Source organism: Paenalcaligenes hermetiae, assembly GCF_039543645.1.
GTDB lineage: Bacteria > Pseudomonadota > Gammaproteobacteria > Burkholderiales > Burkholderiaceae_B > Paenalcaligenes > Paenalcaligenes hermetiae.
In genome coordinates this window covers 1-56,110 of record NZ_BAABKD010000001.1, presented here as the reverse complement: position 1 = coordinate 56,110, position 56,110 = coordinate 1, and the positions used below count along the sequence as shown (strand labels likewise).

Annotated in this window: 59 protein-coding genes, 1 other RNA gene and 2 pseudogenes; 34 read left to right on the top strand and 28 right to left on the bottom strand. The window is 47.9% G+C overall.

Going from position 1 to position 56,110, the window contains the following annotated elements; all coding sequences use genetic code 11:
- Positions 1-57 precede the first annotated feature (57 nt).
- Positions 58-1,644: a Na/Pi cotransporter family protein gene (locus ABD980_RS00305; RefSeq protein ID WP_300646511.1), complete on the bottom strand. Its 1,587-nt coding sequence runs from the start codon at positions 1,642-1,644 to the stop codon at positions 58-60.
- Between the two features lie 264 nt (positions 1,645-1,908).
- Here ABD980_RS00305 and ABD980_RS00300 point away from each other — a divergent pair, with 264 nt between their 5' ends.
- The 4 genes from ABD980_RS00300 to ABD980_RS00285 are packed head-to-tail and all read left to right on the top strand — an operon-like array spanning position 1,909 to position 6,725.
- The gene (locus tag ABD980_RS00300) at positions 1,909-3,879 is read left to right on the top strand and encodes a TonB-dependent receptor plug domain-containing protein (protein ID WP_345368775.1); all 1,971 of its coding nucleotides are present in this window, start codon (positions 1,909-1,911) and stop codon (positions 3,877-3,879) included.
- Positions 3,880-3,889: 10 nt separating this feature from the next.
- Positions 3,890-4,951: an ABC transporter substrate-binding protein gene (locus ABD980_RS00295; protein WP_345368773.1), complete on the top strand. Its 1,062-nt coding sequence runs from the start codon at positions 3,890-3,892 to the stop codon at positions 4,949-4,951.
- A 9-nt stretch (positions 4,952-4,960) separates the two neighbouring features.
- Positions 4,961-5,959, top strand: coding sequence for a FecCD family ABC transporter permease (locus ABD980_RS00290; protein WP_300646508.1), 999 nt, complete (start codon positions 4,961-4,963; stop codon positions 5,957-5,959).
- Positions 5,952-6,725: an ABC transporter ATP-binding protein gene (locus ABD980_RS00285; protein ID WP_345368769.1), complete on the top strand. Its 774-nt coding sequence runs from the start codon at positions 5,952-5,954 to the stop codon at positions 6,723-6,725. The genes ABD980_RS00290 and ABD980_RS00285 overlap by 8 nt, the downstream gene beginning before the upstream one ends.
- Here ABD980_RS00285 and ABD980_RS00280 read toward each other — a convergent pair.
- The 3 genes from ABD980_RS00280 to ABD980_RS00270 all read right to left on the bottom strand — a co-directional run bounded on the left by ABD980_RS00280 (position 6,722) and on the right by ABD980_RS00270 (position 8,802).
- Positions 6,722-7,831: a porin gene (locus tag ABD980_RS00280; protein WP_345368767.1), complete on the bottom strand. Its 1,110-nt coding sequence runs from the start codon at positions 7,829-7,831 to the stop codon at positions 6,722-6,724. The two genes, ABD980_RS00285 and ABD980_RS00280, sit on opposite strands and share 4 nt — an antisense overlap.
- A gap of 128 nt (positions 7,832-7,959) precedes the next feature.
- Positions 7,960-8,403, bottom strand: a complete 444-nt coding sequence (locus ABD980_RS00275) for a hypothetical protein (protein ID WP_260650106.1) — start codon at positions 8,401-8,403, stop codon at positions 7,960-7,962.
- A gap of 87 nt (positions 8,404-8,490) precedes the next feature.
- Entirely contained in the window at positions 8,491-8,802 is a 312-nt protein-coding gene (locus ABD980_RS00270) for a hypothetical protein (RefSeq protein WP_300646783.1), read from the bottom strand.
- 486 nt (positions 8,803-9,288) lie between these two features.
- On the opposite strand from ABD980_RS00270, the gene ABD980_RS00265 reads away from it, so the two are divergent.
- From ABD980_RS00265 to ABD980_RS00255, 3 genes are all read left to right on the top strand, one after another.
- Positions 9,289-9,888 (top strand): TetR/AcrR family transcriptional regulator, encoded by a 600-nt coding sequence (locus ABD980_RS00265; protein ID WP_300646782.1) that lies wholly within the window; start codon positions 9,289-9,291, stop codon positions 9,886-9,888.
- Positions 9,889-9,965: 77 nt separating this feature from the next.
- Positions 9,966-11,156, top strand: coding sequence for an NAD(P)/FAD-dependent oxidoreductase (locus ABD980_RS00260; RefSeq protein WP_260650109.1), 1,191 nt, complete (start codon positions 9,966-9,968; stop codon positions 11,154-11,156).
- A gap of 10 nt (positions 11,157-11,166) precedes the next feature.
- Entirely contained in the window at positions 11,167-11,607 is a 441-nt protein-coding gene (locus tag ABD980_RS00255; protein WP_300646781.1) for a DUF1641 domain-containing protein, read from the top strand.
- A gap of 59 nt (positions 11,608-11,666) precedes the next feature.
- On the opposite strand, the pseudogene ABD980_RS00250 reads toward ABD980_RS00255, so the two are convergent.
- Positions 11,667-11,924, bottom strand: a pseudogene (locus ABD980_RS00250) (methylated-DNA--[protein]-cysteine S-methyltransferase); the annotation flags it as partial.
- A 48-nt stretch (positions 11,925-11,972) separates the two neighbouring features.
- Positions 11,973-12,170 (bottom strand): annotated as a pseudogene (locus ABD980_RS11175) (hypothetical protein); the annotation flags it as partial.
- 97 nt (positions 12,171-12,267) lie between these two features.
- On the opposite strand from ABD980_RS11175, the gene ABD980_RS00245 reads away from it, so the two are divergent.
- The 3 genes from ABD980_RS00245 (at position 12,268) to ABD980_RS00235 (ending at position 15,016) form a co-directional block, all read left to right on the top strand.
- Positions 12,268-12,777 (top strand): hypothetical protein, encoded by a 510-nt coding sequence (locus tag ABD980_RS00245; RefSeq protein ID WP_300646780.1) that lies wholly within the window; start codon positions 12,268-12,270, stop codon positions 12,775-12,777.
- Positions 12,778-12,872: 95 nt separating this feature from the next.
- Positions 12,873-14,525 carry an ABC1 kinase family protein gene (locus ABD980_RS00240; protein ID WP_345368761.1) on the top strand — a complete coding sequence of 551 codons (1,653 nt, stop codon included), beginning with the start codon at positions 12,873-12,875 and terminating at the stop codon, positions 14,523-14,525.
- A 62-nt stretch (positions 14,526-14,587) separates the two neighbouring features.
- The gene (locus ABD980_RS00235; RefSeq protein ID WP_300646777.1) at positions 14,588-15,016 is read left to right on the top strand and encodes a YidB family protein; all 429 of its coding nucleotides are present in this window, start codon (positions 14,588-14,590) and stop codon (positions 15,014-15,016) included.
- 45 nt (positions 15,017-15,061) lie between these two features.
- On the opposite strand, the gene ABD980_RS00230 is transcribed toward ABD980_RS00235, so the two are convergent.
- Positions 15,062-16,342, bottom strand: a complete 1,281-nt coding sequence (locus ABD980_RS00230) for a bifunctional O-acetylhomoserine aminocarboxypropyltransferase/cysteine synthase (RefSeq protein ID WP_300646776.1) — start codon at positions 16,340-16,342, stop codon at positions 15,062-15,064.
- A gap of 197 nt (positions 16,343-16,539) precedes the next feature.
- Here ABD980_RS00230 and ABD980_RS00225 point away from each other — a divergent pair, with 197 nt between their 5' ends.
- Together ABD980_RS00225 and ABD980_RS00220 are read left to right on the top strand one after the other, a co-directional pair.
- Positions 16,540-19,038 (top strand): AsmA family protein, encoded by a 2,499-nt coding sequence (locus tag ABD980_RS00225; RefSeq protein ID WP_345368756.1) that lies wholly within the window; start codon positions 16,540-16,542, stop codon positions 19,036-19,038.
- Position 19,039: 1 nt separating this feature from the next.
- Positions 19,040-19,414 carry an MOSC N-terminal beta barrel domain-containing protein gene (locus ABD980_RS00220; RefSeq protein ID WP_300646774.1) on the top strand — a complete coding sequence of 125 codons (375 nt, stop codon included), beginning with the start codon at positions 19,040-19,042 and terminating at the stop codon, positions 19,412-19,414.
- A 7-nt stretch (positions 19,415-19,421) separates the two neighbouring features.
- Here the strand turns inward: ABD980_RS00220 and ABD980_RS00215 are convergent, their stop codons facing one another.
- From ABD980_RS00215 to rsmD, 3 genes are all read right to left on the bottom strand, one after another.
- Positions 19,422-19,670 carry a YfhL family 4Fe-4S dicluster ferredoxin gene (locus ABD980_RS00215; protein WP_260650118.1) on the bottom strand — a complete coding sequence of 83 codons (249 nt, stop codon included), beginning with the start codon at positions 19,668-19,670 and terminating at the stop codon, positions 19,422-19,424.
- Between the two features lie 67 nt (positions 19,671-19,737).
- Positions 19,738-20,238 (bottom strand): pantetheine-phosphate adenylyltransferase, encoded by a 501-nt coding sequence (gene coaD / locus ABD980_RS00210; RefSeq protein WP_300646773.1) that lies wholly within the window; start codon positions 20,236-20,238, stop codon positions 19,738-19,740.
- A gap of 69 nt (positions 20,239-20,307) precedes the next feature.
- Complete coding sequence (gene rsmD / locus ABD980_RS00205; RefSeq protein WP_260650120.1) at positions 20,308-20,892, bottom strand: 16S rRNA (guanine(966)-N(2))-methyltransferase RsmD; 585 nt, start codon at positions 20,890-20,892, stop codon at positions 20,308-20,310.
- A gap of 49 nt (positions 20,893-20,941) precedes the next feature.
- Between rsmD and ftsY the strand changes: the two genes are divergently transcribed.
- Positions 20,942-22,222, top strand: coding sequence for a signal recognition particle-docking protein FtsY (ftsY, locus tag ABD980_RS00200; RefSeq protein WP_345368751.1), 1,281 nt, complete (start codon positions 20,942-20,944; stop codon positions 22,220-22,222).
- On the opposite strand, the gene ABD980_RS00195 is transcribed toward ftsY, so the two are convergent.
- Complete coding sequence (locus ABD980_RS00195) at positions 22,208-23,737, bottom strand: CYTH and CHAD domain-containing protein (protein ID WP_345368749.1); 1,530 nt, start codon at positions 23,735-23,737, stop codon at positions 22,208-22,210. The genes ftsY and ABD980_RS00195 overlap by 15 nt on opposite strands.
- A 12-nt stretch (positions 23,738-23,749) precedes the next feature.
- Positions 23,750-24,580, bottom strand: coding sequence for an IclR family transcriptional regulator (locus ABD980_RS00190; RefSeq protein WP_345368747.1), 831 nt, complete (start codon positions 24,578-24,580; stop codon positions 23,750-23,752).
- Positions 24,581-24,670: 90 nt separating this feature from the next.
- Here ABD980_RS00190 and ribBA point away from each other — a divergent pair, with 90 nt between their 5' ends.
- Genes ribBA through ABD980_RS00160 form a run of 6 tightly spaced genes read left to right on the top strand, consistent with a single transcriptional unit; the run spans position 24,671 to position 28,891 of the window.
- Positions 24,671-25,822, top strand: coding sequence for a bifunctional 3,4-dihydroxy-2-butanone-4-phosphate synthase/GTP cyclohydrolase II (gene ribBA / locus ABD980_RS00185; RefSeq protein ID WP_300646767.1), 1,152 nt, complete (start codon positions 24,671-24,673; stop codon positions 25,820-25,822).
- A 19-nt stretch (positions 25,823-25,841) separates the two neighbouring features.
- A complete protein-coding gene (ribH, locus tag ABD980_RS00180; RefSeq protein ID WP_260650125.1) occupies positions 25,842-26,351 on the top strand; it encodes a 6,7-dimethyl-8-ribityllumazine synthase in 510 nt (169 codons plus the stop codon).
- On the top strand, positions 26,341-26,844 hold the full coding sequence (nusB, locus tag ABD980_RS00175) for a transcription antitermination factor NusB (protein ID WP_260650126.1): 504 nt from the start codon (positions 26,341-26,343) through the stop codon (positions 26,842-26,844). Before ribH ends, nusB begins: the two co-directional genes overlap by 11 nt.
- A gap of 12 nt (positions 26,845-26,856) precedes the next feature.
- The gene (thiL, locus tag ABD980_RS00170) at positions 26,857-27,828 is read left to right on the top strand and encodes a thiamine-phosphate kinase (RefSeq protein ID WP_300646765.1); all 972 of its coding nucleotides are present in this window, start codon (positions 26,857-26,859) and stop codon (positions 27,826-27,828) included.
- A complete protein-coding gene (locus ABD980_RS00165) occupies positions 27,828-28,328 on the top strand; it encodes a phosphatidylglycerophosphatase A family protein (RefSeq protein WP_260650165.1) in 501 nt (166 codons plus the stop codon). Before thiL ends, ABD980_RS00165 begins: the two co-directional genes overlap by 1 nt.
- An 8-nt stretch (positions 28,329-28,336) precedes the next feature.
- Positions 28,337-28,891, top strand: a complete 555-nt coding sequence (locus tag ABD980_RS00160) for a CinA family protein (protein WP_300646764.1) — start codon at positions 28,337-28,339, stop codon at positions 28,889-28,891.
- On the opposite strand, the gene pyrF is transcribed toward ABD980_RS00160, so the two are convergent.
- From pyrF to ABD980_RS00145, 3 genes are all read right to left on the bottom strand, one after another.
- Positions 28,885-29,712, bottom strand: coding sequence for an orotidine-5'-phosphate decarboxylase (gene pyrF, locus ABD980_RS00155; protein WP_300646785.1), 828 nt, complete (start codon positions 29,710-29,712; stop codon positions 28,885-28,887). The genes ABD980_RS00160 and pyrF overlap by 7 nt on opposite strands.
- Positions 29,713-29,840: 128 nt before the next feature.
- Positions 29,841-31,484 carry a chaperonin GroEL gene (groL, locus tag ABD980_RS00150; protein WP_260650129.1) on the bottom strand — a complete coding sequence of 548 codons (1,644 nt, stop codon included), beginning with the start codon at positions 31,482-31,484 and terminating at the stop codon, positions 29,841-29,843.
- A 49-nt stretch (positions 31,485-31,533) separates the two neighbouring features.
- Positions 31,534-31,821 (bottom strand): co-chaperone GroES, encoded by a 288-nt coding sequence (locus ABD980_RS00145; RefSeq protein ID WP_260650130.1) that lies wholly within the window; start codon positions 31,819-31,821, stop codon positions 31,534-31,536.
- Positions 31,822-32,067: 246 nt separating this feature from the next.
- On the opposite strand from ABD980_RS00145, the gene ABD980_RS00140 reads away from it, so the two are divergent.
- From ABD980_RS00140 to ABD980_RS00115, 6 genes are all read left to right on the top strand, one after another.
- On the top strand, positions 32,068-33,024 hold the full coding sequence (locus tag ABD980_RS00140) for a phosphate acetyltransferase (protein ID WP_345368742.1): 957 nt from the start codon (positions 32,068-32,070) through the stop codon (positions 33,022-33,024).
- Position 33,025: 1 nt separating this feature from the next.
- Positions 33,026-34,240: an acetate/propionate family kinase gene (locus tag ABD980_RS00135; protein ID WP_300646762.1), complete on the top strand. Its 1,215-nt coding sequence runs from the start codon at positions 33,026-33,028 to the stop codon at positions 34,238-34,240.
- A 230-nt stretch (positions 34,241-34,470) separates the two neighbouring features.
- Positions 34,471-35,034: an alkyl hydroperoxide reductase subunit C gene (ahpC, locus tag ABD980_RS00130; RefSeq protein WP_260650133.1), complete on the top strand. Its 564-nt coding sequence runs from the start codon at positions 34,471-34,473 to the stop codon at positions 35,032-35,034.
- A gap of 118 nt (positions 35,035-35,152) precedes the next feature.
- Positions 35,153-36,709 carry an alkyl hydroperoxide reductase subunit F gene (gene ahpF, locus ABD980_RS00125; RefSeq protein ID WP_345368738.1) on the top strand — a complete coding sequence of 519 codons (1,557 nt, stop codon included), beginning with the start codon at positions 35,153-35,155 and terminating at the stop codon, positions 36,707-36,709.
- Between the two features lie 116 nt (positions 36,710-36,825).
- Entirely contained in the window at positions 36,826-37,482 is a 657-nt protein-coding gene (gene leuE / locus ABD980_RS00120; protein WP_260650135.1) for a leucine efflux protein LeuE, read from the top strand.
- A gap of 32 nt (positions 37,483-37,514) precedes the next feature.
- On the top strand, positions 37,515-38,501 hold the full coding sequence (locus ABD980_RS00115; protein WP_345368735.1) for a diaminopimelate dehydrogenase: 987 nt from the start codon (positions 37,515-37,517) through the stop codon (positions 38,499-38,501).
- A 45-nt stretch (positions 38,502-38,546) separates the two neighbouring features.
- Here ABD980_RS00115 and ABD980_RS00110 read toward each other — a convergent pair whose 3' ends face one another.
- Positions 38,547-39,926 (bottom strand): MATE family efflux transporter, encoded by a 1,380-nt coding sequence (locus ABD980_RS00110; RefSeq protein WP_345368733.1) that lies wholly within the window; start codon positions 39,924-39,926, stop codon positions 38,547-38,549.
- A 74-nt stretch (positions 39,927-40,000) separates the two neighbouring features.
- Here ABD980_RS00110 and ABD980_RS00105 point away from each other — a divergent pair, with 74 nt between their 5' ends.
- Together ABD980_RS00105 and ABD980_RS00100 are read left to right on the top strand one after the other, a co-directional pair.
- On the top strand, positions 40,001-40,399 hold the full coding sequence (locus ABD980_RS00105) for a DUF2946 family protein (RefSeq protein WP_300646755.1): 399 nt from the start codon (positions 40,001-40,003) through the stop codon (positions 40,397-40,399).
- A gap of 46 nt (positions 40,400-40,445) precedes the next feature.
- On the top strand, positions 40,446-40,976 hold the full coding sequence (locus tag ABD980_RS00100; protein WP_300646754.1) for a copper chaperone PCu(A)C: 531 nt from the start codon (positions 40,446-40,448) through the stop codon (positions 40,974-40,976).
- Here ABD980_RS00100 and ABD980_RS00095 read toward each other — a convergent pair.
- From ABD980_RS00095 to ABD980_RS00055, 9 genes are all read right to left on the bottom strand, one after another.
- Positions 40,973-41,797, bottom strand: coding sequence for an alpha/beta fold hydrolase (locus ABD980_RS00095; RefSeq protein WP_300646753.1), 825 nt, complete (start codon positions 41,795-41,797; stop codon positions 40,973-40,975). The genes ABD980_RS00100 and ABD980_RS00095 overlap by 4 nt on opposite strands.
- 2 nt (positions 41,798-41,799) lie before the next feature.
- A complete protein-coding gene (ybgF, locus tag ABD980_RS00090) occupies positions 41,800-42,474 on the bottom strand; it encodes a tol-pal system protein YbgF (RefSeq protein WP_260650141.1) in 675 nt (224 codons plus the stop codon).
- Positions 42,475-42,545: 71 nt separating this feature from the next.
- Complete coding sequence (gene pal / locus ABD980_RS00085; RefSeq protein WP_260650142.1) at positions 42,546-43,052, bottom strand: peptidoglycan-associated lipoprotein Pal; 507 nt, start codon at positions 43,050-43,052, stop codon at positions 42,546-42,548.
- Positions 43,053-43,084: 32 nt separating this feature from the next.
- Entirely contained in the window at positions 43,085-44,401 is a 1,317-nt protein-coding gene (gene tolB / locus ABD980_RS00080; protein WP_377536182.1) for a Tol-Pal system beta propeller repeat protein TolB, read from the bottom strand.
- 16 nt (positions 44,402-44,417) lie between these two features.
- Positions 44,418-45,536, bottom strand: a complete 1,119-nt coding sequence (gene tolA / locus ABD980_RS00075; protein WP_345368729.1) for a cell envelope integrity protein TolA — start codon at positions 45,534-45,536, stop codon at positions 44,418-44,420.
- Positions 45,537-45,545: 9 nt separating this feature from the next.
- Positions 45,546-45,980 (bottom strand): ExbD/TolR family protein, encoded by a 435-nt coding sequence (locus ABD980_RS00070; protein ID WP_260650144.1) that lies wholly within the window; start codon positions 45,978-45,980, stop codon positions 45,546-45,548.
- A gap of 3 nt (positions 45,981-45,983) precedes the next feature.
- Entirely contained in the window at positions 45,984-46,655 is a 672-nt protein-coding gene (tolQ, locus tag ABD980_RS00065; RefSeq protein WP_260650145.1) for a protein TolQ, read from the bottom strand.
- 2 nt (positions 46,656-46,657) lie between these two features.
- Positions 46,658-47,071 (bottom strand): tol-pal system-associated acyl-CoA thioesterase, encoded by a 414-nt coding sequence (gene ybgC, locus ABD980_RS00060; RefSeq protein ID WP_260650146.1) that lies wholly within the window; start codon positions 47,069-47,071, stop codon positions 46,658-46,660.
- Between the two features lie 90 nt (positions 47,072-47,161).
- On the bottom strand, positions 47,162-48,898 hold the full coding sequence (locus ABD980_RS00055) for a proline--tRNA ligase (RefSeq protein WP_260650147.1): 1,737 nt from the start codon (positions 48,896-48,898) through the stop codon (positions 47,162-47,164).
- A 63-nt stretch (positions 48,899-48,961) separates the two neighbouring features.
- Between ABD980_RS00055 and ABD980_RS00050 the strand changes: the two genes are divergently transcribed.
- The 5 genes from ABD980_RS00050 (at position 48,962) to ABD980_RS00030 (ending at position 51,351) form a co-directional block, all read left to right on the top strand.
- Positions 48,962-49,525, top strand: coding sequence for an RNA pyrophosphohydrolase (locus ABD980_RS00050; RefSeq protein ID WP_260650148.1), 564 nt, complete (start codon positions 48,962-48,964; stop codon positions 49,523-49,525).
- 82 nt (positions 49,526-49,607) lie between these two features.
- Entirely contained in the window at positions 49,608-50,036 is a 429-nt protein-coding gene (locus tag ABD980_RS00045) for a hypothetical protein (protein WP_345368723.1), read from the top strand.
- Positions 50,036-50,350, top strand: a complete 315-nt coding sequence (locus tag ABD980_RS00040; protein WP_300646751.1) for a cell division protein ZapA — start codon at positions 50,036-50,038, stop codon at positions 50,348-50,350. Before ABD980_RS00045 ends, ABD980_RS00040 begins: the two co-directional genes overlap by 1 nt.
- Positions 50,351-50,394: 44 nt before the next feature.
- Positions 50,395-50,583, top strand: a non-coding RNA gene (ssrS, locus tag ABD980_RS00035) — 6S RNA.
- 45 nt (positions 50,584-50,628) lie between these two features.
- The gene (locus ABD980_RS00030; RefSeq protein WP_300646749.1) at positions 50,629-51,351 is read left to right on the top strand and encodes an SIMPL domain-containing protein; all 723 of its coding nucleotides are present in this window, start codon (positions 50,629-50,631) and stop codon (positions 51,349-51,351) included.
- Here the strand turns inward: ABD980_RS00030 and lgt are convergent.
- A complete protein-coding gene (lgt, locus tag ABD980_RS00025) occupies positions 51,305-52,105 on the bottom strand; it encodes a prolipoprotein diacylglyceryl transferase (RefSeq protein WP_300646748.1) in 801 nt (266 codons plus the stop codon). The two genes, ABD980_RS00030 and lgt, sit on opposite strands and share 47 nt — an antisense overlap.
- A 107-nt stretch (positions 52,106-52,212) precedes the next feature.
- Here lgt and msrA point away from each other — a divergent pair, with 107 nt between their 5' ends.
- Positions 52,213-52,764: a peptide-methionine (S)-S-oxide reductase MsrA gene (gene msrA, locus ABD980_RS00020; RefSeq protein WP_345368718.1), complete on the top strand. Its 552-nt coding sequence runs from the start codon at positions 52,213-52,215 to the stop codon at positions 52,762-52,764.
- Here msrA and ABD980_RS00015 read toward each other — a convergent pair.
- A complete protein-coding gene (locus ABD980_RS00015) occupies positions 52,751-53,701 on the bottom strand; it encodes a nucleoside recognition domain-containing protein (protein ID WP_345368716.1) in 951 nt (316 codons plus the stop codon). The two genes, msrA and ABD980_RS00015, sit on opposite strands and share 14 nt — an antisense overlap.
- Before the next feature lie 54 nt (positions 53,702-53,755).
- Positions 53,756-54,865, bottom strand: coding sequence for a 4-hydroxyphenylpyruvate dioxygenase (gene hppD / locus ABD980_RS00010; protein WP_345368714.1), 1,110 nt, complete (start codon positions 54,863-54,865; stop codon positions 53,756-53,758).
- 184 nt (positions 54,866-55,049) lie between these two features.
- Between hppD and ABD980_RS00005 the strand changes: the two genes are divergently transcribed.
- A complete protein-coding gene (locus ABD980_RS00005; protein ID WP_300646744.1) occupies positions 55,050-55,526 on the top strand; it encodes an Lrp/AsnC family transcriptional regulator in 477 nt (158 codons plus the stop codon).
- Positions 55,527-56,110 lie beyond the last annotated feature (584 nt).

The window sequence follows — 56,110 nt, the reverse complement described above, 5'->3', positions numbered from 1 at the left end:
TGTGTATTATCTAAGGCTTTTTATAAATAGGCTATTGCGGTTTATGAGTAGTGATCCTTATTGATCGGGCTGAGCTTGGCGTGATTGGTCAAGGTAGTACCCAAGACGCCAAATATGGTGTCCGTTGCGTTCAAGCCAGCGATAACTATCGGTTTCAATTAAAATGTCGCGGTTTGAGGTTGTCTGTCCTGGCTGCTGTAATAGTGCTTTTCTGGTTTCTACAGAAAGCTCTTTTAAAGCTTTGGCTTCTATTTTAAGTTTTTTGACCCATTGGTCAGGGGTATTGTGTGTTAAGCCTGACTCAATTAGGCGTAATTGCTCTAAGCTGTGTTCGATAGCTTGTGCAAAAGCACGCTGATTCATTTCATGGCCATCTTCAATAAAATAGAGTTGACGGGATGCCAGACGTAATAGGTGGTCAATAGCGTGCAGCTGTGCCACCTGCATGGCATTTAAGCGTTGGTCGTCGCTATCAACGTGGATGCGCGTCACAAAATCAAAGACAGACTCTAAGGCTTGCATATGCTGTTGCAATGCCAAGCTTTTTGGGTGGGGCTGATTGGTGATGAGTAGGCGATGATACGTTAGCAGACGATGCGCTAAATCCTCAATGGTGCGTTGGGCGGCTTCTAGTGCAATATCCGGTACGCTTAGCAGGGTGCTATCCAAATGGGGGGTAAGATCATTGGCTTTTTCCGGCAAAAGTCGTTCAACAAGACGAGCAAATGCCTCGGTAAAGGGGAGAAATAAAGCAGAGCCAATTAAAATAAATAGGGTATGGAAGGCCGCTAAGCTAATCGCGCCCGGCTGGGTGCCTAGCCAGCGGGCAATTTGGGTTAATAGATATAAATAGCCCGGCAGCAATACCAGAGCAATAAGCCCCACCACCACATTAAAAAGAATATGCGCTAAGGCGGTTCGTTTAGCCGCCGTACTTGCGCCAATACTGACTAAGGCGCTGGTAACGGTAGTGCCAATGGCTGCGCCCACGATAACGGCTCCAGCCTGATCTAAGCTGATGGCTCCGGTATGGACCGCGGTAAGGGTGGTGGCAATCGCTGCTGTGGAGGATTGTAATAAGGTGGTTAGGGCAAAACCAATCAGCATAATAATAAGATGCGCACCTAGCCCCCCGACGGGGAGAGTCGCTAGATCAAAATGCCCAGTGAGTCCAGTCATCGCATCTTGCAGAGTGCGTAAGCCGAGAAATAAAATCCCAAAGCCAGCAATCGCCATACCAAAATCGGCTGCGCGCCCGCGAGCAAGCAGTTTAAGGAGAGCACCAATACCAATGAGCGGCATGGTATAGAAGCTAAGATTAATTTTTAACGCGACTCCTGACACGAGCCAACCTGCTGCGGTATTTCCAAGGCTGGCCCCCATCACTACGCCAATAGCATGACTAAAAGAAATCAGCCCAGCACTCACAAAGCCAATTAGTGTGACGGTAGTCGCCGTTGAGGACTGCATCATGGCTGTAAGAACGGCACCAGAACAAAATGCTTTGAGTGGTGTTCCCGTAAATCGCATCAATGCTTTACGTAAGGTCTGACCTGCAAATGCAACCAAGCCTTTAGAAAGCAGCATCATTCCGACTAAAAACAACCCCACTCCCCCGATAAAAGGGAAGATGACATCCACCATAAATAAAATTCCGTAAAGCAAATAAAGATAAGAGGATAACGCTAACTGTTGTATTGCTGTTGTTATTTTATTTCATTGCGTTATATATGTAATAATATAGCGGTGTGCGCCAGTAGCGAGTTATACCGTCTCGCTATAGGTGCCCCTGTTGATCAGGGGTTTGGGCCGCAGTGTGCTTGCTGCATGCTGCGGCTTCATTTTATATATATACCTACATATAGATAGTAAATTTATGGCAAAAAACGATCTTCCTGTTTGGTTCCCGTGTCTGCTGTACCGGGGGTTTTTGTAGTGAATACCGTAACAGCGGCTTTATTGATGGCCGGTGTAGCCCATGCTAGTTCCGTGTTTGAGTTAGGAGGGGTTGTGGTACGCGGGGATATTAGCACCACAGAGCTAATCGGTGAGACCGCCATTAGCCAAGAGCAAATGCGTGAGTTCAATTTGTATGATGTGGGAGCTGCGCTGAACACACAGCCTGGTGTGAGCATCAGCAAGGGAGGGGCGCGCAATGAGACGACGCTATCCGTGCGAGGTTTTGATTCGCGTCAGGTGCCTATCTTTTTAGATGGTATTCCTCAGTATGTGCCTTATGATGGTAATGTGGATTTAGATCGTTTTACGACGTTTGATTTATCAGAAATTCGAGTAGCCAAAGGTGCCGCTTCCTTACTTTATGGTCCTAATACATTGGGGGGAGCGGTAAACTTAGTCACACGTAAGCCTACGGAAGTGTTCGAGGGGGATGTACGATTTGGTTATGCTACCGGTAATGAGCGTCTAGCGGCGATTAACTTTGGCTCAAATCAAGGGTTGTGGTATTTCCAAGGGGGGTTATCTTGGTTAGAGGCCGATAAATTTCCCTTAGGCCGCGGTTTTACGGATGGTAAAAAAACACCAACGGATACAGGCAGTTATCGTGAAAATGCGTTTCGTCGTGATAAACGTGCGTCGTTCAAAGTGGGTTTAACCCCCAATGCGACGGATGAGTATGCATTAGGGTATAGCCTCCAAAAAGGGCAAAAAGATCAACCCATCTATGCGGGGCAGCATGGCGACAAGCCGCGTTATTGGCGCTGGCCGTACTGGGATAAAGAAAGCGTGTATTTTATTAGTAATACCGCGCTTGGCGCTGATCACGATCTGAAGTTCCGTGTGTATCATGACGAATACAAAAACGGTCTTGATATGTACACCGATAGTAGCTACAGCAAACACGATCCTACCAGTGCGTATAAAGACAATACGTATGGGGGGGCGGTGGAGCTAGTGAGTCGTGCTATCCGCAATCATGAGCTGCATTTAGCGGTGCACTATAAGCACGATAAACATAAGGACGGGGATATTAGCTATAAAGATCGTACTTTCTCTGTTGCGGCAGAGGATCTGATCACGCTAACTGATACATGGCGCATGCGTGTGGGCTTAAGTCATGAACGCCGTAAAAGCCTTGATGCGGGAGTTTGGGAAAAAGGCAGCGGCAATGCCACCAATGGTTTGATTGAGGTCATGCATGATATCACCGATAGCACGGAGCTATACGCGAGTGCAGCCTATAAAACCCGTTTCCCCACCATTAAAGATCGTTATTCTGCGCGGATGGGTCGAGCATTACCAAGTCCTGATCTGAAAAGTGAAAATGCCCGTCACTTTGAAATTGGCGCGCGCAGCGAACCGTGGGCTGGAGCAAAAGTGGATGCTACTCTGTTCTATAGTCAGGTGCGCGATATGATTGATACGGTCACCTTCGAATCTAACCTATGTCCTACCCATAAAGTAACGGGCTTCTGTGATCAGGCGCAAAACGTAGGTAAGGTGCGCCGTCATGGTGTGGAGCTGGGCCTAGAACAGCGATTTAGCCCTACTTTAGCAGCAGGGGTTAACTACACTTATTTACATAATAAGAATCAAAGTGATCCTGAGCGTCGTATCCGTGACATTCCTAAGCATAAGGCTTTTGCCTATGTGAACTGGAGTCCGGCAGAGCAGTGGAATGTGATTGCTTCGATGGATGCCGAAAGTGGGCGTTACTACTCATACACGAAAAACAAGCAAGACCATTACACACAAACGGCTGGTTTTGTTACATTTGGTCTAAAGGGTGTATGGACACCACGTCATGACTTGTCTTTTGAAGCGGGTGTGCGTAATCTAGGTGACAAAAATTATGAGTACAAAGAAGGCTATCCTATGCCAGGCCGTGTTTGGTTTGGTGGGGTAACTTATCGTTTTTAAAGGGTTAATCATGAATCGCCGTGCTTTATTAAAAGCATTAGGCAGCACGATGTTATTAACAGGGGGCGTGTTGCCCCCTGTGGTATTTTCACAAACTGTGCCTAATGTCACTTCACCTCTTTTCCACGTATTTGGCACCCTGCCAGAGCCAGTGGAAATCAAACGTGTTTTTGCGGCAGGAGCCCCTGCTGGAGTGATGTTAAATAGCTTAACGCCGAAGCAATTATTGGGCTGGCCTTTTGCGTTACCAGAAAATGCTTTGCCTTGGCTCAGTGAGCATAGTCGACAACTACCGGTGGTCGGGCGTCTTGCGGGTCGAGGCAGCACGATTTCGACAGAGCAACTTTTGGCGTTAAAGCCAGATGTTATTGTCGATGTGGGCGATGTGAATGCGCATTATCTTTCCTTGGCGCAGCAGTTTTCCGAGCAAACCGGTATTCCTTATATTTTGGTCGAGGGTCGAATCGAGGACACACCAGAGCAGTTGCGGGTGTTAGGTACGGTACTTGGCCATCAGCGCCATGGGCAACAGCTCGCAAACGCCGCGCAAGAGATTTTAGATGATATCGCAGCGAAAAAATCGGCGTATAAAGGCGATATGCCGTCAATGTATTTGGCGCGCTCTGCAGATGGTTTAGAAACAGGGGCAGGGCAGTCGACTCATAGCGAAGTTATACGTTTGGTGGGCGCAGAAAATGTAGCGGGCACAATGGAAGGAGAGCAGTTAGTTCGGGTGTCCATGGAGCAGGTTTTAGTGTGGAATCCCGATGTGATCCTGACACAAGATGTCGCGTTTTATCGCGATGTTTATCAAAATCCCTTGTGGCAGGATATTCCAGCGGTAAAAAATAAAAAAGTGGTGTTTGTGCCGACGGTTCCTTTTGGTTGGTTGGATGTTCCCCCAAGCATTAACCGTTTATTTGGAGCGCTTTGGTTATCGGGGTGGCTCTATGGTGTAGAGCAAAAGCGAATGGTTGAACAGTTACGTCATCTCTTTATTTTGTATTTTGCCTTTGATCCTGGGATAGAGGCATTGCAGGCGCTAATCACCAGCCCGGTAGACTTTGCGTAGGGGAAGCGGTTGTTTGAAGCACGATGGCTTTGGCTCAATAGTGTTTTAGGCTTGGTGTTTGTGTTGGCCTTGTTAGCGAGCCTAACCTTAGGCAAATACCCGCTCCAACTCCATCAGGTACTACAAAGCCTTTATACCTTAGGACAAACCAATACCCCCGCTGATCTCGTCGTGTGGAATTTACGTATGCCACGTTTGGTCGCGGGGATCGTAGTGGGGGCGGCCTTAGCCGGAGCTGGAGCCACGTATCAAGCCATGTTCCGCAACCCATTGGTCTCGCCGGATATTCTGGGGGTATCTGCTGGGGCTGGTTTGGGGGCTGTGTGTGCTATTTATCTGGCCTTACCCTTAGCAGGGGTTCAGCTTTTTGCTTTTGCCGGGGGCATGGTGGCAGTGGGGTTGGTGTCGGCTATTGCCCTAGGTAGTCGTCGCTACGATCCCGTATTGGTGCTTGTGCTAGCCGGTGTGGCCGTTGGCACACTACTTGGCGCGGGGATTTCACTGATTAAAATTTTAGCGGATCCCTATACCCAGCTGCCCACGATTACATTTTGGTTATTAGGCGGGCTAAATGCGGTAAGCTGGCGTGAGCTTGGCTGGGCGCTGCCATTTATGACGGTGGGTCTGTTGCCTTTATTTTTATTGCGCTGGCGTATTAATTTGCTTAGCTTAAGTGATACCGAAGCACAGTCGTTAGGGGTTAATACAGGGCGTTTGCGGTTCTGCTTAATCGTTTGTGCAACCTTGATGACGGCGGCCTCAGTCTCATTTACTGGCATGATCGGTTGGGTTGGTTTGGTTATACCTCATATGGCACGGCTTTTGGTTGGCCCGGAGTTTTCGCGCTTGCTTCCGACTTCTTTGCTGATGGGGGCCAGCTTTTTGGTGATTACTGATAATGTGGCGCGCAATGGAGCACAAATGGAGCTGCCTTTAGGCGTGTTGACGGCATTAATTGGGGCGCCCTTTTTTTTATATTTGCTTTTAAAAGGGCCGCGTCGTGGCTAGTACGGTCATTATGCAAGCTCAGCAGTTGGCTATTGGCTATGGTACAAAAACCATCGGCTCATCCATTGATTTTAGCTTGCGAGCCGGTCAAACGCTGTGTGTGCTCGGCCCAAATGGGAGTGGAAAATCCACCCTATTTAAAACCTTATTGGGATTACAACCTGCTTTGGCCGGACAGATTCATATACTCGGTCGCCCTTTAGCGCACTGGTCTAAGCGAGAGTTGGCGCAACACATTGCCTATGTTCCCCAACAAACACAAAGCATTTTTGCCTTTGCTGTATTGGATATCGTAATGATGGGGCGCAGTGCTTATATTGGCCTGTTTGCGAGTCCTTCAGCCAAGGATCGTGATTTGGCTTTGCAGTGTTTAGCGCGTCTTGGTATTGAGCACTTAGCATCGCGCTTGTTCTTGCAGCTAAGCGGGGGCGAGCAGCAGTTAGTGCTGCTGGCGCGGGCATTGGTGCAAGAGCCTCAAGCACTGATTTTGGATGAGCCTACGGCCAGCTTAGACTTTGGTAATCAAATCCGAGTCTTAGAACAAATACAAGTCTTACGCGAGCAAGGGTTAGCGATATTTTTATGTACGCATCAGCCTGAGCATGCTTATCGGGTTGCGGATCAGGTCTTGTTATTGAAAAAAGGCCAGGTGATGGCAGCCGGAGATACTGCCAACACCCTGACCTTAACCACACTTGCTCAACTGTATGATCTTCCCATCGCTGCAGTGAGCCAGCATGCTCAAAACGTCATTCCTAAATCTTAGAAATGATGTGTGAGCCCAATCGCAGCACGACGACTGCTGCTATTTGAGGCATCAAAAACCTGCTCCAAGTGGTAGTTTTTACCGTAAGCACCAAAAGCATAGAGTTGGGTGCGGGCTGATAAATCATAGACATAGCCTAAGGAATACACTTGGACTTTGCGGGCTTTTTTCTGGGTTTCCTCCCAGTGCCAGTTAGGTTTAGCAAGACTCCATTGTGCAATAAGCTCCCCTTGGCCCAATGACAGGGCGGCACCGACAAAAACGCTATCTACTTTACCACCTTGCAAAAACTCAGGTGCGCCATAGCCTTCTAATGCGTCAACCTCCCAGTATTCTGCGGCTTGCTCGCCCCCATTTAAGCCAACAAAGCCATTTTTTTGCCTTGCCCAAGCCGCAGCAAGTGTAAAAGCATCAAAGTCGTATTTAGCACTGACTTGTAAGGCTTTGGCGTGTTTTGGGGTGTAGGGGTGACGAGACTGTAAGTGCTGATCATAGCTGATGGCCGCGTACAAATTCTCGCCCTCAAAGCGTAGAGCACCATTAAAACGCTCAGGTTGATCCGTCAGTGAGGATTTGTCCCAGTCGGCGGCTTGGTAGCCCAAACCGGCTTGCCAGCCTGCCCAGGAGGGTGTGTAGTACTGGATGCTTTGATTTTGTTGGTAGTTATCGCTATTACGCATCAGTGCGCCTAAGCCAAAGTCTTTCCAGCCCGCGAGTTCAACTTCTTCGTTAAATTGTTGTGAGGCGGGGTTTTGGCGTCCTAAGTACAGTGTCCCCCAACCCTCATGTTGTAAGCCAAGGCGAGCACTTTGATCAAATAGTGCATCTTCTTCGAGCTGACCACTAAGTAGGTCAATGCTGCTTTCTAATTGGAACAGGGCGTGGGCGCCATTACCTAAATCTTCACTGCCTTGCAGTCCCCAAATCGAATCGGTTTGCCCTCCGTTAATTAAGCCACGGTGACGAGCCTCACCGCTTTGTTTGGTGTAGCTAATGCCCGTATCGAGCGTGCCATAGAGCTGTAAAGCGCTCTCTGCAGCAACAGGTAGGGTGAGAGAAGACAGAATAACGGTAGTAAAAAGAGGAAAAAAAGGGTGTTTCAACATGATTTTGCTCATAAGGACTCACTACGCCTTAGAGCAAAGTGATTTGCCCTAGGTGGCGCAGGAGTCAGGAATTGATAAAAAAGTGGGAGTTAACCTTCCCGTCGGTTCATCGTCCATATGGGGGCTCCTTAGTATTGATCGTAACGGTCAGCCAACATGCCCCATAAAGGCTGGTGGGGTTGTGGCGTTTGATAGCGAGGTCGGGTAATAGCACGTAGTCGCTGGCGTACAGGGGTGTCGTTAAGTTTGGGACGTGCCATTGGCTTGGCGGCGTGTTGTAGAATTTCTAAGCCAATGCTTTGTACATCCATGTCTGCTGTACGCTGGACTAATTTTTGTAAAAATGCGGTGGACTGATCGGCGTGGGCATCAAACTCGACGCTGAAGTTCAGCTCAGAGTGATCGCGCCCTTGGCGTAAAATCTGTTGCTGCCAAGCCCGTAATAACAAGCCATAGTCATAGCCAGTAGCGCGTACAATATCGCGCAAGGCGTCAAACTGTTCGCTGTGGCAGCGAATGGATAAACGGTGCCGCATTTTGGCATCTGCCATTTTTTTAGTAAAAAAACGCATGATATTCTCCTAAATTACAAATGGTGTTGCAGATAAAGGGTGCAACAGCCCCTGCCTCCTTTAAGGCATACTGAGCATGCAATATTGTTAGTGACCTTCGACGTGTACGCGACGAATACCGTCTTTTTGCCCCAGTTTGAGGGCAAGGCGGTTTAAGACTAAGGGGCGATCAGCGGTGCAGTGAATGGTTAATTCTGTACACGCATGTTGGCCTTCGTGCAGCAAGGCGCTTTGGGCACGCGTGATCGATGCCCCTATGGACCGTAAGTCCTGGTATAGGGGTTGTTTAATGCTCTGTAAGCTGTTGCTTGAGCCCACAATCGTGAGGCGATAGCGCGGGTTGTAGGCACGAGAAGAAACTCGTCCACCTAGCCGGCGCAAAAATTGGGTGAAGCGCATGTTGATCTCCGGTAAAGAAAGAATCAAAACATAATGCGCGCATCACTTAGTGCTAGGCTACACGATGCAAAAAGGAGATATAGGAGAAAAGCAAATTCCAGAACGGAAGATGATTGGTCTACATCCTGCCTAAACAGGACGCAGCAAGAGGGCTGAAATCCTGATTAAGCGATACGCGCGATGTTAGATCGACTACATTCGTCTGTATCCACGATTTAACCTCTTGAGTTGATAATAATTGCTCTATTATAGGGGTAAGTCCCCATTTTGGGAACTGTTTCCTTTTCTCTGTGAAAAAATCAAGGGGTTTTGTACTTGGTCGTTGTTTTATCGCAATGTTTTTTACTTTATTTTTATAATCGCTTTTAAAGCACGTATTGTTATGGCGTGCCAACGAGTCGGTTTTAAAATATCGGCTCTAAGGGTTATCGCTAGTTTTATACCTAAACCATTGCTCTAGAACGAATCCTCGTTCTATTATTGATTATGCTTGAATCCACCTGTAGATTGTTTCCCGATATGGGTTCGCGTCATGCCTCGGTATTGCGCGCCGCGTTACGGCTTTTTAGCCAAAAAGGTTATTTCAACACTTCTGTGCAGGAAATTGTTGCAGCGGGCGGGGTGTCGGTTGGTTTTACCTATCACCACTTTAAAGACAAAACCGGTATTGCGCATGCGCTATACCAACATCTGTTAGCACGCATGGACGATTTGCTTGACCATATCGAGCAACAACACACAGAGGCTCAAGCACGCTGTAAAGCAGTGATTCATATGTTGTTTGAGCTGACCGAAGCCGAGCCCGATGCGATGGCTTTTATTATTCATGCTCGACATCAGGAATTTCTACCCGGAGAAAAATCCATCTGTTCGGCTTCGGCTTTTGTACGTATGCGCCGCTTTGTGGCGCAGGGCGTCGAAAGCGGCGAGCTAAAACCCATGGATCCGGTTGTAGCAAGCGCATTCATGTATGGTGCGGCAATTCGTTTAGTATGTTTGCGTTTGGATGATGTGATTACGGACTCCTTACTGCATTATCTGGATGAACTTTGGCGCCATACTTGGGACACGCTGAGCGCAGCTTAGTGTAGGTGCTCTGGTAACAGAGCATTTTTTAGGCCAATCATTAGAACGAATGTTCGTTCTACTTAAGGAGTTTAGCGATGGCACACCACATTTTAATTATTGGTGGGGGCATTGGTGGCACGATGACAGCTAATCATTTGGTCACCAAAATGTACCCTGAAATTCGCACAGGAAAAGTCAAAGTTACGTTGTTATCGAACTCTCCCTGGCACTATTACAAACCGGCTTTTATGTACGTGGCCTTTGATAGTTTTTTTCGTGATGAGCTACGCCGACCCCAACGTAGTTTGCTCCGCCCTGAAATTGATTTTCAGGTAGAAGAGGTCACACATTTTGACTTTAGTAGCCAACAGGTGGAATGTAAAAGCGGTAAAAAATTTGGCTATGACCATTTGGTGATTTCGACTGGTTGTATTCCAGCCCCGGAGCGTATCGAAGGCTTAAAAGAAGCGGGCGATCACTTTTATCAGCATGGGCCCGCACGCCAGTTAGCGGACAAATTAAAAACCATTGAAAAAGGGCGGATTTTTATTACCGTAACCTTTCCTAAAACCCACAATGTGCCCCATCAGTGTGGTATCGCTCCGATTGAAACCACATTGATGCTCGATGACTTATTGCGCCGCCGTGGGGTGCGGGATCAGATTGAAATTGTTTATACCTATCCCACGGTATCGCAGTTATTACGTAATTGCTTGTTTATGCAAAAAGACACATGCGATATTTTGCCACCAATTTTTGAGCAAAAAGGCATCAAGCATCAGCGTGGGTTTACCTTAGCCAAAGTCGACCCAGACAAAAAAATAGCGTATTCCGAAGAGGGTAAAGAAGAAAACTTCGATATTTTAATGGCGACACCGCCGATTCGTGCGGTAAAAGCGGTACGAGATACGGGGATTTCTCAAGCGGCCGATGGCGAGGGGTGGTTACCCACAGACCATGAAACCTTACAAGTGATTGGTTTGGAAAATGTGTATGTTTTGGGTGATACGGTGGACTTACCCATTAGTAAAGCCGGTGGTTCATGCCATAGTCAGTCGCCAGTAGTGGTAAATAATATTGCTTCGGAAATTCGCTTTGGTCGCACTTCGGATAAATATGATGGGCGGGTGGTAGCGATCGCGCAGATGGGCTTAGAGGACGGTATGCCGTTATGGTATGACTATCACGAGGATGTGAAGCCCACGCCCCCGAATAAGTTGGGCGGCTTAATGCGCAAGGGTTTTAACCGTGGTGCTTATTGGGCGGTTGCTCGAGGCTTAATCTAAGGAGAAATCAATGACAACGGATCATGAAAAAACAACCACCCCTGAGTCGGCGAGCCAGCAGGTTGATCACTTATTACAAGATGATGCCACCTTGATGGGGTTGCAGGATTTGATTAATAAGCTGGAGCCTTTGATTGCAGGTGGGCGACTTAATCGCTTGGTGGACTTAGCATCGGTTGCTGCGGATCTCGTGGACATGTCCGATGAATATATGATTGAGAAAATCGCTAAAGCGGGCGAAGACATGATGGGAGCAGCCTGGGCAACCGGAAATGCCGCACGCATGGCGAGTGCTCAGGTTTCTGACATGAAAGATGCCCCAACACTAATGGGTTTAGTGCGCATGGCACGCGAGCCCGAAGTGCGTCGTGGTTTAGCCTTTTTGCTAGCATTTGCTGGTGTCATCGGCAAGATGAATAGCTATCAACCGCTGGATTATGATGCAGATTAAGGTTTTTTATTTGTTGTAGGTTCGCTGTAAGTCATGCCTTTTGGGCATGTTGGTCGTGCTTAGCCCCCTGAGCACGACCTTTTTTCGTGCTCAAGTAGCCAGGCTTTATGCTCTATTCCCCAGCGATAGCCTTGTAGGGCACCTGATTTAGCAATAACACGGTGGCAGGGAATAAATAGGGCGATTGGGTTTTTAGCGCAAGCGCTAGCAACCGCACGCACCGATCGTGGTGACCCAAGGTAGTGAGCAAGCTCAGAATAAGTCCAAGTCTGTCCCCAGGGAATATGGGTTAATGCGTGCCAAACCCGTTTTTGCCATGTTGTGCCTTGTGGTGAAATGGCAAGGTTTTGTAATCGATCGTTGACAAAATAATCCTCTAGCGCCTCTCGATAAGAGGTAGGGAGACGTTGCCTCTTACCCGTGTAGTGAGGGAACTGTTGTAAAAACGATTGTTCTATTGTTGAAGCACAGTCACTTAGACTCAGCCAACAGAGCTGATTGTGTGCTGTGGCCAACAAAATCCAGCCCAAAGGGCTATGGGTTAGTGAATAATAAAAAGTCATCGTGTAAAAAACTCAACAAAATCAGTGCTAACGCGTAAAATAGTGAGCCGCTGTAACGCAGCGCAGATGTTTGATTTGATTTTTGGGTGTATATATTTTGACTACCAGACGCGCAAAACGTTGGGACGGTGAGCTATCCTCCCTGTCAGTAGAGTATTTAACCGAAGTGGCCGAAAAAATGCAGGCATACGGCCAAACGGTACAGTTTGAGTTTCCTGGCCATGCGAAAACGCCAATTTATCAGGTGATCAATCACCGTGGTTTTAAAATGGGTTTTGATGGCAAGCACTTGTTGCATAGCTTAAATGAAAACGGCAATGTGAGCGATCAGCTTTCAGCCGAATTTTCATTGGAGCAAGTACAAGAAGCAATTTTAAATCCGCCAAGTGCGGCACCGCGTGCACGTAAAAGTACTGGCGTTCGCGCTAGAAAAACGGCCGTGGCGCCTGATCAAATAGAGGTGGATAAATACAACTATTTTCGTGCTAATCGAGACTGGCTACCGGATGATATTCAGTACTACGCAGAAGACATCAGTGCTTTAATGCGTGGGGGGATGACAGCAGAGCAAGCATTTGCCAGCATTTTAGACCAGCACTACGAGTAAAAAAATGGGCAGCCAGATTGGCTGCTTATTTTTTACGCCAGTTAAAGCCGAGTATAAATGCGGTATGCTTAGGAGCTCATACTAAAGGGGGCGCCATGTTAGAGACAGCCATCGTTGCCGCTAGAGACCGAGCGCGGCTTGTAGAGGTCGCTGGGATACTGATTGGGTTTGGGGTTGATGGGCTAGTTAGTCAGTTGGGCTTACGTAAACTTTTGCCACGAGACCAAACCAGCTCAGCAAATAAAGCCAATGCCGAGCTTTCGCTACCAGAGCGTTTGCGCAAAGCCATCGAGGCTTTGGGGCCTACTTATGTCAAGCTCGGGCAGATTTTAGCAACGCGACATGATTTGCTTGGCCCTGAGTGGACAACAGAACTAGAGAAACTACATAACCATGTGAGTGCTGTGCCATGGGAGCAGATTTCGCCCCAGCTGATTGAGGATCTTGGGGCGGATCCTCACGAGCTCTTTGTGGATTTTCATACAGAGCCCATTGCGGCGGCATCCATGGCGCAGGTATATCAGGCGCGCCTGCATGATGGTACAGAGGTGGTATTAAAAGTTCGGCGTCCAGACTTACGCGCCACCATCGAGGCAGACTTACGCTTATTAGCACATGGGGCTCATTTGCTTGCACAGACAAACCCAGATTGGGCGCGATTTAAGCCCGAGGAAATGGTGAGTTATGTAGCAAGCGCATTGCGAGACGAGCTGGATTTTGCACGCGAGGGACATAACTGTGAGCAAATGTCGGCGGCATTTGCCCAGCATCCAGAGATCGTTTTCCCTAAAATTTACTGGCAATGGACCAACGAACGACTACTCGTACAAGATTTTATGCGCGGAGAAAATCCTACCCATGCGCAAGCGCTACGCGCCAAAGGGCTTGATCCGGCTTTGCTTGCCAAACGAGGGGCTCTAGCTGTCTTGAAAATGATTCTAGAGGACGGTTTTTTTCATGCGGATCCGCACCCTGGCAATATGTTAGCCATGGCACATAATCGTGTTGGCTTTATTGATTTTGGGATGGTGGGACACCTTTCTGAGCGGCGTAAAACCCAGTTGCTGATTTTATTCCGAGCCCTTGCCGAGGGGCGTGGCGATGGTGTGGCTTCGATGTTGTTAGCATGGTCAGATCAATATGATGCGGATCCGGTGCAGTTGGATATGGCGGTAGAGCGCTTTTTAGCTCAGCATAGTACAGGCAAATTACGTATTAGCTTGGCTTTAATGGATTTTATGGCTTTAGCGCGTCAGCAGAAAATCACGCTGCCTGCGGATTTAAGTTTGTTGTTTAAAGCGTTTATTACGGCCGATGGGGTATTACGGCGAGTCGACCCGGATTTGGATTTGGTGCAATTGGCTACGCCAATGATCCATGAGCAGATTCGAGAGCATTACAATGTGCATGCTATTAAAGAGCGAGCCACCTATTTGGCGGCTGAGTTTTATGATCTGGCGGCCGACACACCTGGTGCGCTACGTTTACTGCTGCACCGTCTGCGTCATGGCCGTATCGGCGTAGACATGGAGCTACGTCATTTAGATAAGGTGGCTAAGTCTTTAGAACTTGCGGCAGTGCGCTTATGTGTGGCTTTGGTAACGGCGGCATTTGCTCTGGGTTTGGCACCACGTTTATTTGATTTTGGACCCATATGGCTGGGTATACCGTTATTTGCGTGGTTTGGTTTGATAGCTACGGTCATGGGGTGTGTGCTGTTATTGTATTGGCTATTTAAGCCCAAATAACGTGGTTTTTTATTGAAGAAAGACAAGTATTTGTATTAGATGATCTTGAGATAAGGAAGGTTATGAGCTTATTAAATAGTGTGTTAGCTAATGCTGCATCAGTGATGCTTAGGGACAAACAAAAAGAGCAAGCGACATTACTGCCGGCATTTTTACAGGCGGTAAATCAATATCCTGGTGGTATAAATGGGCTACTTGAGGCTTTTAAGCAGGGGGGCTTAGGTGCAGTGGTGCAATCATGGATGAGTCAGGGGGAAAACCTGCCTATTGCGCCAACGCAGCTACAGCAGGTATTAGGAAATAATATGGTGACTGACTTGGTCAGTAAAACGGGCTTAAGCCAGGACTCCGTACTAAACCATTTATCGAGTTTATTACCTGTGGTAGTTGATAAACTATTTAGTCAAAACAATAAAATTCTCAATGAGTCTGGACAAGTGGATATGAGCCAGATGATGAGTACAGTTTTAGCTTTGTTAGCTAAAAAGTAAAAAAAGCCGCAATTGCGGCTTTTTGCTAGCTGATATGTGGTTCGCTTAGGCAGATTGACTTGCTGCTAAGGCTTGTTCTAAGTCAGCCAAAATATCGTCGATATGCTCAATACCAATAGAAAGACGAACCATATCACTACTTACACCCGCAAGTTTTAGCTCCTCATCATTAAGCTGACGGTGGGTGGTGGTGGCAGGGTGACAAGCAAGAGACTTGGTATCACCGATATTTACCAAACGTAGAATAAGAGAAAGCGCATCAATGAACTTTGCGCCTGCTTCGCGCCCGCCTTTGATACCGAAGCTTAAAATAGCGGCTGGTTTACCACCGAAATATTTTTGTGCTAGGGCGTGTTCAGGGTTGCTGGATAAGCCGGCATAGTTCACCCAGCTAACATGTGGGTGATTGGCTAAATACTCGGCAACACGCTGGGCGTTTTCTGTATGACGTTCCATGCGTAAGGCTAGGGTTTCAATACCTTGTAGAATTTGGAAGGCATTAAATGGGGAAAGCGCCGAGCCAGTGTTGCGCAAAGGCACAACACGACAGCGACCAATAAAGGCAGCCGGACCAAAGGCTTCGGTATATACCACGCCGTGGTAAGAGGGGTCGGGCTCGTTCAGAATAGGGAAGCGGTCTTTGTGTTTAACCCAGTCAAATTTTCCGGAATCCACAACAGCGCCAGCGATTGTTGTGCCATGGCCTCCCATATATTTGGTTAAAGAGTGCACCACAATATCGGCACCGTATTCAAAAGGACGACATAAGGCAGGAGAGGCTACCGTGTTGTCTACAATAACGGGTACCCCATGACGGTGTGCGGCCTCACACAGTGCCTCTAGGTCAATGATATTACCGGATGGGTTACCAATGGTTTCACAAAATACAGCTCGCGTTTTATCATCGATCAAAGCCTCGAGCGCTGCTATATCATCATGGGGTGCAAATTTGACCTCAATGCCTTGGCGCGGCAAAGTATGAGCAAATAGATTATAGGTGCCACCATACAGTTTACTTACCGAAACAATGTTGTCACCAGCTTGAGCGATGGTTTGTATAGCATAAGTAATAGCCGCCATGCCGGAGGCAACTGCTAGTGCGGCCACACCACCTTCGAGTGCTGCCACGCGTTCTTCTAGTACAGCGTTGGTGGGATTCATAATGCGGGTATAAATATTGCCCGGTACTTTTAAGTCGAAGAGATCTGCACCATGCTGTGTGTTATCAAATGCATAAGAGGTAGTTTGATAGATAGGAACAGCAACAGCTTTAGTGGTAGGGTCTGGTTGGTAACCCGCATGGATGGCTAAGGTTTCAAATTTCATGATAAAAATTTATGGACTAAGTTAAGGGAAAGATAATCTAATCGTAACGGCTTATTTATATATAAAATAGAAATAAATAGTATATCGTTATATTTTTTTGACATAAGAGAGTGGGCTTGTACCGTGCGCTCTCGTAATATGATCGCCTAAGCGTTTATATGCTTATATAGTATCTGTTTTTAAGGTTAGAGGCCTAAATGAAAAAATGGTTTAAAAGAGGACTCTTTGCTTTAGTGGTCTTTGTAATTGTGGCCTTAGTGGGGGCAGCCGTTTTCTTGCTCACTTTTGACCCAAATGCTTATAAAAATAAAGTGGAGCAGTTGGTGTTTGATCGCTATCAGCGTCAGCTTAGTATTGATGGTGATATCGAGTTGTCACTCTTTCCACGCATTGGCTTAGCTGTAGAACAAGTGTCTCTAACTGATAAGCAAAGTGATGAGCCTTTTGCTGCTGTGGATCATGCGCGTTTTGCGGTTGCGGTTTGGCCACTGCTTTGGAACCGTTTGGTAGTGGATCACGTGGCTGTGAGCGGTTTAAAGATGTGGCTGCATCGCGATGCACAGGGTGAATTCAATTTTATGGATCTTTTACAGCGAGGTCCAAACGAGGTAGCGCAGCATACGTCCCGATCATTTTTTCCTACGGCTCAGGCACAATCAACATCTATGGTGCCAGACGCCTCACAGGCTGAGTTTCAAATCGATATTGCAGGCTTAGAGCTTAAAAATGGTGAAATTCATTTCACTGATGAGCCCTCGGCAACGCAACTACGAGTGGTGGATTTAGAGTTAAATACGGGGCGTATGACTTTTGGACAGCCCTTTGATGTAATTTTTAAAGGTGCACTCCAAGGAGAAAGTCCGATTACAGATGCGACACTTGAAGGGCAAGCTGTGGTGCAGCTCGAGCCCCATTTGTATCGTTATTCGGCGCAGCGTATGAATTTAGCACTTAGTGGGCATTTGGGAGCTTATGAGGCTAGTGCAGCGACATTACGTGGTGGTGTTGAATTATTAACCCACACAAAAGACATACGTGTTCGTAACCTAGAGCTGAGCACTCAGGGAAAATGGCGATCAGATACTTTAGCACTGGATAAAGTAAATATGACCATGAGTGCGGCGCAATTAAATGCTAAGCATCATCTTCCTTTTTTAACTACGCAGAAACTGCAGTGGCGCTTACAAGGGCTATTGCCAGTAGAAAGGGGGCAGTCCGAGCACAAGGTTGAATTAGCGTTAGACGTACCTAAGTTTGTTATGGAGCCAGAGCAGGTCCAAGGTGAACCGATTGGATTTTCTTTTAAGCAAACGCAGGGATCACAGATGTTTGGGGTGACTGCACGAGCTAAAGATTATAGGGGGGCGTTAGCGCAGCTGCATGTAGGGCAGGTCCACATGGATGTGGCTGGCAAAAATGCGCAGCAAGCCTACAAGCTAGGGGTCAGCTCTCCCGCACAATGGGATCAAACAGAGCAACGTTTGGTTTTCCCTAAATTAATGGTAAATACATTATTGGATAATGAGGCATTAAATCCCAACCCGGCTCAAGCTTTGTTTTCAGGTGAGGTGGATTGGTTATTTGCTCAGCAGCAAGCGCACGTGGTGGGAGAGTGGCAAAGTGCCAATACACAGGCTCAGCTCCAAGCGCAATTGCAGTATGGTGAGCAAGAACGATTACAGCTAAACGTACAAGCTCCACAGATTGATTTAAATCCGTGGCGAGCTCAAGCAAAACCAGCACCAGACGCGCCTGCCGTGAAACCCGTATTGGCGAAAATGCTGCCAGATTACTTTGACTGGCGTGCTTTAGCTACAGAGCTAACACTGCAAGCAGAGCAGTTGCATTATAAAAACTATATCCTACAAGGGCTCCAGCTGCAGGCAGAGCAGAAAAATCGTGAAATCACCATTGCTAAGTTATCTGCTCAAGCATGGAGTGGGCAGCTCGATATGAAAGCAAATTGGAGCCATCAGAAACAAAGTGGAAAGATGGAAGCACACCTTAAACAGATTGATATGATGCCCTTTTCTCAGTCTATAGGTGCGCAAATGGCATTAAGTGGTACAGGCGACATTAAATTGGCGCTCGCCACCCACGGGAAAACGCGCTTAGCACGTTTGGCTAATATGACCGGCAGTTCACAGGTCCACGTAAAAAATGGTAGCGCTTTTGGTTGGGATTTTTGGCAGTACTTACAAGAAGCGAATGAGGCCGTGCGTAACGTGTTCAGTGGTCAGGTTCAATCACCTGCTATCCAGCTAAATCCGCAGTTGAGTACACCATTTACAGTATTTAGCTATGATGTGAAGTGGCAACAAGGACAGGGGCAGATCACACAGCTTCAATGGCAAAGCCCTGGGGTGAATGCACAGGTTGAGCGAGGTTATGTGGATAGCGTCAATCAGCAAATGGATATGGATTGGCGTTTTGATGTAAAGAGAAAAACATTGCCCGATGTTTATCAGCATTTGGGAGCGTATAGTGTGCATCCCATCTATGCTCGCCTGAGTGGCAGCTGGCTCAGTCCTCAATTACGATTACAGTGGCAGGAGCTCAAGCATCCTGAAGTCCAACAAGCCATTGATCAGGGGTTGTTGAACTTATTGGATCAGCCTATTCAGTCAGAGGGGGCGGTGCCGGATACGGCTACTAAAACGCTAGGTACTACGATTAAAGACTTATTGAAAAAATAATATGACGACTTTAGCTTTAGTGACACCGATTCAGTTTGCTCCAGCCTTAACCATGCCCAGTCACTATCATCATCAATGGTTTTTGGTGGATACACAAGGCCACGTTCTGTCAGAGCAAGATTGCGCGAGGCTGGCGCAATTACAGCTCAGTACACGTTTTGGTCAGCTCCAGGTAAGAGCCCCAGGCATGCTGTGTTTAGAGCTGATGTTGGATGTGATCGAGGATGATGACGAGGTACGCCGTATCGCTACCGATGTTCATGGGCAGACACGTGCTGCTATCGATGAAGGTGAGCTGGCGGCGGTATGGTTTGAGCATGTGTTAGGACGCCCTTGTCGCTTATATAAAAAAGATCCAGGGCAGCAGCATGCCTAGGGGCAGACTACGAGCCGGTTAGGCGTTGGTATTTAGCAAAAAGTTGCTCTTGGGTTTCCTGATGTTCAGGGTGGACCTCAATACACTCTACAGGGCAAAATACAATGCATTGGGGCTCATCGTGGTGGCCAACGCATTCAGTACAAAGATTAGGATTGATTTCATAAATGTGTTCGCCCATATAGATGGCCGTATTAGGGCACTGGGGCTCACACACGTCGCAGTTGATGCATTCTTCAGTAATATATAAGGCCATATGATTTAACCGTTAAAGCCTAAAAGGTACAACTATAGTGTAGACCGAATTAGGCTTTAACGCGAAATTAGTCCTTAGACTGTAGTCGGCGTTCAGCGGCTTTAGTGGTTAACCAGCGCTCTACAGAAGGAAATACGAATTTGCTGACATCACCGCCGAGCAGTGCAATCTCGCGAACAAAGGTGCCTGAAATAAACTGATACTGATCGGATGGTGTCATGAATAGGGTTTCCACTTCAGGTAAAAGGTGGCGGTTCATGCCCGCCATTTGAAACTCGTACTCAAAATCCGATACGGCTCGTAAACCACGCACAATCACTCGTGCTTCTTGTTCGCGCACAAAGTCTTTGAGTAAGCCGCCAAAGCTTTTGACTTCTACGTTGGAGTAATGGCTTAGGACTTCTTTGGCGATTTCTACGCGCTCTTCAACAGAAAAGAAGGGACGTTTGTTAGGGCTATGTGCTACGGCCACCACCACATGATCAAAAAGGTTGGCGGCACGACGAACTAAATCCTCGTGACCTCGAGTTAACGGGTCAAAGGTTCCGGGATATACAGCTGTAATCATAGTAATAGAGGCTACCAATAATGGGTTAAGATTTCAGCGCGTACGATACAAGCGACGTCGCCGACCAATCTACTTGTCCGCATTATTATCTGTTTTTGCGCTCTCGGCAAATTGAAGTAGTTGAAAATGTACATGGCCTGCCTTTTGTTGGCGTAAACTAATAAAGTTTTGAGGAATTGAAATGGCCTGCTCACTTTCTACATAAATGAGCGCATCTGGGCGTAAAATACGCGGAAGTAACGGCCAGATCTTATCGAACCAATTCTGATGAAAGGGGGGGTCGATAAAAACCAGATCATACGGGTGGTCGGTGCGCTCAAGCACATGCATGGCGTCGCCAGCATGAATACGTATATGGTGCGCCTGAAGCTTGTTGCGCAAGGCGCGCAGGGCTTTGACAGCGTTGGGGTTGGATTCCACCATTTGCACAAAGGCCATCCCATGGGATGCGGCCTCAAAGCCTAGTGCTCCGCTGCCGGCAAATAAGTCCAATGCGCGTTTTTGTGAAAAGTCATCTGCCCAAAAATAGCGTAACCAGTTAAATAGGGTTTCGCGGACACGGTCAGGGGTGGGGCGTAAGCCCTCGCCGGTGACAACAGTAATAGGGGTGCGGCGATACTGGCCGCCTACAATTCGAATAGCATTTTTTTTCATGCCTAACCATTGGGTGCGTGAATTAACAAACTAGGTTTAGTGTAAAGCGATGTTTAGTTTTTTTAAAAGGCGCAAAGCCAAAAAAGAGCAAGAGCTGCAAGAAAAGCAGGTGGTAGTGCAACCAGAAACCAGCCAGACGGATTCTGAACCGGTGGTTGCTGCTCAGGAGCCGGTGGCTAGCCCCAGCCCTGTAGTTAGCGTTCAGGCACCTGTGGTGACCCCGGAACCAGCGCCGCCTGTGGTGGATCGATCTCATTTGATCCAAACGGCAGATCTCACTGTAACCGATTCGATTTTTGTGGAAACCGCGCGACCACAGTCTGAGGAACCGCCCCTAGCCAATACAGAGCCGCCTTTACTCAATACAGAGGACACAGAGGCACCCATGGTATCGGCAACTACCCAAGACAAACCCACAAAAGGCTCGTGGTTGTCACGCTTACGCAAAGGGTTGTCACGCACTGGGCAAAGCTTAACCTCTTTATTTGTGGGTGTTAAAGTCGATGAGGAGCTATTTGAGGAGCTCGAAACGGCCCTTATTATGGCAGATGCTGGGGTTGAGGCAACCGAAGCGTTACTTACAGAGCTGCGTACACGTGTGCGCAAAGAGAAAATGACCGATGCAGCGCAAGTAAAACAAGCCTTAAAAGAAGCGCTTACACGACATTTAACACCTTTAGAAAAAACCTTTGCGTTGCAAGCGGCTAAGCCTTTAGTCGTTATGATCGCTGGGGTCAACGGTGCAGGTAAAACCACCTCTATCGGAAAACTGGCCCATGCTTTTCAACAGCAGGGGGCGAGCGTTTTGCTGGCTGCAGGGGATACATTCCGTGCTGCAGCTCGTGAACAGTTGGTTGAGTGGGGTAATCGCAATCAAGTGCAAGTGATTGCCCAAGAGGGGGGTAATCCTGGCGCGGTCGCTTTTAATGCCGTCACCGCTGGAAAATCACGTGGTGTGGATGTGGTGATGGTTGATACGGCAGGGCGTTTGCCGACGCAGCTGCACCTGATGGAGGAGTTAAAAAAGGTCAAGCGTGCCATTGCTAAAGCGGATCCAGGCTCCCCACACGAGTGTCTATTGGTTGTTGATGGAAATACAGGGCAGAATGCCTTGGCTCAGATTAAGGCCTTTGATGCGGCGATTGGCCTAACTGGTTTGGTGGTGACCAAGCTGGATGGCACAGCCAAAGGTGGTATTCTCGCAGCGGTTGCCGCAGGCAGTAACGGCGTACGGCCTGTGCCAGTGTATTGGATTGGGGTAGGCGAGGGCATGCATGATTTGCAGCCCTTTGTTGCTAGCGAGTTTGCAGGTGCCCTATTGGGGGATTAGTTCCTCTAGGGATAAGGTTGCACGTTGGTGATCTAGCCGCACCAACGTGTTTTGACTCTTACGCAGCGATTTTTGGATTTTTTGCTTAAGCCAGGTTTGGGCAAACTGTTTTTGCGCTTTATTCATTGCATTTTGTGTATACCAGTCATAGGCCACATAGGCGTCACACAAATCCCCAAGGTGGTCTTGGGCTTTAGCTAGCGTGGCATAGAAAGGGTGCTCATTGCTGTAGCCAAAAAGCTCAAGGTTATAACGTAATCGTTTGATTTGATTGCGTAAATCATGTTGGGCACTGGGGTTTAGATGCAAAAAGTCGTGACTTTGGTGCTGGATTCGCTGCCAGAGCTGCTGTAGACGCTGGATGAGTATCGCTAAGGCAGCGGGGTGTTGCTGGGCAGGTGCCAATAAGGATTGCTGTAATACGAAATGGCGTAGCTGCTGCAGTAAAAGCTTTTGGTATGGGGTACTTGCGGCTAGCTCTAGGGCTGAGGTCGTTTTGCTGTTGGGTCGATCCAGCTTTTTGGCTGCGGGCAAACCGGCAGCAATAAGCTTTGGCTGTAGTTCTAGCCAAAGCATATCTTTATCCCGCCACTGCCCAAACGCTTTATAGTGTTTTCGTAGTTGTTGTGTTAGTCCGACTTCTGCTGTGGTGAGCCAAGGTTTAAAAAGCTGACGACAAGAGCGTAAGCGACGCATTCCCACGCGCATTAACGTTAAGTAACTGGCTTGTTGTTGCGGGGGCGCTTGCATATCGTCCACACCCGCCAAAAAAGCCGCGTTGCGTATGACTTGGCTCAAGAATAAGCTGGCTCCTTGATAATAGAGCGAAGGCACATCCATTGTTTCGGGTTTAAATCCAGAGGGTAGCCGATAGGGTTGCGCAGCAAGCGCAAGCGCTGCGTCTTGCCCGCTTAAGGCCACCGGATGCTTGATAGCGTATTCATAAAGGGCATCACCACGCTCGGATTTTGTACGCAATTCGAGCAAAAGATGAAAACGTACTAACCACGCTTCGGCCAAGGCAAATACCTCTGCCATCTCTCCTTGTTTGAGTTCGAACTCGACTTCATGAATAGGGAGGGTATTTTGTTTGGCTCGAATTTCACCGTTATCTAAAGCAATTTCGATGAGGGTTTGGTTCTGCCTGATTTCAATAAGAGTACGTTGCACATGCGTTTCATAGCGCATTTCTAAGGGCGCTGCGAGTTGGGCAAACAAGGTTGCAGCAGGGGTGTTTTGGTACACCTGTAAATCCAAGGAGGGCTCAGGGCGAGGGTGGTTATATTCCAAATGACTGAGTTCGTCTGTCCCCCGCATTTTTAACGTTTGTACCCACTGCTGGCCCTCGCGACGTAAACGTAAGGCAGCGTAACGCTGCGCTAAACAGCGTTGAGGCGTATCGTAATACTGAGCGGCGAGCTCAATCGATTGAGTTTGGCTAAACTGCTGCACATATTGCAGCAAGTTGGCGCGGTGTGGCGCTGGAATAAAAAGTTTAATTTCTCGTTCTAACACGTTGATTGTTGATTATGGGGTTGGGGTATGGCCTAAGGCGGTAGAAATCTGCTGAGCGCACTGCCATAAGGCATGAGCAATGGGACCCTCAAGGCTAACATCAAAAACGGCACTCGGACCGATGCTAGTGAGTGCCAAGACAATATTACCTGAGTGATCAAAAACCGGTACAGAAATGGCATCAATACCGGGCAACGGGTTACCCAGAGCTTGTGCTGCGCCTTGCTTGCGTATTTTTTGTATAAGCTGATCAAAATCGCTCTCATCATAATCCAAATGCGTACTGCGCAATAGAGCGGTATCGGCGTATTCACGCTGCAAATAATGCTGAGTGACCTTAGGGGCGAGCCAAGCTGCAAAAACATGCCCCGTAGCGGTGTAGCGCATTGACATTACTGTGCCGGCTCGCATATTCACGTGGACGGGATAACTGGCCTCGGATAAATGCACGATAGTTGGCCCATGCGAGCCCAGCACAGCGATGGCTAGGGTATGCCCAATACGTGCAGCAGCTTCCGTCACGATAGGCTGCGCGACACGTAAAGGAGTTGAGTGCTGTAAGCTAATTAGCCCCATTTGCATGGCAAAAGGCCCTAACTCATAGTGCCCACTGACCAAGTCTTGACGCACTAGTCCAACATTAATAAAGCTAACGAGATAAGGGTGTGCTTTGGCCGAACTCATTTCAGCTGCGGCGGCAAGCTCACCCAGTGGCAGCGGACGTGCGGCATTAACCAGAGCGGCTAGTAGGCGGTGGCCGGTTTCAATAGATTGAATACGTCGGCGCCCACCTTCAGGAGTAGTGGGAGGATTTTGCATAGATAAAGCGTCGGTTGACGACATAAAAAGAAATCACAGCATTAAATTAAGAGAAATTGTACCTAATTGATGATACGGGGCTAAAATAGAGGAAATTATTCAAGCAGGACAGTCATGAGTCAGCATACAGAAACCCCTAATAACGATATATCCGATATTTCTCCTATTACCGAAATTGTGGCCGAGCTACGTGCTGGGCGTATGGTTATTTTGGTGGATGAGGAGGACCGTGAAAACGAGGGCGATTTGGTCATGGCGGCCGAATTCGTTACCCCTGAGGCCATTAACTTTATGGTGACCCATGGGCGTGGTCTCGTTTGTCTAACCCTTACCGAAGAGCGTTGCCAACAATTGGATTTGCCATTGATGGCCGTACGCAATGGTACACGATTTGGCACAAATTTTACGGTGTCAATCGAAGCCGCCGAAGGGGTGGAGACTGGTATTTCCGCCGCTGACCGAGCAAAAACAGTACGAGCGGCGGTCGCTCGTGATGCGCGCCCCTCTGATTTAGTACAACCAGGGCATATTTTCCCCCTAAAGGCCGTTAATGGCGGGGTCTTAGTGCGTGCCGGGCATACAGAAGCCGGTTGTGATTTAACTCGTATGGCGGGGCTGACACCGGCAGCGGTAATCTGTGAGATTTTAAATCCAGATGGCACCATGGCGCGCCTACCGCAACTGCTCGAATTCGCTAAACAGCACCATTTAAAAATCGGTACGATTGCTGATTTAATTCAATATCGTAGCGCTCATGAATCCATGGTCGAGCGCTTGTTTGAGCAAGACATGACGACGCCGTGGGGAACGTTTCAAGCGATAGGTTACAAAGACCTGGCATCTGGGGCCCCCCATTTGGCTTTGGTTCACGGTAAAATACAAGCCGATACAGAAACCCTAGTGCGCGTACACGAACCTACGACAGTTTTGGATCTGTTGTGCGCAGACAGCAATGACCATAGCTGGAGCATTCCTGATGCTTTAAAAACCATTTCCCAGTCAGAATCCGGGGTGGTTGTTATGTTAAATTGTCAGGGGTCAGAGGATAAAATATTCGAACAATTCCAATTGCGTAGTGGCCAGCCCCAAACTGAATCTAAAACGGCGGCACATCGCTACGATTTACGTACATACGGAATTGGCGCCCAAATATTACGCGATCTTAACGTGGGCAAGGCTCGTTTGTTAGCTCGCCCTCGTAAAATGCCAAGTATGACTGGCTTTGCTCTAACCGTAACGGGCTACTTGACCGAGCCCTCTGCTTAATTTTATTTGGAGTTTATCCATGAAGCCCTATATTGTTGAACCCGATTTAAACGGCGAAGGCCTACATATTGGTATTGTACGCGCTCGTTTTAACGAGGAAATTGGCTTAGCGCAGCAAGAAGCTTGCCTAGACGAGCTCATTAAGCTTGGGGTTGATCCTCAGGACATTACTGTGTTTTCAGTTCCTGGCGCACTCGAGATTGGCGTAGCGATTATTCAGATGGCTGAAACCACCGAGTTCGATGCCCTTATTGCTCTTGGTGCGGTCGTGCGTGGTGAGACCTATCACTTTGAGGTCGTCAGCAATGAAAGCGCTTCGGCGATTGCTCGCGTTTCCATTGGCACAGGCTTGCCCATTGCCAACGGTATTCTTACTGTAGAAAACGAAGCGCAAGCTCAGGCTCGCGTAGAGGAAAAGGGGCGTGATTGTGCCCGTGCAGCTGTAGAAATGGCAAACCTATTGGCTTTGCTTGAGCCTAGCGACGAAGAATTTGATGACGAGGACGAAGATTTTGACGATGAAAACTGATTCTGTTGAACAAGAACAGGACGAACTGCGCGGTACACCTCGTCACCGCGCACGGGGTTTTGCATTGCAGGGCATCTATGCGTGGTTGATTCGTGGTGCCGATGGTCTGCAAGAATCGGGCTCTATTGATGCCCATATCCGTGGTGAAAAGGGCTTTGATACCTGTGATACGGAATGGTATAAAACCATTTTATTTGGTGTAATGCGTGATGCTGCCTCCTTACAGGAGCAGTTCAAGCCTTTTATTGATCGCGATTTAACCGACTTATCGCCGATTGAGCACGCGGTATTACTATTAGCCACTTATGAGCTGGTGCATCACACCGAAGTCCCTTACCGCGCAACCATTAACGAGGCCGTCGAGCTAGCTAAATCCTTTGGTGGTACCGATGGCTTTAAGTTCGTTAATGGGGTGTTGGATCGGGTTGCAGCACAGGTGCGTCCCGCCGAATTTAAAAAATACCAAGCGCGTCGAAATCAAAAACGCTCCTAATGAGGTCTTTCTATGGCGGCTTTAAATGAATTCGATGTAATCCAGACATTTTTTCATCGGGCCGCCCCAGAGGGCTATGTTGGCGTGGGCGATGATTGCGCTCTGTTTTCGGTACGTCCAGGGTATCAGCTGGCGGTAAGCACAGATACCCTTATCGAAGGGCAGCATTTTTTTAGTGATGTAGATCCCTACGATTTGGGACACAAAAGCTTAGCGGTTAATCTTTCTGATCTTTGTGCAATGGGCGCAGAGCCTAAAGGTTGTGTACTGGCCTTAGCATTACCGCAGGTTGATCCCCAGTGGCTGCAAGCATTTAGCTCTGGCCTGCATGCGTTAGCAGCACAGTCTAACTGCCCATTAATAGGTGGGGATACGACTCGTCATCCCTATGCTGTAACCATCACACTCACTATTTTTGGCGAGGTTCCTATTACGCAGGCTTTGCGCCGAGATCTAGCCCGAGCTGGGGATGATATTTGGATCACCGGCACATTGGGTGCTGCCGATCTGGCCTTGCGTTATTTGACTCAGCGCTTGCCTATGGATGCAGAGCGCTTGGAACAAACGCGTTCTGCTCTTGAGCGCCCTCTTCCCCCTTATGCTTTTGCGCCCCATTTGTTGGGGCATGCTCATGCAGCTATCGATATTTCTGATGGCTTTTTACAAGATCTTTCCCATATACTGACGGCCAGTCATTGTGGTGCGCAGGTGTCATGGGCAGACTTACCCATGCATCCAGCGCTGCGGGGCGTAGCGCCGGCATTACAACAAGCTGCCGTCCTCGCTGGGGGGGATGTCTTTGAGTTGTGTTTTACGGCGCCCCCAACAGAGCGTGCTTATTTGTTAGACCTTGCTGCCCAGCATCAAATCCGGCTGACGCGTATCGGCACAGTGGTGCCAGAGCCTGGTTTGGTCGTTGTTGACGCGTCGGGACAAGCCTTGAACTTACCCGCTCAGGGCGGTTTTGATCATTTTTCTGCATGATGACCTCTTCTTCCACTTCTTTACGGCCAAATCTCGCGTGGATTTACGCTAAACCTTGGCGAATCATTGCTTTTGGGATGGGGTCTGGCGCGATCTACCCTGCGCCGGGCACCTGGGGAACCCTATGGGCATGGGCGGTGTGGCTACTCGTGTTGCAATTTATCCCTTTGGGCGCTATGTCGCTCTTTTTGGGCTTGGCTTTTGCCATCGGTGTTTGGGCTTGTCAGCTTTCTGGGGATGAGCTTGGAGTATCGGATCATGGGGGGATGGTGTGGGATGAGGCCGTCGCCTTTTGGTTGGTTTTATGGCTTTTACCAACGCCTGCGTGGTGGATGCAGGGGCTTGCTTTCGGGGCGTTTAGGCTCTTTGATATTATCAAACCTCCACCCATTCGGTTTTTTGATCAAAAAGTAGGGGGCGGGTTTGGAGTGATGTTAGACGATATATTAGCCGCCGGCTACAGTCTTTTATTTCTCTATTTAGTCGCGTTATGGCTATAGGAGCCACCATGACACACCATTTAGCCTTGTTTGATGAGTCAACTTCGACGTTGGCAACCGCATTGCTACAGCATCGGCTAGTAGTAGCCACCGCAGAGTCTTGTACTGGGGGATTATTAGCGGCGGCTTTAACAGCAGTCAGTGGCTCTAGTCAGTGGTTTGATCGGGGTTATATCACTTACAGTAATCAAGCCAAACAGCAAGAGCTGGGGGTCAATCCAGATACCTTAGATAAATATGGCGCCGTCAGTGAACAGACGGCGATGGAGATGGCTCGAGGGGTATTAGGGATGAGCGCCGCGGCGGATATAGCACTATCAACCACTGGTATCGCTGGCCCTTCTGGAGCCACCCCCGGTAAGCCGGTTGGTATGGTTTGTTTTGGTTTCGCTCGGCGCGTAGGCGAGGGCGTTGTCGCCCACGCACTGACTGTGGTGTTTGAGGGAGATCGTCATCAAGTCCGGCAGCAAGCCGTGTTGTTTGCATTACAAAAAGCCTTAGATTTAATCAACCCCCATTTAGCCACGTCTACCGATTTTGCTCCCGGCTCTTCTGATCAGTAAATAGCGGCACGTGCGGCATTGATGGCATCGCGGGTAGATTGAGCGACTTGGGCAGCGGCTTGTTGCCAGTCCTCTTTGGCGCTGGCATATAAAATGGCTCTGGAAGAGTTAATCATCATGCCGGTGCCTTGAGCCGTTAACCCAGCTTTGACGGTAGCAGGAATATCACCGCCTTGGGCACCGATACCTGGTACGAGCAAAGGCATATCACCCACGACCTCTCGCACTTTGGCAATTTCATTGGGGAAAGTCGCCCCAACTACTAAACCACATTGGCCATGCGTATTCCATTTTTTTGCGGCAAGTTTTGCCACATGCAAGTAAAGCGGAGTTCCATCCGCGAGCGTCATAAACTGTAAATCCGATCCACCGGGGTTAGAAGTGCGACACAAAATGATGACGCCTTTATCTGGCCACTCAAAATATGGCTCGATGGAATCCGTACCCATATAAGGATTAACCGTAACGGCATCTGCTCCGTATCGCACAAAAGCCTCGATGGCATAGTGGCGTGCTGTGGAGCCGATGTCCCCCCGTTTGGCATCTAAAATAATAGGTAGTGTGGGGTATTTGTCTTTAATATAAGCACAAAGAGCCTCTAGCTGTGACTCGGCCTGAGACGAAGCAAAATAGGCGATTTGGGGTTTAAAGGCGCTCACATACGGAGCACATGCATCCACGATCCCTGTACAAAAATCAAAAATTGCTGTTTTAGAATGTTGTAAATGTGGGGGAAAGCGCCGAGGATCTGGGTCTAAACCCAGAGTGAGCAAGGAATTTTGCTGTGCCCAAGCGTTTTGTAGTTGTTCGGTAAAAGTCATCATACACACTCATGAATAAGGAATGTGAGTATTATACGTGCAGAACGAAAAAGCCCCTGCAAAAATGCAGAGGCTTAATGTGCGTCATTGGTGCGCTGGTCTTAGCCAGCGCGAGAAGCATGAGCCAATTAGAAGCCCATACCACCCATACCGCCCATACCACCCATATCAGGCATACCGGCTTCGGGTTTTTCTTCAGGGATTTCAGCTACAGCGACTTCAGTGGTGAGCAGCAAGCTTGCTACGGAAGCCGCATTTTGTAGCGCGGTGCGAGTGACTTTGGTTGGGTCAAGAACACCTTGAGCCACGAGGTCACCGTACTCACCAGTAGAAGCGTTGTAACCGTAGTTACCTTCACCTTCCGCAACAGCGTTAACAACTACGCTAGCTTCTTCACCAGCATTGCTTACGATAGTGCGTAAGGGGGCTTCGATAGCGCGTAATACGAGCTTGATACCGGCCTCTTGGTCGATGTTGTCAGCAGAAAGAGCGGCAACGGCTTTGCGAGCACGGATAAGTGCTACACCACCACCAGGAACGATACCCTCTTCGACAGCGGCACGAGTAGCGTGTAGAGCGTCTTCTACACGTGCTTTTTTCTCTTTCATCTCGACTTCGGTAGCAGCACCAACGCGGATCACTGCCACACCACCAGCGAGTTTAGCCACACGCTCTTGGAGTTTTTCGCGATCGTAGTCAGAGGTGGCTTCAGCGATCTGAGCACGGATTTGTTTTACACGTGCTTCGATAGAAGCGTTGTCACCTGCACCATCAATGATGGTGGTGTTTTCTTTGCCGACTTCTACACGAACTGCTTGACCTAGGTGCGAGATATTCGCGTTCTCTAGGGTCATACCGGTTTCTTCGGAGATAACGGTACCGTTAGTGAGGATAGCGATATCTTCTAGCATCGCTTTACGACGATCACCAAAGCCAGGGGCTTTAACGGCAGTGGCTTTGAGGATGCCGCGGATGTTGTTAACAACGAGTGTAGCGAGTGCTTCGCCTTCTACGTCTTCCGCAATGATCAAGAGAGGACGGCTCTCTTTAGCCACTTGCTCAAGGATAGGCAAGAGATCGCGGATGTTGCTGATTTTCTTATCGAAAATCAAGATGTAGGGGTTCTCAAGTACAGCAACCTGTTTTTCGGTATTGGTAATGAAGTAGGGGGAGAGGTAACCGCGGTCAAACTGCATCCCTTCTACGACATCCAGTTCGTTCTCTAGGGATTTACCGTCTTCAACAGTAATAACACCCTCTTTACCGACTTTGTCCATGGCGTCAGCAATGATCTGACCAATGGATGCGTCGCTGTTAGCAGAGATAGAGCCTACCTGTGCGATTTCTTTAGAGGTTGCGCAGGGGCGAGAGAGCTTGCGCAGCTCTTCGACAGTTACGGCTACGGCTTTATCAATACCACGTTTGAGGTCCATGGGGTTGATGCCTGCCGCTACGTATTTTAGCCCTTCTTCGACAATAGCTTGTGCAAGAACGGTAGCTGTCGTGGTACCGTCACCAGCGTTATCAGAGGTTTTAGAAGCCACCTCTTTAACGAGCTGGGCACCAATGTTTTCAAACTTGTCTTTGAGTTCAATTTCCTTGGCAACGGATACACCGTCTTTGGTTACAGTAGGAGCACCAAATGCACGGTCTAGCACCACGTTACGGCCTTTGGGGCCCATGGTGGTTTTTACCGCGTTAGCTAGGATGTTTACACCACGTACAATACGGGTGCGGGCGTCGTCACCAAAATAAACTTGCTTTGCAGCCATGATATGTAATTCCTTTATTCAGTAGCGTTAATGTGGGAGATAGATGGGATTACTCGAATACAGCAAGAACTTCGTCTTCGCGAATCACGAGAACCTCTTCGCCGTCTACTTTGACGCTCTGACCGGCATATTTGCCGAACAATACTTTATCGCCAACTTTGAGGTCTAGAGGATGAACGGTGCCGTCATCGGCGCGTTTGCCTGGGCCAACCGCTACAACAGTACCTTGATCAGGTTTTTCGGTAGCGCTTTCAGGAATGACAATACCGGAAGCGGTTTGACGCTCGTTGTCCAAACGCTTGACGATCACGCGGTCGCCTAAAGGACGCAATTTCATAAGATGAACTCCTGTTCAAAAACAAGTTGGTCAAAATTTCATGTTTTTTGTTTGGTTAATAGGGGAGTGTTAGCACTCTCACCCTCTGAGTGCTAATTATAAGGGCGAGTTTTGTTATTTCAAGGGGGCGAGTACGACAATTTTTATTTTAACTTAGTGTAAAGTGATATGGGTCATAGCCATGTAGTGATGCAGGTCTTAGACTGTAATCAGTCGCAATCCTTACCTAACGTTTTATAAGGAGTCATGGTGTATCAAACTTCTACTTCTTTCGCTAAATTAATTGAGCGCGCGCAGCAGTTGCAGCCTCGGCGAGTATGTGCTGTGGCTCATCCTTGTGATGAAGTGTCATTAGGTTGCGCTATAGACGCTGCGCAGCGTGGTTTATTTACTCCTACTTTAGTTGGGCCTAAAGCGCGCATTGAGGGTGTGGCAAATGCTCATCAGTTCAATTTGTCTGGCATTCAAATTATTGATACGCCTCACAGCCATGCTTCTGCTGAAACCGCTGTATTACAGGTTTTGCAGGGGCAGGCACAGTTGCTCATGAAAGGGAGCTTGCATACAGATGAGTTGATGCATGCTGTGATGACAGTTGAAGGCAAAGGGTTGCGCACCGAGCGTCGTGTTAGCCATGTATTTATCATGGACGTGCCTAGTTATGATGAGTTGCTGTTTATTACCGATGCTGCAATCAACATTCGTCCTAATCTAGCTACTAAAGTGGACATCGTACAAAATGCCGCTGATTTGCATGTGGCTCTTGGACTAGGTATACCACGCGTAGCGATTTTGTCAGCGGTGGAATCAGTCACAGAAAAAATTCCTAGTACCCTAGAGGCCGCTGCGCTATGCAAGATGGCTGATCGGGGTCAGATTACGGATGTCATTATTGATGGACCACTAGCAATGGATAATGCGATTAGCCCAGAAGCGGCACGTATCAAGGGCATTACCTCAGAGGTCGCGGGACGTGCGCAGATTCTTGTGGCTCCCGACTTAGAGGCTGGAAACATGTTAGCTAAAAACTTAACGTTTTTATCAGGTGCCGAAGCCGCAGGGATCGTTTTGGGCGCGCGCGTACCCATTATACTAACTAGTCGTGCAGACTCCGCCAATGCGCGTTTGGCTTCATGCGCTGTGGCAGCGGTATATGCCGATGCACTTATGAAAAAACAACTGACTGCAGCCACAGGATCCTAACATGAGCGAAAAATTAATTGTAATTAACGCGGGTAGCTCAAGCTTAAAATTTAATGTCTACCAGATTCCCGAATCCGGCACCCTCGATGTTAATGACCTTAGCTTCTTGTATGGGGGGCAAGTTTCTGGCATTGGTACAGAGATAGCGCATTTTAAAGTCAAAGGGGCTTTGGGGCAGATCCTCGAGGACCGTGCTACGGCTTTTGAAGAAACCAAAGATCTACAAGCTGCACAAGAATTATTAGCTAACTGGTTAACTTTTAGAATGGATAAGCCGGCGATTGCTGTAGGGCATCGTATTGTACATGGTGGCGCCGATATGGATGATAGCGCCATTATTACCGACGAGGTGCTGGATTATTTAGATGCTTTGGCTCCTTTGGCACCATTACATCAGCATAATAATTTAGCGCCAGTGCGTGTTATCCGAGAGTATTGGCCACAGATTTTGCAGGTAGCGTGTGTCGATACGGCTTTTCATTGTCACCAGGATGAGCTTTATAACTATTATGCGTTACCCAAGCGTTATTACGAACAAGGCGTAAGACGTTATGGCTTCCATGGTTTGTCTTATCAGTATATTTCAGATTACATGGCACAACACTTGCCCGATCTACATAAAGGGCGTGTGATTGTTGCGCACTTGGGCTCCGGCTCATCGGCTTGTATGATCCAAGACGGTAAAAGTGTGGTAAGTACCATGGGTTTTACTGCTTTAGATGGGTTGCCTATGAGCACTCGACCTGGGCGTTTAGACGCAGGGGTCGTTCTATGGTGGATGCAGCAGCGTAAAAAAGATGCCGATGAGATCCAGGACTTACTCTATAATCAGTCGGGCATGAAAGGCTTGTCTGGAATCAGTGGCGATATGCGCACTTTATTAGCCAGCGAGGATCCACAAGCGAAGCTGGCTGTAGATTATTATTGTTTCCGTACGGCAGAAAGCTTAGCGGGTCTATGCGTACCCACACAGGGCGCTGATGGGATTGTATTTACCGCTGGGGTGGGCGAGCACAGTCCAGAGATTCGGGCTCGTATTTGCGAGCATTTGGCATGGCTTGGGGTAAAAATTGACCCTGAGCTCAATGCCCAAGGTGCCCAAAAAATTTCTACCCCAGATAGCCATATCTCCGTATGGGTGATTCCGACTAACGAAGAGCTTGTTATTGCGCGCGAGGCATTGCGCCACTATGCGCTCCATCAGCAATCGATCTAATCCCGTTTTGATGTTTTATTCGAGCAATATATCGGAATGCTGGCGGTTAAATCCAAGGGCTTTATTTTGTCATAAAGCCCTGTTACCCTATTTGTTTGTGGATTACTTTTGTTGGTCTGGCTTATAGTTAAAAGCTATCGCATCAATAAATTTAATCAATTTCACAAATCGATAGTGAAATCCTATAATGAAATCACTGTCACTATTAACCACAACGGGAGATAACAACGATGTCTTTGATTAATACACAGATCCTACCTTTTAAAGCGATGGCTTACCACAATGGTGAGTTCAAAGAGTACACCAACGAAAGCATTGCCGGTAAATGGTCTGTTTTCGTTTTCTACCCAGCTGACTTTACTTTTGTATGTCCTACAGAGCTAGAAGACTTGGCTGATCACTACGAAGAGTTCCAGAAACTAGGCGTAGAAATCTTCTCTGTATCTACCGATACACACTTCTGCCACAAAGCATGGCATGACACCTCCGAGGCCATCGGCAAGGTGAAATACCCCATGCTAGCTGACCCAACACATCAGTTGTCCCGCAACTTCCAAGTGTTAATCGAAGAGGAAGGTGTTGCCTTACGCGGTACTTTCATCGTTAACCCCGAGGGTCAGATCAAGACCATGGAAGTTCACGATAACGGTATTGGTCGTGATGCTAAAGAGCTACTACGTAAAGTCAAAGCAGCTCAGTACATCGCTAAAAACCCCAACGAGGTATGTCCTGCTAAATGGGAAGAGGGTGCGAAAACCCTAGCTCCTTCCTTGGATCTTGTTGGCAAAATCTAAGCGGGTTCTCCCTGTAGCAATCTAGGTTGCTCACAAGCGCCCGTTGCATGCGGGCGCTTTTTTTGACCCTAAAAACGCCCAAATCCACCCTATATCAATCAAAAAGGAAGCCATCATTATGTTAGATGCAGGTTTAAAAACACAGCTTAAAGCGTACTTAGAAAATATCACGCAACCAATCGAGCTTATTGCGTCACTCGATGAGGGCGCTAAATCCGAAGAACTACGCGAGCTTTTGCAGGAGATTGCCGCGCTTAGCCCAGAGAAAATCAGCGTGAATCTACAGGGCGATAATGCACGCAAACCTTCTTTTACCATTCAGCGTGTAGACAGCGATGTGGCGGTGGCGTTTGCGGGGATTCCATTGGGGCATGAGTTTACCTCTTTGGTATTGGCGTTATTGCAGGTGGGTGGGCACCCCATCAAAATGGATGAAGCCGTTGCGAATCAGATTCGTAGCTTAGAGGGTGAGTTTGTATTTGAAACCTATTTCTCTTTGAGCTGCCAAAACTGCCCAGATGTGGTGCAAGCACTAAATGCAATGGCCGTGCTTAACCCTCGTATCAAGCACATTTCTATTGATGGTGCCTTGTTCCAAGACGAGGTCAAAGAGCGCGAGGTGATGTCAGTACCCGCCGTATTTTTAAATGGTGAAGAATTCCATTATGGCCGTGCGAACGCAGAGGAGCTGCTCGCTAAATTAGGTGCCGGCGATAGCGAAGAGCAAATTGCTGCCCTTAATGATAAAGCGCCCTTTGATGTGTTGGTAGTGGGGGGCGGTCCTGCTGGAGCAGCAGCGGCGATTTATGCTGCACGTAAAGGAATTCGCACTGGCGTGGTCGCGGAACGGTTTGGGGGGCAGGTGCTAGATACCATGTCCATCGAAAACTATATTTCTGTTCAGCACACAGAGGGTCCCGCTTTTGCAGCAGCGCTTGAGGCGCATGTACGTGATTATGATGTGGATATTATGAATGTGCAGCGTGCCGAGGAGCTAATTCCGGGCAAGCAGATTCAGCTAAAACTAGCCAATGGTGCCACACTTAAAACCAAATCATTGATTTTGGCTACCGGTGCGCGCTGGCGTGAGCTTGGTGTTCCGGGCGAGGCCGAATACCGTAATAAAGGCGTGGCTTACTGCCCTCACTGTGATGGTCCGCTTTATAAAGGGAAAGATGTGGCGGTGATTGGTGGTGGTAACTCTGGAGTAGAGGCGGCTATTGATTTGGCCGGTATTGTGAACCATGTTACCTTACTTGAGTTTGGGGATGCTTTGCGCGCGGATGACGTGTTGCAGCGTAAGCTAACCAGCCTACCTAATGTAACAGTGATTAAAATGGCGCAAACCACAGAAGTAATAGGTGATGGTTCTAAGGTTACTGCATTACGCTATACCGATCGTAATACAGATGAATCTCATGAAATTGCTCTTGATGGGATTTTTGTTCAGATTGGTTTAGTACCGAACAATGAGTGGCTGGGTGATGTGGTAAAGCGCACGAAGTACGGTGAAATTGAAATCGATGAGCGTGGTCAAACCTCTGTGCCTGGCGTATTTGCTGCCGGGGATGCCACTACGGTGCCGTATAAGCAAATTATTATTGCGGCAGGTCAGGGTGCTACGGCTGCGTTAAGTGCTTTTGATTATCTCATTCGCACCTCTGTAGAAGACTAACTACCTATTCCATCTTAAAACCCACCTACACATAGGTGGGTTTTTTTATGTTGATTCAGGAGGATAGATTTTGACACAGTTTCCGCTTTATACTGCTTCTTTTGCAAGGGGATTCTGTGTTTGAAAGCGTAGGAGTCATTAATCTAGGCACGTATTTGCTTGGTGCTTTATTTGTCATTGTGTTGCCTGGGCCAAATTCACTTTTTGTATTGGCCAGCGCTGCCGCCCGTGGGATTAAAGTGGGTTATCAGGCGGCGGTGGGGATTTGGGTTGGTGACACCATCTTAATTGCGTTGACAGCAGCAGGAGCAGGCACCTTGCTCCAAGCCATGCCTATCTTATTTTATGGTTTGCGTGCTTTAGGAGCGGGGTATTTGTTCTACCTAGGGGCACGTATGCTTTGGGCGTTGGTTCACCCCAAACCTGAGCAGGAAAATCCTCCTACACAGACTCTAGAGCAAAGTGTAAGCCAGCAGAGCTACTTTACTAAAGCGATGGTTTTAAGCCTATTAAACCCGAAAGCGATTTTATTTTTATTGTCTTTTTTTGTACAGTTTGTTGATCCAACACAAGGTCATCCGTGGCTCGCTTTTATGGTGCTTGGCCTTTTTTTGCAGCTATTTAGCGTAGCCTATTTATCTATTTTGATCTTTGGTGGTACACACTTGGCGGCAGGTTTTAGAAAACATCGCCGTCTTTCTGCTTTGGCCAATGCGGCGGTAGCCTTATTATTTATTGCTTTTGCGGTTCGGATGGCTTTTGGTGTAGCCTAAAGACTCAATCATTTATGCGTAAAGGAAAGGTAATGAACGCAAAAATTCGTATCGGTATTGCTGGTTACGGTAACTTAGGCAAAGGGGTAGAGCTGGCCTTGAGTCAAAACCCGGACATGGAGTTAGTCGCTGTATTTAGTCGTCGCGACCCAGCAAGCCTAAGCTTGCAAACGGCAGGGATTCCCGTGTATGCCCTGGATACGATAGAGCAGCACAAAGAGACAATCGACGTATTGATCTTATGCGGTGGATCCAAGGATGATTTGCCACACCAAGGCCCACACTTGGCACAATGGTTTAACACGGTTGATAGTTTTGATACCCATGCCGCTATTCCAGATTATTTCGCAGCAGTAGATGCCGTAGCGCAGCAGACTCAGCACACGAATATTATTGCGGTGGGTTGGGATCCGGGCTTGTTTTCTATTAATCGATTAATGGGTGAGTGTGTATTACCCGAAGGACAAACGTATACCTTTTGGGGCAAAGGACTAAGCCAAGGGCATTCGGACGCCGTGCGCCGCGTCGATGGTGTTAAAGCAGGGGTTCAGTACACGCTTCCTATTGAAGAGGCAGTAAATCGTGTGCGTAATGGCGAGATGCCAGAACTGAGTACCCGAGAAAAACATCGCCGCGAGTGCTTTGTGGTGCTCGAAGAGGGGGCGGATGCGGATCAGGTGAAAGAAGCCATCGTAACCATGCCGAACTATTTTGCTGATTACGATACCACCGTACATTTTATTACGATGGAAGAATTGGAACGTAACCATAGTGCGATGCCGCACGGAGGGTTTGTGATTCGTAGCGGCCACTCTGCTACGCACACGAAGCAAACCGTAGAATATGCGCTAAACTTGGGCAGTAATCCTGAGTTTACTTCCAGTGTATTGGTGGCGTATGCGCGTGCAGCTTATCGCTTAGCGCAACAGCAGCAGTATGGAGCCAAAACGGTATTTGATATTGCACCAGGCTTGTTGTCCCCGAAGTCGCCTGCCGATTTACGCAAAGCCTTACTTTAATAATATCCGTGGTCCAGAGGACGAGCTATTCGTCCTCTGGCTTGGTTAACCCCGCTCTAAAAGACGTTGTCCATGGCGCCACCAGCGTAGGGTTAGCAATAGCGCGACAACACTCAGTCCAGTGACAAAACCAATCCAAATCCCCGTCCCCTCTAGACCGACCCCAAAGGCTAGAAAAGCACCAATAGGGACGCCTAAAACCCAATAACCAATTAATGCGAGCAACATGGGTGTGCGAGTATCATACAAGCCCCTGAGCATACCTGCCGCAACGGCTTGGGCACCATCAGCCAGTTGGAATAGCGCAGCAAAAAACAAGAACTGCACTGCTGTAATGATAACGGCGCGGTTTTCCGGTGCAGAGACATCAATAAAAAAGTGAATCAGCCATTCGGGTTGCCACCACATCACCGCTGCCGCAATGGCCATAAAGCCTACCCCTAGTGTGTAAGCCACCCAGCCTGCTTGTACGGCATCTTTTGGGTGAGCGCGCCCCATTGCTAAACCCACACGAATAGTAGCTACTTGTCCAAACCCTAAGGGGATCATATATGTAACGGAGCTAATTTGCATGGCAATGGCATGGGCAGCAAGCGAGGTGTCACCAATGCGCCCCATCATCAAGACGGCAGCGTAAAATACCAATGTTTCTAGCGTAAAAGTAATGGCAATAGGAATTCCTAGCTTCCACATGTTAAGCAGACGAGTTAAATTCCATTGCCAGAAATGCATAAAAATTTGATAGCGATGAAACAGAGGGTGCTTAAATACTAATACCAGCATGCCAACAAACATCAGGATATTGGTCAGGGTGGTTGCTAGGCCAGCACCTGCAATGCCTAATGTAGGCATTCCCCAGTTTCCAAAAATAAATAGCCACGCAAAAAACGCATTGGCAAAAATACCACCTATAGCAATAATCAGCGTCCATATTGGCTTTTCTAAAGCAGCAAAAAAGGAGCGTATTACGATATAACCTAAATAAGGGAATAACGACCACTGCACCATGCGCACATATTGAATCGCTTTTTCAATCGTATCTGGATTCTGGCCTAGTGCTGTCCAAAGCGTATCGGCATGCCAAAGAGCGAGCCAAAAAGGGATACAAATTAATGCTGCTGTCAAAAAGCCATGGCGGATAATCTGCTGTACCTCACGCACATTACTGCGTTTTTTACCAATAGTGGTAGCCAGCATAGGGATGGTGGCAGAAACCAAGCCTAAACTAAAAATCATAAAGGCATGGTATAGACTTGCTGATAGAGAGCCTGCAGCAAGTTCTGTTTTACCTAGACGCCCAATAAAAATTAAATTTGTTGTTAATAGAGCAACTTGGGCTAAGTTGGTTAAAATAAGAGGCGATCCTAACTGAATGGATGCCTTTAGCTCTTGAAAATAACGAATGCTAGGGGCGGTTTGGTTCATCTTTATGCACACAGTTTTTTATTATCTGATGGATTCATAGTACCTTGTTTGGGCTGTAAATGGGTTGCCAACGTATGACATCTCCGCGTTTTCAGCGGCCTTATTTGGCTTGGCTTTTAATGCTGGCGGTGTTGTTGCGCGCGTTGATTCCTGCTGGCTATATGCCGAATACGGCTCAAAATAGCCAAGGACCAGCGATTACGATGTGCGTGGTGGGTTTGTCTGGGCCTACTATTGTGTATTTGGATCTGGATCCTCAGGGCTCACACCACCCCCACACCGATCATCGCCTTTTAGACTGTCACTTGGGTTCACTTTTGAACCTCATCGGGCTAGACGCTAATACGCCCACATTGGCGTTGGGCCTAGTAATACTCCCTTTGCTACAGCGGCTGGCTTATCCCTCTGCGCCGCGCCGTAGTGGCTTTTTAGGGGCGCCATTGGGCGCACGAGGTCCTCCCGCTTTCTCCTAATTACAAGTTTTTTTGTTTTTAATTCAATTGTTATTAGGATGAAATTATGCGTCGTATGACTTTAGCTACATGTTTTGGTTTAGCCGCTGTTGCGTTTTCGGTACAGGCTCATGATCATCATGATCATCACGCCCACCATGATCACCATGGGCATCACATGACGGATTATTCCGCACAGTTTGCTGCGGCAACGTTAACAGACCAAGTGCGAGTTGAGCAGTGCTGGGTACGTTTGTTACCCGCTCATATTCCGTCAGCAGGGTATTTTATTTTGCACAATGATACCGATCAGCCAATCGAGGTCTTAGCTGCAGCCACGCCTAGTTACGATGATGTGATGTTACACGAAACCATCGAAGAGGATGGCATGGCAAAAATGGTCATGGCCGATACGATTCAGATCCCCGCAAAGGGCACCCTAACGTTTAAACCCGGTGGGCTGCATGCGATGTTCGAGCAGCCTACAGGAGCTCTTAAAGTGGGTGACACCATGCCTATGGAATTGCTTTTAGCTAATGAGCAAAAAGTCAGTGTTGATTGTAAAGTCAACCCCGCCAATGCCCGTAGCTACAACTAAGTTAATTGCATAAAGCGTAATAAAGCGCGATTAAATGCTTTGGGATTGGCTAAGTTCATGCCATGAGACGCTTTATCAATGACAACATGTTGTGCTTGAGCCAGCCGCTTTACTAAAGCGGCTGTGCTTTTTTGATAGCGTGTAGGGCTTAATTCCCCGCTGATTAATAGCACGGGCAGGTCATATAACAAATCTATCTGTGCAGCTGAAATCACAGGAAGCGCTTCTCGGCTTTGGGCAATTAAGGTATGGGCGTTATCCTCGACCATGGTTTTAAACCAGCCTACCATCTGACGCCATGTGTTGGCCCCGCTTACCGCGTCAATAAATTGATTTAGTGCGATTTCATCTTGGCCTTGAGTCAGGAGTTCAGCCGCTTGGGCTAATGCTGGCAACGCTGGCGTCGGGGCGTCGATGATAAAAGCCGGGTCGGCTAAGATCAGCCCTGTTAGCTCATGGTGCTGTAGGGCGTATTGTAGGGCAACTTGAGCCCCACGAGAGTGTCCGAGCACATAGAGGTTTTGCTTGGGTTGTCGTAATTGGCTTACAACATCTGCTACGGCATCCACATGATTTTGCAGCGTAAAGTCATAGGCGGCAGTACTTGGGTCATGTGGCCAATAACCGGGCAGGCTTAGGGAAACTACTTGGCAGCTTGAATACAGTTTTTGTACTTGCCAGCGCCAATAGCGTAGGTCACATAAAGAACCATGAATAAGAATCAGCAGGTCGCCTGCACCTTGTGTCACAAAAGGGATGGCGCTACGGCTCAGTCGAGGCGTAGCGCTTTGTATAGGCAGCTGTAATAAGGGGTCAAACACGTTTACTGTAAAAGCTGTAGACGGCTGCGTGCCGTATCGGCGGCTGGGGAGTCAGGGTACTCGGAGGCAATACGCTGTAGTGTTTTTTGAGCAGATGCTAAGTCGTTCATTTCGACTTGGCTAGAGGCAATCACCATGAGCGCGTCGGGAGCACGTGGACTCTTTGGGCTGCTACTAATAAAAGCCTGTAGTTTTTGGATGGCAGCAGAAAAGCGTTTAGAGGCATAAAGACTGCTACCCTCGTAGAAGCGCGCCTCATCGATTTGTAAGCTGTTAGGATAAGCATCCACAAAAGCGCCAAAGCCACTTGCGGCTTCTTGATATTGGCCGTTTCGATATAGATCCATGGCGGCTTCATACACAGCTAGCTCTTGGGGGTCACTGATTAAGCTTTGACTTGCGGGTTGCTGCTCTTGGGCAGTTTGCCAGCCAAGTGTTTCTACCTTACCACGCAGCTGAGCGATTTCTTGCCGCATCATTTCGATTTGGTCGGCTAAAAGTAAGCGCGCCTGTTGGTTTTGTTCGTTCATTTGTCGGATTTGCTGGCGTAGCTCTAGGATGGCGCGACGCGCTTCGTCATCCGCAAAAGCATACGAGGGCAAGGCCGTACCAGAAAGAAGTAAAGCACCTGTTATCACAGCCAAATGGCGGCGCCAAATTGGAGTTAATACGCTCATAATTAATCCTCATAGAAAAACGCCGTAGCGGGGTGAGCGCTACGGCGTCAATGTATCATACTTCAGCGAGATTAGCGCTGGTAGTTGATATCAGCACGACGGTTCTCGGCGTAGTCCGCTTCAGTGTTACCGAGCGCTTTTGGACGCTCTTTACCAAAGCTGATGGCTTCGATTTGACCCGCATTGACGCCCATTAAGGTCATCATGCGCGCCACTGCTTCGGAGCGGCGTTGGCCAAGTGCTAAGTTATACTCTGCACCACCTCGTGCGTCAGCGTGACCTTCAACACGGATAGTTTGTTGTGGCTGGTTACGTAAGTAGTTAGAGTGCATCTCTACGACATTACGATATTGATCCGCTACAACATAGCTATCAAAGTCAAAATAGACCGAACGCTGCTGGGCTAGAGGGCTTTGGGGATTGAATGGATCCATAATAGCACCAGTGCTAGGATCGGTCATTCCACCTGTGCCGGTACCTGCGCCTGAAGCAGACTCGTCTAGTGGTACAGAACTACATGCGGCTAAAATAAAAGCCAAAGAGGCAAGAGATAAGCCTTTAAAAATGCGCGAGCTCATTAGCGTTCCTTTAAAAAAGAGTCACACAGAAATTAATCAGTAAAAGGACCCCAAGTCGGTTCACGAACTTTGCCGTTCAGCGAGGACAGGGTTTGACGGACACGTCCGTCGACGGAGGTCACCGCAAGCACGCTGCGCCCACCTTGTACAGAACTATATAGTATTTGCATTCCGTTGGGTGCAAAGCTGGGTGACTGGTCATCTGGTCCCGCGGTCAACAATTGTTCGTTTCCTGTGTGCATGTCTTGGAGAGCGACGCGGAATGCGCCGTTTCTACGTGTAACATAGACAAGACTATTACCATCGGGAGCGACCTCTGGTGAGATATTGTAACTTCCGTTAAAAGTTATACGGCGAGCTTCACCACCATTTAGGCCAACTTGATAGATTTGGGGGTTGCCTCCACGATCGCTGGTGAAAACCAAAGAGCCACCATCTGGAGTATAGGAGGGCTCGGTATCAATCAGAGGAGAACGCATCACACGACGTAACCCAGAACCATCAGCATTGATGGTGTAGATTTGTGAGATGCCATCTCGTGAAAGCACCACGGCTAGTTGGTTTCCGCTAGGTGCCCAGGTGGGGGCGCTATTATTACCTTTAAAGTTAGCGATGGGTTCACGCTTACCGGTTGCTAGGGTTTGTACATAGACAACAGGCTTGTCAGATTCAAAGCTAACATAGGCAAGTTTAGAGCCATCAGGGGACCATGCCGGCGAAATAATGGAACTCTTAGAGCGTAGCATTACTTGCGGATTTTGGCCGTCAGCATCTGCAATTTGTAACTCATATGTGTCGCTAGTTTGCAACACATAAGCAATTCTTGTGGAAAAAACGCCACGTATACCCGTTATTTTCTCGTAAATACGGTCTGCAATACGATGTGACATTCGGCGTAATTCTTTTTCGTTACCAGCAAAAGCAATACCGTCAAGCTCGACGCGATTGACAGCGTCGACCAGACGATAAGTGATTTGGTACTGACCGCCGGTCTGTGCGACTGAGCCATAGGCAACATAGTCTGCACCACGATTACGCCAGTTATCATGGTCAATTTGGCTTTCGGCTGTCAGATTGGCACCAGTTGCATTGATTAATTGGAACTGGCCAGAGCGGCTGAGGTCAGCGCGAATAATTTCACCAATAGGTTGTGCGGCGGGTGTATTAGCAAAGTCAGCCACCGCAATAGGGTATTGGGTGGCTCCTACACCTGAGATATCTACACGTAATTGGGCTTGTACGGTTTGGCTACATAGCATAATTGCTGTAGCAAATGCTGCCGCGACAACGCCGGCCCCACGTGTTGCTCGTTGAGTGGTTGCCTCCGAGGCGCATAGAGTTACGGTCATTCTGACGATCTCCTGGTTATTCATACATTCGGTACTCGCCATCAATATAAGATGGGTAGCGACCACTGTTTGGTTTGGGGAAGGGAGAGCACTTGGCTATCCCTTTTTGTACCGCATCATCAAAAAGTGGAATACCTGAGGAGCGAGTGATACGCACATTACGTACTGTGCCATCAGGATTTAAATCTACACGATATTGTAATGCAGGGTTGTTACTTCCGTTGCGAGGCGGTGTGTTGTACACCACACGCGGGCGCACACATGCACGTACTTTAGCGCCGTAGCCATCATTACCCCCACTGCCGCCAGCCTGATTACGGTTAGCTGTGCCGCCAGGTGCGCCAGCCACTTCTTTGCCAGCCCCTAACATAGCAGCGCGGAAGGCTTCTTCTTTCGCTTTTTTCTCAGCGGCGGCTTTGGCTTTACGTTCTGCTTCAGCCTTTGCCTTGCGCTCGGCCTCTTCTTTGGCTTTACGCTCTGCTTCAGCCTTGGCCTTGCGTTCAGCTTCTTCTTTGGCTTTACGTTCTGCCTCAGCCTTAGCCTTGCGCTCAGCTTCTTCTTTGGCTTTACGTTCTGCCTCAGCCTTAGCCTTGCGCTCAGCTTCTTCTTTGGCTTTACGCTCTGCTTCAGCCTTGGCCTTGCGCTCGGCCTCTTCTTTGGCTTTACGTTCTGCTTCAACCTTAGCCTTGCGTTCAGCTTCTTCTTTGGCTTTACGCTCTGCTTCAGCCTTTGCCTTGCGCTCAGCTTCCTCTTTTTCCTTACGTGCCTTTTCTAAGGCAATGTCTGGATCTTCTGCAGGGGGAGGAGTGACTTTTGGCGGAGAGGGAGGGCTTACCACAGGCTCAGGTAGAGGCTCTGGTTCAGGAGCAGGCTCAGGAGCAGGCTCTGGCTCAGGGGTGGCCTCTGGCTCTGGTTCAGCGGTAGGCTCTTCCATATTTTCAGCCATTGCCATCTCTCCCTCGGCCCATAGTTCAATTTGCACGGGGTTAGGTGATTTGGGAACACTAATCAGACCAAGAAGCAGCAGCAAAACAAGAGCGAAGTGCAGAGCAAGGGCATAGATCAGCCCACGACGCTGCTCTTTTTCCTCTTGGCTCAACAGAGCGGAGTGGCTGTTTCGTTGAAATAAACGCATTGTAATGAATTACTTGTCTGAATCTCGGTTAACCAAAAAGCCTAGGCGCGTAAACCCATGGCTACGCAGCTGATCCATAATCTCCATCACCGAAGCATACGGAACCTCACCATCTGCCGCAATGACAATCGGGTTTTCATTTAGTGCAAGCTGCTGCACCTCTGGAATAAGCTGGTCAGAGGGAATGGTTTGAAACTGAGCGTCGCCCTCACGCAGGCGAATGGCCATTTGTCCTTCTTTATCGATTTGAACCTCGATGGGGGCAGCAGGGACCTCTGAAGCTTGACCTACAGAGGGTAAATCAATCAAGCCAGGGGTAATCATGGGTGCCGTGACCATAAAGATAACGAGCAGCACCAGCATGACATCAATGTACGGTACAACATTGATCTCGTTTTTTAGACGTCGACTATTACGTCGGGAATGGCCTCGTAACGAAGACATGGTTTACACCTGACGCTGTAAAATATTAAGAAACTCATCCACAAAGCTTTCAAAGCGGGTAGCGATGCGATCAACCTCATTAGTAAAACGGTTATAGGCCACAACAGCTGGGATGGCGGCAAATAAGCCAATGGCGGTGGCAATCAGCGCCTCAGCAATACCAGGAGCTACCGATGCAAGCGTGGCTGACTGGGCGCCAGATAAACCTATAAACGCATGCATAATCCCCCATACTGTTCCTAGCAGACCAATATAGGGGCTGACAGAGCCGGCAGAGGCTAAAAAATTTAGTTTGGATTCGAGCTGGTCAAGCTCACGTTGAAAACTAGCACGCATTGCACGACGTGGGCCGTCTAGCAGGGCTTCTCCTTTTTGGTTACTTCGACGAGCCTTGATGAATTCAGTCATGCCCGCCTCAAAAATTCGAGCTAAGGCGCCATGTTCATCACGACGTGTAGCAATCGCTTGTTGGAGCATCGTTAGATCGCCTCCGGTCCAGAAATCGTCTTCAAAACGACGTGTCTGCTCCAAAGTGCGTTTAATCGCGGCGCGCTTACTAAAAATATAGCTCCACGACACGATAGAGATCCCTACTAAAATCAACATAACCAGTTGGACGGGGATACTTGCCTCGAGTAAGAGGGTAATTAGCGATAGGTCGCTGCTTGCTTGCATGGTCAATCCTGAGCTTTTTCCAAAATTGATCGAAGATGAGGGTTAATTTTTGTTGCGCGCATCGTATGACTATCTACACATACGACAACAATTTGGCTTTGGCAGAGAAGGTCATCCTCCCGCCAGGCCTCTTGGGCAAACCGAATCGATGCTCCACCAAGATGGGTGATACGACTACGTATGGTGAGTAGATCATCCAGTTTGGCCGATTTGAGGTATTCAATATCCGCTTGCTTTACGACAAAAAGTTGCTGCTCGGTTTGCGCCATAGTAGATTGGTGAATCCCTAAGCGCCGTAACCATTCAGTTCGTGCGCGCTCGAAGAACTTCAAGTAATTGGCATAAAATACAATACCACCTGCATCGGTATCCTCGTAATATACGCGAATCTGAAGCTGATTAGCATTTTGACTCATTTCAGTTGGCTTGTCTTTGTAAATAATGTGAATTAAGAACAGGTAGTGAGCTCCTAGCCCGCTACCTGTTATACGCGGGTAGAGCAAGTTTTATTGCTGAGCAAGAGCTTGTGTAATATAGCTGAGCGCCTCAGAGGTTTGAATTTTTTCATTCTCTCCACGAGCCCGCTGTTGGATTTCTAGCATGTTTTCTTTCAAACCGCGGTCACCAACCGTTACACGTACAGGGACGCCAATTAGCTCCCAGTCAGCAAACATCACCCCAGGACGCACATCTCTATCATCAAGAATAACGTCGATACCTTGTGCTTTGAGTTGTTCATATAGCTGCATGCTGGCTGTTTGCACGGCTTCGCTCTTCGCCCAGTTTAATGCACAAATCACTACCTCAAAAGGGGCAATAGCACGAGGCCAAATCATACCTTTATCGTCGTGATTTTGTTCAATGGCGGCGGCGGCAATACGGCTGATACCAATACCATAGCAGCCCATTTGTATTAATTGGGGCTTGCCTTCCTTATCTAAATAGGTGGCTTGTAGTTTTTTTGAATACGTATCCCCAAGGAAAAACACATGACCTACTTCGATTCCACGTTGGATTGCTAGTGTGCCTGTGCCTGTAGGATCAGGGTCACCAGCGACAACGTTGCGTAAGTCGGCTACTTGTGGTTCTGCCACATCACGACCCCAGTTCACCCCAGTGTAGTGAAAGCCTGCCTCATTGGCGCCACAGATAAAGTCGCTCATGTGGGCAACAGTACGATCCGCGATCACCGTGACTGTATCACTTAAACCCACAGGTCCTAGGTAGCCTGGTACACAGCCAAAGTGATCTTGGATTTCTTCTTCGCTCGCTAAGCGATAGCCATTTTCAAAGCCCGGTAGTTTGCTGACCTTAACCTCGTTAACCTCGTGATCACCTCGTACTAGCAATAACCAAATTTGAGGTTTACCTTTATCGTCAATCGGGTCCGTGGCTAGTACCACGGCTTTTACTGTATCGCATAGTGGACGTTTTAGTTGCTCAGCAACGAGCTCACATTTAGTCGCATCAGGGGTGGCTATTTTTTCTAGTTGGGCTGTGGGGGCTTGACGCTCAGCAATTAGGCACGGTGCTTCGGCTAACTCAATGTTGGCAGCATAATCGGTATCAGGGTTGTAGACAATTTCGTCTTCTCCCGTGTCCGCGATGACTTGAAACTCGTGACTGCGGGAGCCTCCAATCGCTCCTGTATCCGCGGCTACCGCACGGAACCTTAAGCCTAAACGTTCAAAGATTCGAGTATAAGCATCGTACATAATGTCATAGCTTTTTTGGGCCGAGATCTCATCACGATCAAAGGAGTATGCGTCTTTCATGGTGAACTCGCGGCCGCGCATCAGGCCAAAGCGGGGGCGACGCTCGTCACGAAACTTTGTTTGGATGTGATAGAAGTTGACGGGAAGTTGGCGCCAGCTATGGATTTCATTACGCACGATATCGGTGACCACCTCTTCAGAGGTAGGTTGTAAAACAAAATCGCGCTGGTGGCGATCTTTGATGCGTAGAAGCTCAGCGCCGTACTCATCCCAACGCCCAGTTTCTTGCCAAAGCTCAGCTGGCTGTACAACAGGCATGAGCAGTTCAAGGGCGCCGGCTTTATCCATTTCCTCGCGTACAATATTTTCAATTTTGCGTAAAACCTTTAAGCCTAAAGGCATATAGGTATAGATACCGCCAGCAATACGGCGGATCATGCCGGCACGAGTCATGAGTTGATGGCTGGCGACTTCGGCCTCAGAGGGGGCTTCTTTTAAGGTATTAATATGATAGTGGCTTGCAAGCATGGTAGTGAACTCAACTGGTACGTATAATCTAAGGTAATGATAATGAAATTATAGAGGTGGCCTATGTTAGATCGTGAAGGCTACCGTCCAAATGTTGGCATTATTCTTGTTAATCGCAAGAATGAAGTGTTTTGGGGTAAACGCGTGCGGGAACATGCTTGGCAGTTCCCTCAAGGCGGAATCCAACCGGGTGAAAGTCCGGTACAGGCTATGTATCGAGAGCTTCACGAAGAGGTCGGATTATTACCCGAGCATGTCCGCATTTTAGGACGGACGCGAGATTGGTTGCGTTATAACGTGCCCAATCACTTTGTACGCCGTGAATCACGCGGTCATTACAAAGGACAAAAACAGATTTGGTTTTTGCTTCGTATGTTAGGGCGTGATTGTGATGTTAGCCTAAGAGCAACATCTACACCGGAATTTGATGCTTGGCGTTGGAGTGATTATTGGGTACCGTTAGACGCGGTGATTGATTTTAAGCGAGAAGTCTATTTTCAGGCACTGAATGAATTATCCGTGCATTTATTTAGACATCGGCAGGAAACCCGCTATTTACGCCAGCGTAGTTATACAGCACAGCGCCAGCGTCAAAATAAAACACTAAATCTAACGCATAATAACTAGCAAATCATAGCCCTATGTGTGTACATAGGGTTATGATATTTCAAATACACTATTTTTGGGTTCACCTTTTTCGATATTGCCTATGTTGCAGGATCTAGATCAATTAGCCAATCGCATTAGTCGCTTGGTATCCTATACAGAGCGCTTAAAAAGTGAGCGCTCGGAACTTCTATCACGCGTTAAACTGCTGGAGCAGGAGCGTTCTACTTTGCGTGATCAGCTTAGCTCACAACAGTCTGAATATGCCTCTATGGCCGAGATTGTAACGCGACACCAAGCTGAAATGGAAAACGCCAAGCGTATTGCAGAGGAAGCTCAAGAAACTCTCTACGCTGAGCTTATTCAGCAACAAGAAGAGCTTGCCGCCCTACGCGAGCGTATTCAATTAAGCGAGTCCAAATCAGCGGCCTTAGAGCAGGCGGCTTTGCTTGCACGTGATCAGGTTGATACGATTTTGCAGCGTCTACCTGGTGGGCCCGTTGCAGAAGCGCTTACACAGGGGGACGCATAATGGAACGCTTAGATATTACATTATTAGGTCGAGATTACACCTTAGCCTGTCCTCCATCAGAAAAAGCCAAATTACTCGAAGCCATCGCTCATGTGGATGCTCACATGGAGCGCATTAAAGAAGCTGGCCGCACCAATGGTAACGAGCGCATTGCTGTTATGGCAGCGATTCAAATTGCTGTGGAGCTTTTGTCGATGAAAGCGCCGGATGGGCCGCTTAGTAATATTGCATTAGGCGATTTCAAGCGTAAAATAGAAGACATGCATCGTTTAATGGATACCGCTTTAGGGCCAGTAGACCATGTAAAACGTTAATGATTTTTTACAGTATCTGTTAAACTGATATTGTAGTATTGCTTAAGTCCCTGCCGTGAGCGAGACGTGGCCATATATTCCTTGAACCAATGCTTATGGCATTAGGTTGCTGGATTAACAAGCAGGAGTGCGTCGCTACTTTGTCTAGTGACCCCAAAACTTGTTTGATGGCAACCACCTTGTGAACCCTAGGTTCCCAGGATGCCGGCCTTGACGCCACAGGTGGGGCACCCTTTATAAAGCCGGCATCATGCCGGCTTTTTCTTTGGAGTGATACTATGCGTAACCGACTACTACCCCGAGCTTTACTTACTGCTTCCTTATTGTTGCCGTTGGGTGCAGTCTGGGCTGCTCAGCCATCTACAGAAGCAAAGTCGCCCGTGCTACATCTTGAAGCGCAGGCTTATACGGAAATTGATCAAGACACAGTGATAATTACTTTGCAAGCTACACATCAAAGCAGTGAGCAAAGTGTTGTAACGCAAGCGTTAGCCCAAACTGTAGCAGCAGTTTTAGACGAGGTGAAAACACAAGATGTAGTTAAAGTGAGTAGCGGACATTATTCTGTTCGCCCTCAGCATGACAAAGAGGGGCGTATTACCGCATGGATAGGGCAGTCGCAGTTATTGTTTGAGTCTACTGATATGAAAGCGGCTTCCGAGCTTGCTGCTAAATACCAAGAGAAAATGCCGGTTTCCAATGTGGCTTTCACAGTATCTAAAGCGGCTCGCAGTCAAGCAGAAAAAGCATTGATGAGCGAAGCTGCTCAAGCGTTTCAAGAGCGCGCGCAGGAAATGGCCTTAGCTTTAGGTTATGAGCATTTTGCGATTAAAGAATTACACTTAGGTGGCAGTGGGGCCGTGTATCGCGCCCCTAAAAGCTATCGGACGGAAATGATGATGGCTGCGGCCCCGGCTGCTGATAGCTTGCCTATTCACCAAGGAACGGAAGAGGTTAGCTTGAGCTTAAACGGTTCGATTTACTTGCTTGATAAAAAATAAAAGCGCCAAGGGCCATCATTGGTAAAGACAGCAGCTGTCCCATGGACAGCTGCGCCCAGAGCAGTCCTAAAAATGCATCCGGCTCTCGACTAAACTCAGCAATAAAACGAAAGAGCCCATAGCCCATTAAAAATAAGCCGCTAACTTGTCCCTGAGGACGAGACCTTTCTGAAAAAAGCCACAAAATCAAAAATAAGAGGATGCCTTCTAAGCCCATTTGATAAAGCTGAGAGGGGTGGCGAGCAACTCCGTCCATGGCCTGAGGGAAAATCATACCCCATGGCAAATCGGTAGGCCTCCCCCAAAGCTCACCATTAATAAAATTGCCCAGTCTTCCTGCAGCCAGCCCCAAAGGTATCAAAGGGGCGAGGAAATCACCAAGTGCGAAAAAAGGAATACGCCGTTGATAGCTAAACCAAGCTAAAACGGCTAAAACACCGATAAGCCCACCATGAAACGCCATACCGCCTTCCCAGACATAAAAAATCTGAAGCCAATGTTGCGGTTGTAAATAGTAGTCAGGCTGATAAAACAAAACATAGCCCAGTCGTCCGCCTACCACCACACCTAAAGCGCAATAAAAAATCAGATCCTCTAAACCCTTTTTGTCTATTGGACTGCGTTTCTGCTTAATACGGTAGTTGCCAAGTAACCAGACAAGAGCAAAGCCGATTAAATACATCAATCCGTACCAATGTATGGCTAAAGGACCAATTTGTAGGGCAATAGGATTAAACTGTGGGTGTGTAAGCATAGTAAAAGTTCTACCGTATAAATACGAATTAGTCGGTACTATAGACTAGCGGTAATCTAGTACAAAAGAATGAACAACCTTTCAGATCATACACAAAAGGACTTACGATGACTGCAGCGGTTTTATTTGGTGGGGGATGTTTTTGGTGCATAGAGCCCGCGTTTAGTGCCCTTAAAGGCGTGAGCCTTTCTCAGGCTGGCTATAGCGGGGGCACCACACCCTATCCAACCTATGAGCAGGTCTGCTCTCAAAAAACAGGACACATCGAGGTCGTACAAGTTCGCTATGACTCGGATGTGATCGATTTTGAAACCTTGCTCAAGGTGTTTTTTTCTTTACATGACCCGACCACGCTAGACCGGCAGGGGCATGATATTGGCTCCCAATATGCGTCAGCTATCTTTTACACTACAGCTGAACAGCAAAATCAGGCAGCCGCCTACATTAAAAAACTAGAGGAAAAACTGCAAAAGCCCGTGGTAACTAAACTACAACCCGCACAGGTTTTTTGGCCAGCGGAGCCAGAGCACTATAACTATTATCTGAATAACTCTTTTGCTCCTTACAGTGTCAATGTGATTCAGCCTAAACTCCGTGCGTTCATGAAAAACTTTGAACCGCTTATCAAAGACCCACGCGAGGCTCTCAAGAAGACGTAAAGACAGGGCGACGAGGGCGGTTCAAATAGGCCGCCATTAGCGCCATGACCACTAACGTTACCAGTACTCGACCCACTAAAATTACCCAGATGTTGGCACCCAAGGCCATAATTAACAACGTGTCTTCTATCAGCGAGTGGGATAAAGAAAGCCAAGACAAGGCTAACAAGCGTGTTTTGGCATCAAATTGGTTTTTTTGGGCCTGCTCAATAATTAATGCTCCCCCATAGCTTAAGCCTAGTAACACGCCCACAGTGGTAACGGGGGCGACTCGTTCATTTAGGCCGGATAGTTTTAATACCGGGGTAAGGCATTGGCTAAGTAAACGGGTAAAACCGATACGTTCTAATACATCTAATACCACTACAAGGCAAAAGATAATTGCCGCCGTCATCCCTAAAGTTTTTAGGGTGTTAAGCAACCAAGGCAACCAAGAAGCCCAAAAATGGGTTTCCGCAGCTTTTTCGGCTTGTAGCCAGCTTAGGCTCACCGGGGTGTTAAGCCAGTCTAAATAGCTCAAACCCCATGCAATAAAAGCCCCATATACTCCCCCCACACCAAGGCGCAGGGAGCCAGTAATCCAAGCACTCGCTCCAGCGCGTTGAGCAATAGCCTGCTCCATGGGAAGATTATGAGCAAAAAGCATCATCGCACCTAAAGCGCTTAGCTGTGCATGTGTCAACGACATGCTGTCAGACAGTAGGCCAAGGGCTGCAATCCCGCCATAGATATTGGTGAGAATCGTGGTAACCCAAACAATACCTGCCTCCGGAGGTAGGTTTAACAGAGCCATCAAAGGGGAGATGGCGCGTGCGAGCCAGGTAACAATACCTAGCTGCTCAGCAATATGCACAAAAAATAAAATAGGCAGCATAATTTTGGCTACAGTCAAAAACATGCGCCAACTACGCTGCCCTAAATGGAAAATAGACATCATGTTGTTGGTCTCCTTTTTTGTTTGCCGATTGTAGCAGGCAGGAGACCCAAAAGATTACTCTACGGTTTTAAGTACACCGCGTCGCATTTGATCAAGCTCAATAGACTCAAACAGGGCTTTAAAATTCCCCTCACCAAAGCCTTCATTGCCTTTACGCTGAATGAGCTCGAAAAAAATCGGACCGAGCTGATTTTCTGTGAAAATCTGCAATAACAGGCCACCGTCTGGCGCTCCATCTAATAAGATACGGTTTTTTTGTAAGCGCTCAAGGTCTTCACCATGATTGGGTAAACGTTGATCCAGTAATTCATAATAAGTATCTGGCGTATCCAAAAACACAAGTCCGCCTTGGCGTAACGACTCGACGCTGTGGTAAATATCATCGGAGCCTAGCGCGATATGTTGAATACCTTCGCCGCCATACATATCGAGATACTCTTGAATCTGTCCTTTTTCTTCAGTGCCTTCTTCATTAATTGGGATACGGATTTTGCCACAAGGTGAGGTCATCGCTTTAGACTTTACGCCCGTCACTTTCCCCTCGATGTCAAAGTAGCGGACTTCTTTGAAGTTAAAAAGCCGCTCATAGAAGTGCGCCCATTCATCCATACGTCCTTTATGGACATTATGTGTTAAATGATCAATAACGGTTAGCCCAGCGCCTTTGTGGCAAACGTCCTCATTTGCTGTAGCGGTATTGATAGGTTCAAAGTCCACGTCGTAAATACTAATGTCGCCAATGCCATGGTGACCATCTTTGCCTTTCCAGCGATCGACAAGATAAATCAGTGAGTCACCAATCCCTTTAATCGCTGGAATATTAAGCTCCATCGGACCACTACCGGAATCTAGACCCCACGCTCCCAAAGATAGGGCGCGCTGATAAGCTTGGGCGGCATCATGGACACGAAAAGCAATCGCACAGATAGACGGACCGTGACGATCCGCAAAACGACTTGCAAAAGAATTCGGTTCGGCGTTGAGCAAAAAGTTAATTTCGCCTTGTCTATAAAGGGTAACGTTTTTACGACGATGCTTGGCGATCGCCTTAAAGCCGAGCTGCTCAAACGTTCGAGCCAGTTTTTCTGGCTCAGGGCTGGTGTACTCGATGAACTCAAAGCCATCCGTGCCCATTGGGTTATCCCAGGGGGTAAACGCTTCCATTGCTTGTCTCCTTGTCTTGTTTTCGTTTAGGTTGCTTATATATATAAAGAGAGGGTGCTGATCTGATCGAATCAGCCATAGTCAAAGTTTACGCTTAAAACATGAGCAAACAATTGCGAATTACTCGTGCTTTTCCATAGGCTTTGGCATAATCTGCTTATAAAATGAAAAAAGGAGACAGAAAATGGCAGATACGGGCTTAGATCGCATTGATAAACAAATCCTCCATGAGTTACAGCGTAATGGTCGACTAAGTAATCAGGAGTTGGCTGATCGGGTGGCCTTGTCACCGAGCCCATGTTTACGTCGAGTGCGCCGCCTCGAAGAGCAAGGCTATATCCAAAAATACGTAGCGGTATTAGATGCTCAGAAAATCGGTTTGGGTCTTATCGCTTATGTGTCGATACGTTTGGACAAAAGCCATCGCTTAAAAAGTATGCCGTTGTCTGACTTTGCGCGTGACGTTCAGCTCTGGCCCGAAGTCGTTGAGTGCTTTGCCATGTCAGGAGACATGGATTATCTACTTAAGGTTCAAGTCAAAGACCTTGCTGCATTCTCACGCTTTGCGATGGATAAGCTCATGCAACACCCTAGTGTGATCGATATGACTTCAAGTTTTGCTATGCAACATATTAAAGACAGCACAGAGCTCAACATTTAAGTACACATTGCTGGTTTACATAAGCTCTTATATCTAGAGATGCTGACAGCACGCCTGCAAAAAGCAGGCTAAAAAAAGACTTATGACTTTTTTGTGAAAAAAGCTTGCCAAGCTTAATTTGTTAATGCTATAGTTACTTTTCTTTCGCAGCACCCCTTGGGGTTTACCCGTATCAGGGAACCCGGGTCAGAAAGAATCAGCATTAAGCTGCTTGACACAGGATTAAAATTGCTTCATAATTTAAATCTTTCGCAGTTAACGCAGCGCAGCAAAATTAAGCTTTACTTTTTATTTTGTTCTGTGCTATAGTTTAATGCTTTCGCAGGGAATCAAACCTAAACGTTTACCGGTTTACGGCAGCAAGCCAGCCACAAATTTTTATGTTTGATTTGAAAAATAAAGCGGGTCACCTAAATACAGGTTGACAAAAATTTAAAAACGCTTCATAATTTCATTTCTCTGCAGCTAACAGCGCAGCGCAGTAGTCGCGATGTTAGTAGTAGTATCGATGCCGCTTATGACAAGCGTGTGTCAATTGATCTTTAACAATGTAACAGCCGATAAGTGTGGGCGCTTGGAATGCG

Coding starts and splice junctions, on each gene's coding strand:
- ABD980_RS00305 (WP_300646511.1), bottom strand. CDS start 1,644: ATGGTGGATGTCATCTTCCCTTTTATCGGGGGAGTGGGGTTGTTTTTA.
- ABD980_RS00295 (WP_345368773.1), top strand. CDS start 3,890: ATGAATCGCCGTGCTTTATTAAAAGCATTAGGCAGCACGATGTTATTA.
- ABD980_RS00280 (WP_345368767.1), bottom strand. CDS start 7,831: ATGTTGAAACACCCTTTTTTTCCTCTTTTTACTACCGTTATTCTGTCT.
- ABD980_RS00275 (WP_260650106.1), bottom strand. CDS start 8,403: ATGCGTTTTTTTACTAAAAAAATGGCAGATGCCAAAATGCGGCACCGT.
- ABD980_RS00270 (WP_300646783.1), bottom strand. CDS start 8,802: ATGCGCTTCACCCAATTTTTGCGCCGGCTAGGTGGACGAGTTTCTTCT.
- ABD980_RS00265 (WP_300646782.1), top strand. CDS start 9,289: ATGCTTGAATCCACCTGTAGATTGTTTCCCGATATGGGTTCGCGTCAT.
- ABD980_RS00260 (WP_260650109.1), top strand. CDS start 9,966: ATGGCACACCACATTTTAATTATTGGTGGGGGCATTGGTGGCACGATG.
- ABD980_RS00255 (WP_300646781.1), top strand. CDS start 11,167: ATGACAACGGATCATGAAAAAACAACCACCCCTGAGTCGGCGAGCCAG.
- ABD980_RS00240 (WP_345368761.1), top strand. CDS start 12,873: ATGTTAGAGACAGCCATCGTTGCCGCTAGAGACCGAGCGCGGCTTGTA.
- ABD980_RS00235 (WP_300646777.1), top strand. CDS start 14,588: ATGAGCTTATTAAATAGTGTGTTAGCTAATGCTGCATCAGTGATGCTT.
- ABD980_RS00230 (WP_300646776.1), bottom strand. CDS start 16,342: ATGAAATTTGAAACCTTAGCCATCCATGCGGGTTACCAACCAGACCCT.
- ABD980_RS00225 (WP_345368756.1), top strand. CDS start 16,540: ATGAAAAAATGGTTTAAAAGAGGACTCTTTGCTTTAGTGGTCTTTGTA.
- ABD980_RS00220 (WP_300646774.1), top strand. CDS start 19,040: ATGACGACTTTAGCTTTAGTGACACCGATTCAGTTTGCTCCAGCCTTA.
- ABD980_RS00215 (WP_260650118.1), bottom strand. CDS start 19,670: ATGGCCTTATATATTACTGAAGAATGCATCAACTGCGACGTGTGTGAG.
- coaD (WP_300646773.1), bottom strand. CDS start 20,238: ATGATTACAGCTGTATATCCCGGAACCTTTGACCCGTTAACTCGAGGT.
- rsmD (WP_260650120.1), bottom strand. CDS start 20,892: ATGAAAAAAAATGCTATTCGAATTGTAGGCGGCCAGTATCGCCGCACC.
- ftsY (WP_345368751.1), top strand. CDS start 20,942: ATGTTTAGTTTTTTTAAAAGGCGCAAAGCCAAAAAAGAGCAAGAGCTG.
- ABD980_RS00190 (WP_345368747.1), bottom strand. CDS start 24,580: ATGTCGTCAACCGACGCTTTATCTATGCAAAATCCTCCCACTACTCCT.
- ribBA (WP_300646767.1), top strand. CDS start 24,671: ATGAGTCAGCATACAGAAACCCCTAATAACGATATATCCGATATTTCT.
- ribH (WP_260650125.1), top strand. CDS start 25,842: ATGAAGCCCTATATTGTTGAACCCGATTTAAACGGCGAAGGCCTACAT.
- nusB (WP_260650126.1), top strand. CDS start 26,341: ATGAAAACTGATTCTGTTGAACAAGAACAGGACGAACTGCGCGGTACA.
- thiL (WP_300646765.1), top strand. CDS start 26,857: ATGGCGGCTTTAAATGAATTCGATGTAATCCAGACATTTTTTCATCGG.
- ABD980_RS00165 (WP_260650165.1), top strand. CDS start 27,828: ATGACCTCTTCTTCCACTTCTTTACGGCCAAATCTCGCGTGGATTTAC.
- ABD980_RS00160 (WP_300646764.1), top strand. CDS start 28,337: ATGACACACCATTTAGCCTTGTTTGATGAGTCAACTTCGACGTTGGCA.
- pyrF (WP_300646785.1), bottom strand. CDS start 29,712: ATGACTTTTACCGAACAACTACAAAACGCTTGGGCACAGCAAAATTCC.
- groL (WP_260650129.1), bottom strand. CDS start 31,484: ATGGCTGCAAAGCAAGTTTATTTTGGTGACGACGCCCGCACCCGTATT.
- ABD980_RS00145 (WP_260650130.1), bottom strand. CDS start 31,821: ATGAAATTGCGTCCTTTAGGCGACCGCGTGATCGTCAAGCGTTTGGAC.
- ABD980_RS00140 (WP_345368742.1), top strand. CDS start 32,068: ATGGTGTATCAAACTTCTACTTCTTTCGCTAAATTAATTGAGCGCGCG.
- ABD980_RS00135 (WP_300646762.1), top strand. CDS start 33,026: ATGAGCGAAAAATTAATTGTAATTAACGCGGGTAGCTCAAGCTTAAAA.
- ahpC (WP_260650133.1), top strand. CDS start 34,471: ATGTCTTTGATTAATACACAGATCCTACCTTTTAAAGCGATGGCTTAC.
- ahpF (WP_345368738.1), top strand. CDS start 35,153: ATGTTAGATGCAGGTTTAAAAACACAGCTTAAAGCGTACTTAGAAAAT.
- ABD980_RS00115 (WP_345368735.1), top strand. CDS start 37,515: ATGAACGCAAAAATTCGTATCGGTATTGCTGGTTACGGTAACTTAGGC.
- ABD980_RS00110 (WP_345368733.1), bottom strand. CDS start 39,926: ATGAACCAAACCGCCCCTAGCATTCGTTATTTTCAAGAGCTAAAGGCA.
- ABD980_RS00105 (WP_300646755.1), top strand. CDS start 40,001: ATGACATCTCCGCGTTTTCAGCGGCCTTATTTGGCTTGGCTTTTAATG.
- ABD980_RS00100 (WP_300646754.1), top strand. CDS start 40,446: ATGCGTCGTATGACTTTAGCTACATGTTTTGGTTTAGCCGCTGTTGCG.
- ybgF (WP_260650141.1), bottom strand. CDS start 42,474: ATGAGCGTATTAACTCCAATTTGGCGCCGCCATTTGGCTGTGATAACA.
- pal (WP_260650142.1), bottom strand. CDS start 43,052: ATGAGCTCGCGCATTTTTAAAGGCTTATCTCTTGCCTCTTTGGCTTTT.
- tolB (WP_377536182.1), bottom strand. CDS start 44,401: ATGACCGTAACTCTATGCGCCTCGGAGGCAACCACTCAACGAGCAACA.
- tolA (WP_345368729.1), bottom strand. CDS start 45,536: ATGCGTTTATTTCAACGAAACAGCCACTCCGCTCTGTTGAGCCAAGAG.
- ABD980_RS00070 (WP_260650144.1), bottom strand. CDS start 45,980: ATGTCTTCGTTACGAGGCCATTCCCGACGTAATAGTCGACGTCTAAAA.
- tolQ (WP_260650145.1), bottom strand. CDS start 46,655: ATGCAAGCAAGCAGCGACCTATCGCTAATTACCCTCTTACTCGAGGCA.
- ybgC (WP_260650146.1), bottom strand. CDS start 47,071: ATGAGTCAAAATGCTAATCAGCTTCAGATTCGCGTATATTACGAGGAT.
- ABD980_RS00055 (WP_260650147.1), bottom strand. CDS start 48,898: ATGCTTGCAAGCCACTATCATATTAATACCTTAAAAGAAGCCCCCTCT.
- ABD980_RS00050 (WP_260650148.1), top strand. CDS start 48,962: ATGTTAGATCGTGAAGGCTACCGTCCAAATGTTGGCATTATTCTTGTT.
- ABD980_RS00045 (WP_345368723.1), top strand. CDS start 49,608: ATGTTGCAGGATCTAGATCAATTAGCCAATCGCATTAGTCGCTTGGTA.
- ABD980_RS00040 (WP_300646751.1), top strand. CDS start 50,036: ATGGAACGCTTAGATATTACATTATTAGGTCGAGATTACACCTTAGCC.
- ABD980_RS00030 (WP_300646749.1), top strand. CDS start 50,629: ATGCGTAACCGACTACTACCCCGAGCTTTACTTACTGCTTCCTTATTG.
- lgt (WP_300646748.1), bottom strand. CDS start 52,105: ATGCTTACACACCCACAGTTTAATCCTATTGCCCTACAAATTGGTCCT.
- msrA (WP_345368718.1), top strand. CDS start 52,213: ATGACTGCAGCGGTTTTATTTGGTGGGGGATGTTTTTGGTGCATAGAG.
- ABD980_RS00015 (WP_345368716.1), bottom strand. CDS start 53,701: ATGATGTCTATTTTCCATTTAGGGCAGCGTAGTTGGCGCATGTTTTTG.
- hppD (WP_345368714.1), bottom strand. CDS start 54,865: ATGGAAGCGTTTACCCCCTGGGATAACCCAATGGGCACGGATGGCTTT.
- ABD980_RS00005 (WP_300646744.1), top strand. CDS start 55,050: ATGGCAGATACGGGCTTAGATCGCATTGATAAACAAATCCTCCATGAG.